General features: G+C 49.8%; 49 protein-coding genes, 19 tRNA genes, 2 rRNA genes, 1 riboswitch and 1 other annotated feature (2 of these 72 only partly in view). Of the genes, 56 read left to right on the top strand and 14 right to left on the bottom strand.

What is annotated here, in order from left to right; translation table 11 throughout:
* The 21 genes from B0X71_RS06245 to B0X71_RS06345 form a co-directional block, all read left to right on the top strand.
* Nucleotides 1-2,886, top strand: a 23S ribosomal RNA gene (locus tag B0X71_RS06245) (it extends 48 nt beyond the left edge of the window).
* A 246-nt stretch (nucleotides 2,887-3,132) separates the two neighbouring features.
* Nucleotides 3,133-3,248, top strand: a 5S ribosomal RNA gene (gene rrf / locus B0X71_RS06250).
* Nucleotides 3,249-3,256: 8 nt separating this feature from the next.
* Nucleotides 3,257-3,332: transfer RNA gene (locus tag B0X71_RS06255), tRNA-Val, on the top strand.
* Between the two features lie 6 nt (nucleotides 3,333-3,338).
* A tRNA-Thr gene (locus B0X71_RS06260) sits at nucleotides 3,339-3,414 on the top strand.
* A 4-nt stretch (nucleotides 3,415-3,418) separates the two neighbouring features.
* Nucleotides 3,419-3,494 (top strand) — tRNA-Lys (locus tag B0X71_RS06265).
* Between the two features lie 28 nt (nucleotides 3,495-3,522).
* Nucleotides 3,523-3,611: transfer RNA gene (locus B0X71_RS06270), tRNA-Leu, on the top strand.
* 6 nt (nucleotides 3,612-3,617) lie between these two features.
* A tRNA-Gly gene (locus tag B0X71_RS06275) sits at nucleotides 3,618-3,692 on the top strand.
* A 22-nt stretch (nucleotides 3,693-3,714) separates the two neighbouring features.
* Nucleotides 3,715-3,791: transfer RNA gene (locus B0X71_RS06280), tRNA-Arg, on the top strand.
* 31 nt (nucleotides 3,792-3,822) lie between these two features.
* A tRNA-Pro gene (locus tag B0X71_RS06285) sits at nucleotides 3,823-3,899 on the top strand.
* Between the two features lie 8 nt (nucleotides 3,900-3,907).
* Nucleotides 3,908-3,983, top strand: a tRNA-Ala gene (locus tag B0X71_RS06290).
* Between the two features lie 22 nt (nucleotides 3,984-4,005).
* Nucleotides 4,006-4,079: transfer RNA gene (locus B0X71_RS06295), tRNA-Met, on the top strand.
* A gap of 9 nt (nucleotides 4,080-4,088) precedes the next feature.
* Nucleotides 4,089-4,165 (top strand) — tRNA-Ile (locus tag B0X71_RS06300).
* Nucleotides 4,166-4,180: 15 nt separating this feature from the next.
* A tRNA-Ser gene (locus tag B0X71_RS06305) sits at nucleotides 4,181-4,273 on the top strand.
* A gap of 190 nt (nucleotides 4,274-4,463) precedes the next feature.
* A tRNA-Met gene (locus B0X71_RS06310) sits at nucleotides 4,464-4,540 on the top strand.
* A gap of 3 nt (nucleotides 4,541-4,543) precedes the next feature.
* A tRNA-Asp gene (locus B0X71_RS06315) sits at nucleotides 4,544-4,619 on the top strand.
* Nucleotides 4,620-4,637: 18 nt separating this feature from the next.
* Nucleotides 4,638-4,713: transfer RNA gene (locus tag B0X71_RS06320), tRNA-Phe, on the top strand.
* A 5-nt stretch (nucleotides 4,714-4,718) separates the two neighbouring features.
* Nucleotides 4,719-4,792, top strand: a tRNA-Gly gene (locus tag B0X71_RS06325).
* A 1-nt stretch (nucleotide 4,793) separates the two neighbouring features.
* A tRNA-Ile gene (locus tag B0X71_RS06330) sits at nucleotides 4,794-4,870 on the top strand.
* Nucleotide 4,871: 1 nt separating this feature from the next.
* Nucleotides 4,872-4,946 (top strand) — tRNA-Asn (locus tag B0X71_RS06335).
* 3 nt (nucleotides 4,947-4,949) lie between these two features.
* Nucleotides 4,950-5,041, top strand: a tRNA-Ser gene (locus B0X71_RS06340).
* A 4-nt stretch (nucleotides 5,042-5,045) separates the two neighbouring features.
* Nucleotides 5,046-5,117, top strand: a tRNA-Glu gene (locus B0X71_RS06345).
* Between the two features lie 135 nt (nucleotides 5,118-5,252).
* On the opposite strand, the gene B0X71_RS06350 is transcribed toward B0X71_RS06345, so the two are convergent.
* The gene (locus B0X71_RS06350; RefSeq protein ID WP_077588619.1) at nucleotides 5,253-6,164 is read right to left on the bottom strand and encodes a 1,4-dihydroxy-2-naphthoate polyprenyltransferase; all 912 of its coding nucleotides are present in this window, start codon (nucleotides 6,162-6,164) and stop codon (nucleotides 5,253-5,255) included.
* A gap of 170 nt (nucleotides 6,165-6,334) precedes the next feature.
* On the opposite strand from B0X71_RS06350, the gene B0X71_RS06355 reads away from it, so the two are divergent.
* The 6 genes from B0X71_RS06355 (at nucleotide 6,335) to menC (ending at nucleotide 13,573) form a co-directional block, all read left to right on the top strand.
* Complete coding sequence (locus tag B0X71_RS06355) at nucleotides 6,335-7,720, top strand: isochorismate synthase (protein ID WP_077588620.1); 1,386 nt, start codon at nucleotides 6,335-6,337, stop codon at nucleotides 7,718-7,720.
* A complete protein-coding gene (menD, locus tag B0X71_RS06360; protein WP_077588621.1) occupies nucleotides 7,707-9,407 on the top strand; it encodes a 2-succinyl-5-enolpyruvyl-6-hydroxy-3-cyclohexene-1-carboxylic-acid synthase in 1,701 nt (566 codons plus the stop codon). The genes B0X71_RS06355 and menD overlap by 14 nt, the downstream gene beginning before the upstream one ends.
* Nucleotides 9,404-10,210: a 2-succinyl-6-hydroxy-2,4-cyclohexadiene-1-carboxylate synthase gene (gene menH / locus B0X71_RS06365; RefSeq protein ID WP_077588622.1), complete on the top strand. Its 807-nt coding sequence runs from the start codon at nucleotides 9,404-9,406 to the stop codon at nucleotides 10,208-10,210. The genes menD and menH overlap by 4 nt, the downstream gene beginning before the upstream one ends.
* A gap of 10 nt (nucleotides 10,211-10,220) precedes the next feature.
* Entirely contained in the window at nucleotides 10,221-11,039 is an 819-nt protein-coding gene (gene menB, locus B0X71_RS06370) for a 1,4-dihydroxy-2-naphthoyl-CoA synthase (RefSeq protein WP_077588623.1), read from the top strand.
* A 66-nt stretch (nucleotides 11,040-11,105) separates the two neighbouring features.
* Entirely contained in the window at nucleotides 11,106-12,515 is a 1,410-nt protein-coding gene (locus B0X71_RS06375; RefSeq protein WP_077588624.1) for an o-succinylbenzoate--CoA ligase, read from the top strand.
* Nucleotides 12,506-13,573 carry an o-succinylbenzoate synthase gene (gene menC / locus B0X71_RS06380; protein WP_077588625.1) on the top strand — a complete coding sequence of 356 codons (1,068 nt, stop codon included), beginning with the start codon at nucleotides 12,506-12,508 and terminating at the stop codon, nucleotides 13,571-13,573. The genes B0X71_RS06375 and menC overlap by 10 nt, the downstream gene beginning before the upstream one ends.
* Nucleotides 13,574-13,604: 31 nt before the next feature.
* Here menC and B0X71_RS06385 read toward each other — a convergent pair whose 3' ends face one another.
* A complete protein-coding gene (locus B0X71_RS06385) occupies nucleotides 13,605-14,561 on the bottom strand; it encodes a metal ABC transporter solute-binding protein, Zn/Mn family (protein ID WP_077588626.1) in 957 nt (318 codons plus the stop codon).
* Between the two features lie 88 nt (nucleotides 14,562-14,649).
* On the bottom strand, nucleotides 14,650-14,880 hold the full coding sequence (gene yidD / locus B0X71_RS06390; RefSeq protein ID WP_077588627.1) for a membrane protein insertion efficiency factor YidD: 231 nt from the start codon (nucleotides 14,878-14,880) through the stop codon (nucleotides 14,650-14,652).
* Between the two features lie 92 nt (nucleotides 14,881-14,972).
* Between yidD and B0X71_RS06395 the strand changes: the two genes are divergently transcribed.
* Entirely contained in the window at nucleotides 14,973-15,422 is a 450-nt protein-coding gene (locus B0X71_RS06395) for a Dps family protein (protein ID WP_077588628.1), read from the top strand.
* Between the two features lie 58 nt (nucleotides 15,423-15,480).
* A complete protein-coding gene (locus tag B0X71_RS06400) occupies nucleotides 15,481-15,957 on the top strand; it encodes an NUDIX domain-containing protein (RefSeq protein WP_077588629.1) in 477 nt (158 codons plus the stop codon).
* A 2-nt stretch (nucleotides 15,958-15,959) separates the two neighbouring features.
* On the opposite strand, the gene pckA is transcribed toward B0X71_RS06400, so the two are convergent.
* Nucleotides 15,960-17,549 carry a phosphoenolpyruvate carboxykinase (ATP) gene (gene pckA / locus B0X71_RS06405; RefSeq protein WP_077588630.1) on the bottom strand — a complete coding sequence of 530 codons (1,590 nt, stop codon included), beginning with the start codon at nucleotides 17,547-17,549 and terminating at the stop codon, nucleotides 15,960-15,962.
* A gap of 224 nt (nucleotides 17,550-17,773) precedes the next feature.
* Nucleotides 17,774-17,884, top strand: a riboswitch (SAM riboswitch).
* A gap of 226 nt (nucleotides 17,885-18,110) precedes the next feature.
* Here pckA and metK point away from each other — a divergent pair.
* Nucleotides 18,111-19,307 carry a methionine adenosyltransferase gene (gene metK / locus B0X71_RS06410; RefSeq protein WP_077588631.1) on the top strand — a complete coding sequence of 399 codons (1,197 nt, stop codon included), beginning with the start codon at nucleotides 18,111-18,113 and terminating at the stop codon, nucleotides 19,305-19,307.
* Nucleotides 19,308-19,365: 58 nt separating this feature from the next.
* Here metK and B0X71_RS06415 read toward each other — a convergent pair whose 3' ends face one another.
* Both B0X71_RS06415 and B0X71_RS06420 read right to left on the bottom strand, forming a co-directional pair.
* Nucleotides 19,366-20,589, bottom strand: coding sequence for an iron-containing alcohol dehydrogenase (locus B0X71_RS06415; RefSeq protein ID WP_408634120.1), 1,224 nt, complete (start codon nucleotides 20,587-20,589; stop codon nucleotides 19,366-19,368).
* Between the two features lie 19 nt (nucleotides 20,590-20,608).
* Nucleotides 20,609-22,135, bottom strand: a complete 1,527-nt coding sequence (locus B0X71_RS06420; protein WP_077588632.1) for an aldehyde dehydrogenase family protein — start codon at nucleotides 22,133-22,135, stop codon at nucleotides 20,609-20,611.
* Between the two features lie 175 nt (nucleotides 22,136-22,310).
* On the opposite strand from B0X71_RS06420, the gene B0X71_RS06425 reads away from it, so the two are divergent.
* Nucleotides 22,311-23,000 (top strand): helix-turn-helix domain-containing protein, encoded by a 690-nt coding sequence (locus B0X71_RS06425; RefSeq protein WP_077588633.1) that lies wholly within the window; start codon nucleotides 22,311-22,313, stop codon nucleotides 22,998-23,000.
* A 27-nt stretch (nucleotides 23,001-23,027) separates the two neighbouring features.
* On the opposite strand, the gene B0X71_RS06430 is transcribed toward B0X71_RS06425, so the two are convergent.
* Nucleotides 23,028-23,546, bottom strand: coding sequence for a gamma carbonic anhydrase (locus tag B0X71_RS06430; protein ID WP_077588634.1), 519 nt, complete (start codon nucleotides 23,544-23,546; stop codon nucleotides 23,028-23,030).
* 76 nt (nucleotides 23,547-23,622) lie between these two features.
* On the opposite strand from B0X71_RS06430, the gene B0X71_RS06435 reads away from it, so the two are divergent.
* A complete protein-coding gene (locus B0X71_RS06435; protein WP_077588635.1) occupies nucleotides 23,623-24,630 on the top strand; it encodes an LLM class flavin-dependent oxidoreductase in 1,008 nt (335 codons plus the stop codon).
* A 574-nt stretch (nucleotides 24,631-25,204) separates the two neighbouring features.
* Here the strand turns inward: B0X71_RS06435 and B0X71_RS06440 are convergent.
* The gene (locus tag B0X71_RS06440) at nucleotides 25,205-25,762 is read right to left on the bottom strand and encodes a tRNA 5-(aminomethyl)-2-thiouridylate-methyltransferase MnmM (protein WP_077588636.1); all 558 of its coding nucleotides are present in this window, start codon (nucleotides 25,760-25,762) and stop codon (nucleotides 25,205-25,207) included.
* A complete protein-coding gene (locus B0X71_RS06445; RefSeq protein ID WP_077588637.1) occupies nucleotides 25,759-26,712 on the bottom strand; it encodes a tRNA modification radical SAM protein MnmL/YtqA in 954 nt (317 codons plus the stop codon). The genes B0X71_RS06440 and B0X71_RS06445 overlap by 4 nt, the downstream gene beginning before the upstream one ends.
* 139 nt (nucleotides 26,713-26,851) lie before the next feature.
* Between B0X71_RS06445 and B0X71_RS06450 the strand changes: the two genes are divergently transcribed.
* The 4 genes from B0X71_RS06450 to leuS all read left to right on the top strand — a co-directional run bounded on the left by B0X71_RS06450 (nucleotide 26,852) and on the right by leuS (nucleotide 32,243).
* Complete coding sequence (locus B0X71_RS06450; RefSeq protein WP_077588638.1) at nucleotides 26,852-28,036, top strand: MDR family MFS transporter; 1,185 nt, start codon at nucleotides 26,852-26,854, stop codon at nucleotides 28,034-28,036.
* A gap of 119 nt (nucleotides 28,037-28,155) precedes the next feature.
* Nucleotides 28,156-28,848 (top strand): CoA transferase subunit A, encoded by a 693-nt coding sequence (locus tag B0X71_RS06455; protein ID WP_077588639.1) that lies wholly within the window; start codon nucleotides 28,156-28,158, stop codon nucleotides 28,846-28,848.
* A gap of 20 nt (nucleotides 28,849-28,868) precedes the next feature.
* On the top strand, nucleotides 28,869-29,534 hold the full coding sequence (locus B0X71_RS06460) for a 3-oxoacid CoA-transferase subunit B (protein ID WP_077588640.1): 666 nt from the start codon (nucleotides 28,869-28,871) through the stop codon (nucleotides 29,532-29,534).
* Nucleotides 29,535-29,579: 45 nt separating this feature from the next.
* Nucleotides 29,580-29,791: a binding site (T-box leader), on the top strand.
* A gap of 40 nt (nucleotides 29,792-29,831) precedes the next feature.
* Complete coding sequence (leuS, locus tag B0X71_RS06465; protein WP_077588641.1) at nucleotides 29,832-32,243, top strand: leucine--tRNA ligase; 2,412 nt, start codon at nucleotides 29,832-29,834, stop codon at nucleotides 32,241-32,243.
* Nucleotides 32,244-33,122: 879 nt separating this feature from the next.
* Here the strand turns inward: leuS and B0X71_RS06475 are convergent.
* Complete coding sequence (locus tag B0X71_RS06475; protein ID WP_077588643.1) at nucleotides 33,123-34,394, bottom strand: BaiN/RdsA family NAD(P)/FAD-dependent oxidoreductase; 1,272 nt, start codon at nucleotides 34,392-34,394, stop codon at nucleotides 33,123-33,125.
* Nucleotides 34,395-34,521: 127 nt separating this feature from the next.
* Here B0X71_RS06475 and B0X71_RS06480 point away from each other — a divergent pair, with 127 nt between their 5' ends.
* The 3 genes from B0X71_RS06480 (at nucleotide 34,522) to B0X71_RS06490 (ending at nucleotide 37,571) form a co-directional block, all read left to right on the top strand.
* On the top strand, nucleotides 34,522-36,129 hold the full coding sequence (locus B0X71_RS06480) for a putative polysaccharide biosynthesis protein (protein WP_077588644.1): 1,608 nt from the start codon (nucleotides 34,522-34,524) through the stop codon (nucleotides 36,127-36,129).
* Between the two features lie 9 nt (nucleotides 36,130-36,138).
* The gene (locus B0X71_RS06485) at nucleotides 36,139-36,852 is read left to right on the top strand and encodes a pseudouridine synthase (protein ID WP_077588645.1); all 714 of its coding nucleotides are present in this window, start codon (nucleotides 36,139-36,141) and stop codon (nucleotides 36,850-36,852) included.
* 284 nt (nucleotides 36,853-37,136) lie between these two features.
* The gene (locus B0X71_RS06490; RefSeq protein WP_077588646.1) at nucleotides 37,137-37,571 is read left to right on the top strand and encodes a GNAT family N-acetyltransferase; all 435 of its coding nucleotides are present in this window, start codon (nucleotides 37,137-37,139) and stop codon (nucleotides 37,569-37,571) included.
* A 175-nt stretch (nucleotides 37,572-37,746) separates the two neighbouring features.
* Here B0X71_RS06490 and B0X71_RS06495 read toward each other — a convergent pair whose 3' ends face one another.
* The gene (locus B0X71_RS06495) at nucleotides 37,747-37,968 is read right to left on the bottom strand and encodes a DeoR family transcriptional regulator (RefSeq protein ID WP_077588647.1); all 222 of its coding nucleotides are present in this window, start codon (nucleotides 37,966-37,968) and stop codon (nucleotides 37,747-37,749) included.
* 287 nt (nucleotides 37,969-38,255) lie between these two features.
* Between B0X71_RS06495 and pepV the strand changes: the two genes are divergently transcribed.
* The 5 genes from pepV to B0X71_RS06520 all read left to right on the top strand — a co-directional run bounded on the left by pepV (nucleotide 38,256) and on the right by B0X71_RS06520 (nucleotide 42,704).
* Nucleotides 38,256-39,626, top strand: a complete 1,371-nt coding sequence (gene pepV / locus B0X71_RS06500) for a dipeptidase PepV (protein ID WP_077588648.1) — start codon at nucleotides 38,256-38,258, stop codon at nucleotides 39,624-39,626.
* Nucleotides 39,627-39,644: 18 nt separating this feature from the next.
* The gene (dat, locus tag B0X71_RS06505; RefSeq protein WP_077588649.1) at nucleotides 39,645-40,499 is read left to right on the top strand and encodes a D-amino-acid transaminase; all 855 of its coding nucleotides are present in this window, start codon (nucleotides 39,645-39,647) and stop codon (nucleotides 40,497-40,499) included.
* A 113-nt stretch (nucleotides 40,500-40,612) separates the two neighbouring features.
* Entirely contained in the window at nucleotides 40,613-41,158 is a 546-nt protein-coding gene (thpR, locus tag B0X71_RS06510) for an RNA 2',3'-cyclic phosphodiesterase (RefSeq protein WP_077588650.1), read from the top strand.
* A 22-nt stretch (nucleotides 41,159-41,180) separates the two neighbouring features.
* Nucleotides 41,181-41,837: a tRNA (guanosine(46)-N7)-methyltransferase TrmB gene (gene trmB / locus B0X71_RS06515; protein ID WP_077588651.1), complete on the top strand. Its 657-nt coding sequence runs from the start codon at nucleotides 41,181-41,183 to the stop codon at nucleotides 41,835-41,837.
* Between the two features lie 12 nt (nucleotides 41,838-41,849).
* Nucleotides 41,850-42,704, top strand: coding sequence for a YtnP family quorum-quenching lactonase (locus B0X71_RS06520; protein WP_077588652.1), 855 nt, complete (start codon nucleotides 41,850-41,852; stop codon nucleotides 42,702-42,704).
* 225 nt (nucleotides 42,705-42,929) lie between these two features.
* On the opposite strand, the gene B0X71_RS06525 is transcribed toward B0X71_RS06520, so the two are convergent.
* Nucleotides 42,930-43,244: a PepSY domain-containing protein gene (locus B0X71_RS06525; RefSeq protein ID WP_077588653.1), complete on the bottom strand. Its 315-nt coding sequence runs from the start codon at nucleotides 43,242-43,244 to the stop codon at nucleotides 42,930-42,932.
* Between the two features lie 150 nt (nucleotides 43,245-43,394).
* Here B0X71_RS06525 and B0X71_RS06530 point away from each other — a divergent pair, with 150 nt between their 5' ends.
* The 12 genes from B0X71_RS06530 to ccpA all read left to right on the top strand — a co-directional run bounded on the left by B0X71_RS06530 (nucleotide 43,395) and on the right by ccpA (nucleotide 55,166).
* Nucleotides 43,395-44,468 carry a M42 family metallopeptidase gene (locus B0X71_RS06530; RefSeq protein WP_077588654.1) on the top strand — a complete coding sequence of 358 codons (1,074 nt, stop codon included), beginning with the start codon at nucleotides 43,395-43,397 and terminating at the stop codon, nucleotides 44,466-44,468.
* 44 nt (nucleotides 44,469-44,512) lie between these two features.
* The gene (locus tag B0X71_RS06535; protein ID WP_077588655.1) at nucleotides 44,513-45,055 is read left to right on the top strand and encodes a DUF84 family protein; all 543 of its coding nucleotides are present in this window, start codon (nucleotides 44,513-44,515) and stop codon (nucleotides 45,053-45,055) included.
* Nucleotides 45,056-45,124: 69 nt separating this feature from the next.
* Entirely contained in the window at nucleotides 45,125-45,439 is a 315-nt protein-coding gene (locus B0X71_RS06540) for a thioredoxin family protein (protein WP_077588656.1), read from the top strand.
* 62 nt (nucleotides 45,440-45,501) lie between these two features.
* Nucleotides 45,502-46,317: a DUF1444 domain-containing protein gene (locus B0X71_RS06545; protein WP_077588657.1), complete on the top strand. Its 816-nt coding sequence runs from the start codon at nucleotides 45,502-45,504 to the stop codon at nucleotides 46,315-46,317.
* The gene (ytpR, locus tag B0X71_RS06550; protein ID WP_077588658.1) at nucleotides 46,314-46,922 is read left to right on the top strand and encodes a YtpR family tRNA-binding protein; all 609 of its coding nucleotides are present in this window, start codon (nucleotides 46,314-46,316) and stop codon (nucleotides 46,920-46,922) included. The genes B0X71_RS06545 and ytpR overlap by 4 nt, the downstream gene beginning before the upstream one ends.
* A 4-nt stretch (nucleotides 46,923-46,926) precedes the next feature.
* Nucleotides 46,927-49,293 (top strand): DNA translocase FtsK, encoded by a 2,367-nt coding sequence (locus B0X71_RS06555; RefSeq protein WP_077588659.1) that lies wholly within the window; start codon nucleotides 46,927-46,929, stop codon nucleotides 49,291-49,293.
* 112 nt (nucleotides 49,294-49,405) lie between these two features.
* The gene (murC, locus tag B0X71_RS06560; protein WP_077588660.1) at nucleotides 49,406-50,719 is read left to right on the top strand and encodes a UDP-N-acetylmuramate--L-alanine ligase; all 1,314 of its coding nucleotides are present in this window, start codon (nucleotides 49,406-49,408) and stop codon (nucleotides 50,717-50,719) included.
* A 323-nt stretch (nucleotides 50,720-51,042) separates the two neighbouring features.
* On the top strand, nucleotides 51,043-51,531 hold the full coding sequence (locus B0X71_RS06565; protein ID WP_077588661.1) for a DUF948 domain-containing protein: 489 nt from the start codon (nucleotides 51,043-51,045) through the stop codon (nucleotides 51,529-51,531).
* Between the two features lie 33 nt (nucleotides 51,532-51,564).
* A complete protein-coding gene (locus tag B0X71_RS06570) occupies nucleotides 51,565-52,320 on the top strand; it encodes a YtxH domain-containing protein (protein WP_077588662.1) in 756 nt (251 codons plus the stop codon).
* 15 nt (nucleotides 52,321-52,335) lie between these two features.
* Nucleotides 52,336-52,665, top strand: coding sequence for a bacillithiol system redox-active protein YtxJ (gene ytxJ / locus B0X71_RS06575; protein WP_077588663.1), 330 nt, complete (start codon nucleotides 52,336-52,338; stop codon nucleotides 52,663-52,665).
* Nucleotides 52,666-52,997: 332 nt separating this feature from the next.
* The gene (locus B0X71_RS06580; protein WP_077588664.1) at nucleotides 52,998-54,083 is read left to right on the top strand and encodes a bifunctional 3-deoxy-7-phosphoheptulonate synthase/chorismate mutase; all 1,086 of its coding nucleotides are present in this window, start codon (nucleotides 52,998-53,000) and stop codon (nucleotides 54,081-54,083) included.
* A gap of 84 nt (nucleotides 54,084-54,167) precedes the next feature.
* Nucleotides 54,168-55,166 (top strand): catabolite control protein A, encoded by a 999-nt coding sequence (gene ccpA / locus B0X71_RS06585; protein ID WP_077588665.1) that lies wholly within the window; start codon nucleotides 54,168-54,170, stop codon nucleotides 55,164-55,166.
* 12 nt (nucleotides 55,167-55,178) lie between these two features.
* On the opposite strand, the gene B0X71_RS06590 is transcribed toward ccpA, so the two are convergent.
* Together B0X71_RS06590 and B0X71_RS06595 are read right to left on the bottom strand one after the other, a co-directional pair.
* Nucleotides 55,179-56,357: an acetoin utilization protein AcuC gene (locus tag B0X71_RS06590; protein ID WP_077588666.1), complete on the bottom strand. Its 1,179-nt coding sequence runs from the start codon at nucleotides 56,355-56,357 to the stop codon at nucleotides 55,179-55,181.
* Nucleotides 56,333-56,863, bottom strand: partial view of an acetoin utilization AcuB family protein gene (locus B0X71_RS06595; RefSeq protein WP_077588667.1) — the 3' portion only. It continues 111 nt past the right edge of the window; 531 of the gene's 642 nt are visible here — the last part of the coding sequence; its start codon lies off the right edge, out of view; it ends in the stop codon at nucleotides 56,333-56,335. Before B0X71_RS06595 ends, B0X71_RS06590 begins: the two co-directional genes overlap by 25 nt.

Raw genomic sequence — 56,863 nt, forward strand, 5'->3', positions numbered from 1 at the left:
AAGAAGGACGGCACTAACACCGATATGCTTCGGGGAGCTGTACGTAAGCGACGATCCGGAGATTTCCGAATGGGGAAACCCCCCGCCTGTAATGGGGCGGGATCCATGCGTGAATTCATAGCGCATGAGAAGGCAGACCCGGGGAACTGAAACATCTAAGTACCCGGAGGAAGAGAAAGCAAATGCGATTCCCCAAGTAGCGGCGAGCGAAACGGGAACAGCCCAAACCAAGAGGCTTGCCTCTTGGGGTTGTAGGACACTCAACAGTGGAGTGATAAAAGAAGCGCATAGCTGAAGCGGCCTGGAACGGCCCGCGATACGCGGTAACAGCCCCGTAGGCGAAATGCGCTTCTCTCCCGAGTGGATCCTGAGTACGGCGGAACACGTGGAATTCCGTCGGAATCCGGGAGGACCATCTCCCAAGGCTAAATACTCCCTAGTGACCGATAGTGTACCAGTACCGTGAGGGAAAGGTGAAAAGCACCCCGGAAGGGGAGTGAAACAGATCCTGAAACCGTGTGCCTACAAGTAGTCAGAGCCCGTTAATGGGTGATGGCGTGCCTTTTGTAGAATGAACCGGCGAGTTGCGATTCCTTGCAAGGTTAAGCCGAGAAGGCGGAGCCGCAGCGAAAGCGAGTCTGAATAGGGCGAATGAGTAAGGGGTCGCAGACCCGAAACCAGGTGATCTACCCATGTCCAGGGTGAAGGTGAGGTAACACTCACTGGAGGCCCGAACCCACGCACGTTGAAAAGTGCGGGGATGAGGTGTGGGTAGCGGAGAAATTCCAATCGAACCTGGAGATAGCTGGTTCTCTCCGAAATAGCTTTAGGGCTAGCCTCAAGCGAAAGAGTCCTGGAGGTAGAGCACTGTTTGGATGAGGGGCCCATCCCGGGTTACCGAGTTCAGACAAACTCCGAATGCCAGTGACTTGTGCTTGGGAGTCAGACGGCGAGTGATAAGATCCGTCGTCAAGAGGGAAACAGCCCAGACCGCCAGCTAAGGTCCCCAAATATCCGTTAAGTGGAAAAGGATGTGGCGTTGCTTAGACAACCAGGATGTTGGCTTAGAAGCAGCCATCATTTAAAGAGTGCGTAATAGCTCACTGGTCGAGTGACACTGCGCCGAAAATGTACCGGGGCTAAACGGATTACCGAAGCTGCGGACTGTTCGTATGAACAGTGGTAGGAGAGCGTTCTAAGCCGCGTTGAAGCCGGACCGGAAGGACCGGTGGAGTGCTTAGAAGTGAGAATGCCGGTATGAGTAGCGAAAGAAGGGTGAGAATCCCTTCCACCGAATGCCTAAGGTTTCCTGAGGAAGGCTCGTCCGCTCAGGGTTAGTCGGGACCTAAGTCGAGGCCGAACGGCGTAGACGATGGACAACAGGTTGATATTCCTGTACCACCTCCCCGCCATTTGAGCAATGGGGGGACGCAGGAGGATAGGGTGAGCGTGCCGTTGGTTGCGCACGTCCAAGCAGTGAGGTGGGGAACGAGGCAAATCCCGTTCCCACAACCACCAGGCTGTGATGGCGAGGGGAAGTATCCCCGGAGTCCCTGATTTCACACTGCCAAGAAAAGCCTCTAGCGAGGCGGGAGGTGCCCGTACCGCAAACCGACACAGGTAGGCGAGGAGAGAATCCTAAGGTGTGCGAGAGAACTCTCGTTAAGGAACTCGGCAAAATGACCCCGTAACTTCGGGAGAAGGGGTGCTCTTTTGGGTGAACAGCCCGAGAGAGCCGCAGTGAATAGGCCCAGGCGACTGTTTAGCAAAAACACAGGTCTCTGCAAAACCGTAAGGTGACGTATAGGGGCTGACGCCTGCCCGGTGCTGGAAGGTTAAGGGGAGCGCTTAGCGCAAGCGAAGGTGCGAACCGAAGCCCCAGTAAACGGCGGCCGTAACTATAACGGTCCTAAGGTAGCGAAATTCCTTGTCGGGTAAGTTCCGACCCGCACGAAAGGCGTAACGATCTGGGCACTGTCTCAACGAGAGACTCGGTGAAATTATAGTACCTGTGAAGATGCAGGTTACCCGCGACAGGACGGAAAGACCCCGTGGAGCTTTACTGCAGCCTGCTATTGAAGTTGGATACAGCCTGTACAGGATAGGTAGGAGCCGAAGAAGCGTGAGCGCCAGCTTACGCAAAGGCAATGGTGGGATACTACCCTGGCTGTATTGGACTTCTAACCCGCCGGCCTTATCGGCCGGGGAGACAGTGGCAGGCAGGCAGTTTGACTGGGGCGGTCGCCTCCTAAAGAGTAACGGAGGCGCCCAACGGTTCCCTCAGAATGGTTGGAAATCATTCGCAGAGTGCAAAGGCAGAAGGGAGCTTGACTGCGAGACAGACACGTCGAGCAGGGTCGAAAGACGGGCTTAGTGATCCGGTGGTTCCGCATGGAAGGGCCATCGCTCAACGGATAAAAGCTACCCCGGGGATAACAGGCTTATCTCCCCCAAGAGTTCACATCGACGGGGAGGTTTGGCACCTCGATGTCGGCTCATCGCATCCTGGGGCTGTAGTCGGTCCCAAGGGTTGGGCTGTTCGCCCATTAAAGCGGTACGCGAGCTGGGTTCAGAACGTCGTGAGACAGTTCGGTCCCTATCCGTCGCGGGCGCAGGAAATTTGAGAGGCGCTGTCCTTAGTACGAGAGGACCGGGATGGACACACCGCTGGTGTACCAGTTGTCTTGCCAAAGGCATCGCTGGGTAGCTATGTGTGGCCGGGATAAGTGCTGAAAGCATCTAAGCATGAAGCCCCCCTCAAGATGAGATTTCCCATTACGTTTACGTAAGTAAGATCCCTCAAAGACGATGAGGTGGATAGGTTCGGGGTGGACGCATGGCGACATGTGGAGCTGACGAATACTAATCGATCGAGGACTTAACCAAAGAAAAGCGCAGGTGGCCACGCAAGGCCCGACCGGCGTAGAGACGGCCCATGGCGGAAATCCTGATTTCCAGAATGGGACGGCTTACGACCCGAGGGCCTGGCCACCGAGCTAGACACCACAGCATTTCAATGTCGGTTATCCAGTTTTGAAGGAACAAGAAAACAGGCTTTCTTTTAAAAAAATGCTTGTAAAACTCGTGAGAGTTGATATAATAAATCTTGTCTTTCAAAACAAAACCAAATAGTCCAGTGATGATGGCAGAGAGGCCACACCCGTTCCCATCCCGAACACGGCAGTTAAGCTCTCTTGCGCCGATGGTAGTTGGGGGCTTCCCCCTGTGAGAGTAGGACGTCGCTGGGCATACACATGGAGGATTAGCTCAGCTGGGAGAGCATCTGCCTTACAAGCAGAGGGTCGGCGGTTCGATCCCGTCATCCTCCACCATGTCATGCCGGAGTAGCTCAATTGGCAGAGCAACTGACTTGTAATCAGTAGGTTGAGGGTTCAATTCCTTTCTCCGGCACCACTTCGAGCCATTAGCTCAGTTGGTAGAGCATCTGACTTTTAATCAGAGGGTCGAAGGTTCGAATCCTTCATGGCTCACCATTATTATTAAGCTAATAATAACAGACATGCGGATGTGGCGGAATTGGCAGACGCGCTAGAATCAGGCTCTAGTGTCCTTTACCGGACGTGGGGGTTCGACTCCCTTCATCCGCACCATGTCTAGCGGAAGTAGTTCAGTGGTAGAACGCCACCTTGCCAAGGTGGAGGTCGCGGGTTCGACCCCCGTCTTCCGCTCCATTTTTTTGAACAAGATCAATATGCGCCCGTAGCTCAATTGGATAGAGCGTCTGACTACGGATCAGAAGGTTGTGGATTCGACTTCTGCCGGGCGCGCCATTTTTATTAATAAAGTACATAACAGTATGTACGGGAAGTAGCTCAGCTTGGTAGAGCACTTGGTTTGGGACCAAGGGGTCGCAGGTTCGAATCCTGTCTTCCCGACCAGTTATGATGGGGCCTTAGCTCAGCTGGGAGAGCGCCTGCCTTGCACGCAGGAGGTCAGCGGTTCGATCCCGCTAGGCTCCACCAACTTAACTATCATAAGGATCCTGGCGGCGTAGCTCAGCTGGCTAGAGCGTACGGTTCATACCCGTAAGGTCGGGGGTTCGATCCCCTCTGCCGCCACTTTTTTTAGGACCTTTAGCTCAGTTGGTTAGAGCAGACGGCTCATAACCGTCCGGTCGCAGGTTCGAGTCCTGCAAGGTCCACCACTTAACTATTATTCTGGAGGAATACCCAAGTCTGGCTGAAGGGATCGGTCTTGAAAACCGACAGGGGAGTCAAATCCCGCGGGGGTTCGAATCCCTCTTCCTCCTCCATCTTTTAAAAATGTGTGGACTGATTTTTGTTTCACAGTACGTCAGTGACACTCCGAAAAGAATCTTTCATAAATAGGTATGTAGTAAATTGCTGTACGAAGACAGCGATTAGCATCAACGAATGCGCAGCCGAAGAAGATGCCTATCACTACAATGCGTAGAGGAAACAAAGTATCCCTAATATTAATGTCGCGGGGTGGAGCAGTTCGGTAGCTCGTTGGGCTCATAACCCAAAGGTCGCAGGTTCAAATCCTGCCCCCGCAACCAAACGGTCCTGTGGTGTAGCGGTTAACATGCCTGCCTGTCACGCAGGAGATCGCGGGTTCGATTCCCGTCAGGACCGCCATTTTTTCATACATAGTGTGGCTCAGTAGCTCAGTCGGTAGAGCAAAGGACTGAAAATCCTTGTGTCGGCGGTTCGATTCCGTCCTGAGCCACCATTCTTGCGGGTGTAGTTTAGTGGTAAAACCTCAGCCTTCCAAGCTGATGATGAGGGTTCGATTCCCTTCACCCGCTCCAAGGGCCTATAGCTCAGCTGGTTAGAGCGCACGCCTGATAAGCGTGAGGTCGGTGGTTCGAGTCCACTTAGGCCCACCATTCCGAAGTAGCTCAGTGGTAGAGCAATCGACTGTTAATCGATCGGTCGTAGGTTCGAATCCTACCTTCGGAGCCATACGGGGAAGTACTCAAGTGGCTGAAGAGGCGCCCCTGCTAAGGGTGTAGGTCGGTAATCCCGGCGCGAGGGTTCAAATCCCTCCTTCTCCGCCAGCTCGGCCCCTTGGTCAAGCGGTTAAGACACCGCCCTTTCACGGCGGTAACACGGGTTCGAATCCCGTAGGGGTCATAGTAAAAAACGCAGTTCCTGATTAACAGGAACTGCGTTTTTTTGTATTCTTTTTATATATCTGACACGGGATATACAGTTTGTCTTTCCAATGAGAATAAAAAAGTCCGGAAGCTCTATGCTCCCGGACTACTATTAAAGCACGTGACTGATCAGCAATCCAATGCCAAGAAGAAAAGCGAATACAGTGTTAGTAATCCCTGTTGCTTTCATCGCTGGCATGACTTGCAGTGGTTCTGTGAACATTCGATAACGAAGAACCACTTCTATCGGTTTCTGAACGCTGAGGAAGACGAGCAGTGTCCATGGAGTTATAGCCCCCACGAAAACCAGCACAAGTATCCAACCATATGCGAGAACGAAGAAGGCGAGCAGGACATTGACCGCAGTTGGTCTTCCCACCAGTATTGCAAGTGTTTTCCGACCACTGGCGGCATCACCCTTAATGTCCCGGATATTGTTGGTCAGCATAATAGCTGCGACGAGCAGTGTACTTGGTACAGCCAGTAGTGCAGCTTCTGAGGTAACAGTACCTGTCTGAATAAAAAATGCAATGATGACAATCAGAAAGCCCATGAATAAACCGGAAAATAATTCACCGAGCGGCGTATACGCAATAGGGAAAGGGCCGCCTGTATAAAAATAACCGACTGCCATTGCCACAAGTCCAACTGCCACGAGCCACCAGCTCGTCTCGGTACAGATATAAACACCCAGCAATCCTGCAATTCCGTAAAGAGTAAAGGCGAGCGCCAAAACTGTTCTTGGTTTGACACCATTTCGGACAATGGCTCCGCCAATGCCTACTGACTTTTCATTATCAAGACCACGGGCGAAATCATAGTATTCATTGAACATATTGGTAGCCGCTTGAATTAAGAGACTTGCAATCAGCATTGCAAGAAACAGGCCCCAATGAATAGCCGTATATTGCAAAGCGATCATTGTCCCGAGAAAAACCGGGGCAAAGGCTGCGGTTAGCGTATGGGGCCGGGTAAGCTGCCACCAGACGCGCCAGCCACTGTCCGCTTGAAGTGTGTGAGTCATGCTGTATTCGCTCCTTTAGTTCATTTTCCATCCTTTATTGTACTCTAAATCAGTGATTCGTACAGCAAATGGAGTGCTCATTTTTCCGGAAAAGGGTATGATAGAGGGTAGAGATTAACTTGGCTGCAGTTATTTTCAATGACAGGCTGCAGATAAACGGAGGGAAACGGATGAATTCACAGCCGTATTCATCAACAGAACAAGTGATAGCCGGGACGTATGATTCCTGGTGTTTTTATACAGAAACTATAGAAGTACAGAGCATGTCGCCATTTGCGTTTTTTAATGCCGGCAAAGGATATACCGGACAACGGATGTTTTGGCAAAACCGGGAATCGACGTTTACGTTTGTTGGTTTGGGACATGCGCATGTGATCACCTCCCATGCAGAGGATCGTTTTGAATCCATTAAGCAGGATTGGCAAAGTCTGTGCAGACAGATTGTTAACGAAGAACCAGCTGTTCAGCCGGTTCTGTTCGGCGGGTTTTCTTTTGATCCTGAAAATGAGAAAAAAAGTGTCTGGCGTGATTTTTCGCCGGCTTATTTTGCGGTGCCAACTTTTCAATTGACCGTTCAGGAAGATCAGGCCTTTGTCAGCATTCACCTCATTACTCAGGAAACAAATGCTTTTGAAACGTTTGAGCAATTGCGGAAAGAACGGGACGAACTCGTCCATGTTGCACAAGTATCAGAGCCGGCCAAGCCGGAAGGTATTTTAGTCACAAATCGGACAGAGCTGGAGAAAGATATATACATGCAATCGATCCAGCAAGTAACCGAGGCCATTCGGGCTGGTGAAGCGGATAAAGTCGTAATCGCCCGGCAGTTGAAACTTGATTTTGAGCAGGAAGTGGATCATGCTGATGTTCTTCAGCAAGTGGGTGCCCAGCAGCAAGGCAGTTTTCTTTTTGGACTCGAGGCAGGAAGTCAGCTGTTTTTTGGCGCCACGCCTGAACGGCTTGTGAAAGTAACGGACAATCAGGCGTTATCGACATGTCTGGCAGGCTCGATTCCAAGAGGGAGAACGGCTGCAGAAGATACAGCGCTTGGCAATGAACTGATGAACGATGACAAAAACCGATCGGAACATGCTTATGTCGTTAATATGATTTCATCCGTATTCCGTAAGCATTGCTCGTCTGCCGTCATCCCAAATATGCCGGAATTAATGAAAATCCGTGATATTCAACATCTGTATACACCGGTTGAAGGAGAATTAAAAGAAGAAGCTACATTGTTCGACCTTGTACAGGAACTGCATCCGACACCAGCGTTGGGCGGTGAACCGCGTACTAAGGCCATGCAGCTAATCAGAAAGCATGAGCCGGCAGACCGGGGTTATTATGCGGCACCTTTAGGTTGGATCGATGCAGAGGGGAACGGGGAATTTGCAGTGGCGATCCGTTCAGCACTGCTTGACGGCCAGTCAGCTTATTTATACGCAGGAGGCGGCATTGTAGCGGATTCCACACCGGAACTGGAATATGCAGAGACGTGGGTGAAATTCCGGCCGATGTTGCGCGCTTTAGGAGGGCAATTACGTGACGAATCGTGAATACTTAACAGAGTACGTGACGGCATTTACTGCTGCTGTCACCCAACAAGGGATCCGGGAAGTAGTCATTTCTCCGGGTTCCCGCTCCACGCCGCTTGCGTATGCCTGCATGCAGGAAGAACAGCTGACGGTGTATCGGCAAATCGATGAACGTTCAGCGGCTTATTTCGCGCTGGGACTGGCAAAAGCGACGGACCGGCCGGTTATGCTGCTATGCACATCCGGAACAGCAGCTGTAAATTATTTCCCTGCCATTGTTGAAGCATTTTATGCCCGGGTCCCACTCTTAGTTGTGACAGCAGACCGGCCGCACGAATTGCGGGAAGTCGGGGCACCGCAAGCCATTAATCAGATTGAGTTATACGGCAAGCATGTGAAATGGTCAACGGATTTGCCACTCCCTGAAACAGATAATCGTCTCGGTTTTCTAGTCCGGCATCTTACCCGGGCGATTGGGACAGCTATTACCGCGCCTGCGGGTCCGGTCCATGTGAATGTTCCGCTGCGCGAACCGCTATTGATCGATTTTGAATCAAAGACAGAAGACATTTCTGCCGTCTCCCGTTTTGCAGCAGAATCCGCACTATCAGAACCTGCCCGACTCTTTCTGAATGAAGTGTTCCAAGAGGAACGAGGACTCTTAGTCCTTGGGGAACAAACGGGTGAACTTCCTGAAGTGTTTTGGGACTTTATCCGAAAACTGCAATGGCCGGTCCTTGCTGATCCGCTGTCGAATGCGCGCAGTAAAGTACCAGTTGATTGTCAGAGACTTATTGTGGATGCGTATGATGCCCTGCTGAAAAGTAATGAATTCAAAGAGAAGATTAAGCCTGAAGCTGTAATTCGTGTCGGCCCGCAGCCGGTATCAAAGCCGCTGCTCCTATGGCTGAATGCTGTAAGGCCAGCCTGGTACATAGCTATTGACGAAAGTCCGATGCTGCGCGATCCGCAATCCATTGTGACACATCATATTCAAACGGCCAGTTCAGCCCTATGGGGATTGCCTCTTAAAAAGCGAAAAGAGACAGATTATGCAAGCAGGTGGCAGAAGGCTACAGAAATTTATTGGGAAACGGCAGCACAGCATGCAGAAGAAGTGACAGATGAAGGAACGCTGGCTTACACCTTTTTTGAAGAGCTTTCTGATTGCGATGTTGTAATTGGCAGCAGCATGCCGATCCGGGACGCCGATACGTTTTTCGAAAAGAGCGGCCGGGATGTCCGGCTGTATGCCAATCGCGGCACGAACGGAATTGATGGAGTTGTATCCACTGCGTTCGGTGTCCAGGCGGCAAATAAGCGGCCTGCTTATCTGCTGATTGGTGATTTATCGTTTCTGCATGACATGAACGGTCTGATTGCATCGAAACTGCAGGCTACGGATCTCACCATTGTGATTATGAATAATAATGGCGGTGGAATCTTTTCTTACTTGCCGCAAGGCCGGGAAGAGCGGTATTACGAGGAATTATTCGGTACACCGACCGATGTGACGTTCCGGGATGCGGCTTCCATGTATGGAGCGGATTATGCGGAAGTAAGATCGAAAGAAGAGCTGAAGGCAGCGCTCCGAAACGGCAAGCAGGCGTCTGTTAAACTGATTGAGGTTTTTACGGACCGGGCGCAAAACACAGCTGCACACCGGAAGTTATGGAGCCGCGTCAATGAAAGACTGTCAGCCGAATGAATATCAACGGAATTGAATACCATGTCGAAGTCCATCATCCCGAACAGCAAAAGGTGCTCGTATTGTTGCATGGGTTTACAGGCAGCACGCACACATGGCATTCAGCGATCCCTTATCTTCTTGACTATCGGATTGTCTTAATCGATTTACTGGGCCATGGGCGGACGATGAGCCCGGAACATCAGGCACGCTACCGGATGGCATATCAGCTGCAAGATCTAAAAGAATTGTTCAGGCAGCTGCAGCTGGATGAATTCGTCCTGGCCGGCTATTCGATGGGCGGACGGACGGCGCTTGCCTATGCATGCACATACCCGGCAGGCATTCGCCGGCTGATACTGGAAAGTGCTTCTCCAGGGCTTCGAACTGAATCAGAGCGACATCTCCGGCGGGAACAGGACCAGAAACTGGCCGAACGGATTGAAAGAGACGGCATAATAGAATTTATATCTTTCTGGGAAAACCTCCCGATGTTTGAGACACAGAGAAATCTTCCCTCAGCCATCCGACAGGCGGTGAGAGAAGAGCGGCTTAATCAGCATCCAAGTGGCCTGGCGGGAAGCCTGTATGGTATGGGGACTGGCGCACAGGCGCCATACTGGGATCAATTAGAGCAATTAGCATGCCCGGTGCTGCTTCTTACGGGAACGGATGATAATAAGTTCACTGCCATTGCAAGGGAAATGAAAGAACAAATTTCACGTGTAACGCATATTGAAATGGAAGCAGGCCATGCAATTCATGTGGAAAAACCGGAAGAGTTTGCTACAATAATAAGGCAGCAATTGAAAAACGATTTTTAGGAGGAATACAATGACTCGAGAATGGGTGAAAGAACGTACATACGAAGACATCAAGTATGAAACGTATAATGGCATTGCCAAAATCACGATCAACCGGCCGGAAGTACGCAATGCTTTCCGTCCGAAAACAGTGACAGAGCTGATTGACGCTGTTTCTCATGCACGTGATGATTCAAAGGTCGGCGTGATTGTATTAACCGGCGAGGGCGAAAAAGCGTTCTGCTCAGGCGGAGATCAGTCAGTACGCGGCCATGGTGGTTATGTTGGGGAAGATGAAATTCCACGCCTGAACGTCCTGGATCTCCAGCGGCTCATCCGTGTAACACCGAAACCGGTTGTTGCAATGGTTGCAGGCTATGCAATCGGTGGCGGACATGTGCTGCATGTTGTTTGTGACCTGACAATCGCAGCGGATAACGCCATCTTCGGTCAGACAGGGCCAAAAGTCGGTTCTTTCGATGCCGGTTATGGTTCGGGTTACTTGGCACGGATCATCGGACATAAGAAAGCACGTGAAATCTGGTATCTGTGCCGTCAGTACAACGCGCAGGAAGCGCTCGATATGGGCCTTGTCAATACAGTCGTTCCGCTTGACCAGCTTGAAGACGAAACAGTGAAATGGTGCGAGGAAATGCTTGAGAAGAGCCCGACAGCCCTCCGTTTTATCAAAGCTGCGATGAATGCGGACACGGATGGTTTGGCCGGTCTGCAGCAAATGGCAGGGGACGCAACACTTCTGTATTACACAACTGATGAAGCGAAAGAAGGCCGCGATGCCTTTAAGGAAAAGCGCAAACCTGATTTCGGTCAGTTCCCGCGTTTCCCTTGATTCGAAATCTGTGAAAGAGAGCTGTCCGTCCGCGGGCAGCTCTTTTTCAAAGGAAGGTGAATTTTCATGTATCCAAACTGGTTGATGAAACGGGCTCAGTTGACCGGAGAGCGAGTCGGTTTATCTTGGGCATCTGAGGAGTGGACCTTTGCGGAACTGGATGTTATTGCACGGGATCTTGCAGGCCGGCTCGTCCGCCTGGGTGTACAGCGAGACAGCCGGGTGGCGCTGCTGTCCAAATCACATCCCGATTTTGTATTCATGATGCATGCCTGTCTGCATCTCGGCTGCGAAATGGTCATGCTTAATGAACGTTTGACTGAGCAGGAGCTGATCTATCAAGTACAGGATTGCGAAGCGGATACAGTGCTGACGGATGATGCGAATGCAGAACGGCTAAATACAGTGAATAAATTATTATTCAGCACCATTAAAGAAGCTGTGCCTGCAGAAGTGGAGATCCAGCGGGAATGGCCGGTTGATCGTGTGGTTTCCATTATGTATACATCTGGAACAACCGGCTTTCCGAAAGGCGTCAAGCAAACAGCAGAGAACCACTTTTCCAGTGCAATTGCTTCCAGCTTGAATATCGGTCTGGGCGCACGTGATAGTTGGCTGTGTATGGTTCCGCTATTCCATATCAGCGGTTTCTCCATCCTCATGCGATCACTGATTTATGGGGCTGAAGTGCGGCTGTATCCTAAATTTGATGCAGCAAATGCATCTGATGAATTGATTCAAGGTAACGTCACCCACATGTCTGTAGTAGGTGTGACGCTGGCACGGATTTTAGATGAATTGGATAACCGGCAGATGGCCGTGTCACCCAATTTTCGAGTAATGCTCGCAGGCGGCGGGCCGGTCGCAGTCAGTCACATTGAGCGGGCGGCAGCGCATGGCATTAATGTGCTTCAGACGTATGGGATGACAGAGACAGCTTCACAGACTACGACCTTATCACCGGAAGATGCAGCCGACCGGCCAGGTTCAGCCGGTAAACCGCTGTTTTTATACGATGTGAAAATCGGGGCGGAAGATGAGATTCTTATTAAAGGTCCACATGTGACGGCAGGCTACATCGGCCGTTTTGCAGATGTACAGCCGACTGAAGATGGCTATTTGAAGACTGGCGATATCGGTAGGATCGACGCGGAGGGCTTTCTATATGTACTGGACCGACGTTCGGATTTGATTGTCTCTGGAGGAGAGAATATTTACCCGGCAGAGATTGAAAATGTGCTTACTGGCCATCCAGCCGTTCTGGAAGCCGGTGTATGCGGTATCCGGGATGGAAAATGGGGTGAAGTTCCGGCTGCGTTCGTTGTAGCGGATACGATTTCAGCTGAGGAGCTTGACGCCTATTGCAGAGAACGGCTCGCATCATATAAAGTTCCTAAACGCTATTCGTTTGTGCGGGAGCTGCCGCGCAATGCATCAAATAAATTACTGAGGAGAGAGCTGAAGACGTGGAACTGACTCTCCGAAAGATTTCTGTACATGAAATCCGACAACCACTGAAGCGGCCCTTTAAGACATATTTACAGGAAGTGCGGGAACGGGAATCACTTCTTGTTGTTGTGAAAGACCGGGAAGGGGGAGTCGGTTACGGAGAGTGCGTCGCATTCTCCACTCCATGGTACACAGAGGAAACAGTCGCCAGCTGCTTATTTGTACTGAAGGAGATTCTCATGCCGCTGCTCGAAGGGAAAACGTTCCAACATCCGAGAGATGTATTTCCTGCATTGTCGGCAGTCAAAGGAAACCGGATGGCGAAAGCAGCGATTGAAACGGCTGTTTGGGATTTGTATGCCAAACGAATGAATCGACCACTTTGGCAACTGGTTGGCGGCACGCACCCGTGTATTTCAGCAGGAGTTGTGGTGGCGACCAATGATGCCGGACACTTGGCAAAAGAAGTACAGCGGGCAGCGCAGGCCGGGTACAAGCGAGTGAAATTAAAGATCAACAGGGAATCAGATCCGGAGCAACTTCAGCACGTTATCAGCCAGTACCCCCATCTATTATTCTTTGGAGACGCGAATGGCGCTTTTACCGCTGCTTCATACGATAAGTTGTGTAAATTGGATGCATGCGGCTTCACTTTGATCGAGCAGCCATTCGGAGAGCAGGAATGGGAGTTGCATGCAAAAGCGAACGAAGAATTGAAGACGGCCATCTGCTTGGATGAAAGCATTTCGTCATTCGAGGATGCCGAACGGATGGTGCAGATGAAAGCCGGTACTGTAGCTGTACTGAAGATGGGCCGTCTTGGCGGCTGGCATGAAACATTGCGGGTGTATGAGTGGTTTCACGCAAGTGGTATTCACATGTGGGTGGGCGGTATGATTGAGTTTGGCGTCTCAAAAGCCCATAATCTTGCACTTGCTTCGCTTCCTGGAATCGATTTGCCTGGCGACTTCCCGGCCTCTCATCATTACTGGGAGCAGGATATTATTTCACCAAGGATTGAGGTAGTCCAAGGAGAGATTCAGTTATCAGATGAATCAGGCATCGGATATGAAGTGTTTATATAAAAAAGCGGCCAGAATCGGCCGCTTTTCTAATCTAATTGAGTACATTTTCGAGTGTTTCCCTGTTTTGCTCCATCAGGCTGAAGTAATCTTCACCAGCTGCAATATCTTCTTCGGTCAGGATGCTTAAATTATGCAATTGAACGGCTTCTGCGCCGATTTCATTCTGCACAATTTCAGTCAAATTGGAAGAGACGTTCTGTTCGAATATAATGTGCTGGATGTCCAGCTCTTTTGCCCGGTCGATGATGGCAGCCAGTTCTTGCTGGGAAGGCTCGCTTTGGCTGTTCAGTCCTGCAATGGCCACTTGTTCAAGCCCGTAGGCATCTGCCAGGTAACCGAACGCTGCATGGGAAACGAAGAATGTCTTCCGCTCAGCTTCAGCCGCTATGTCCTGAAACGATGCATCGAGCGCGTCCAATTCAGTGACAAGCTCTTTGTAATTCGTTTCGTACAGTTCCGCCCCTTCAGGATCGAGCTCGATGAGTTTGTCTTTAATGGATTCAGCCAAGTGCTGGCTCAGCACCGGAGAGATCCATACATGAGAATCCACTTCTTCATGTGCATGCTCGGCATGTTCTGCATGCTCTTCTTCAGTTTCATTTGCGTGCTCCTCTTCAGAGGTGAACTCTAGGTCCGGAATCGCTTCCGCGGTCGCAGCAAATTCAACATCTTCATTGGCCAGCGTTTCCTGAGCACTCTCAATAAACCCTTCAAGCCCAAGGCCGACATAGAATACCACATCCGCTTCAGCAAGCGAAATCATGTCCTGCTGGGTCGGTTCAAACGTATGTTCATTGGCGCCGGCCGGGTAGATGGATTGAACATTGATGCGCTCTTCACCAATTCTTTCTGCAAAATAAGTTAACGGATACACGGTTGTGTATACATCAAGTGCTGTTCCTTGAGTTTCATCAGGTTCTGCAGTTTCCGTTGCACTACAACCCGCCAAAAATATAAGTAACGCAATAAAACCAATTAATTTTTTCATAAAGCACCTCATAAATAGTAATGATTACGTTTTAAGTATAGAAAGTAGTGTACAACAGGAGAAGGGAAAACACAAGAAAAACCCCCGATTATTTTTTCGGGGGCCACTTTTCAGGAACAGGATCAAAACCGCCGGCATGGAACGGGTGGCAGCGGAGAATTCGGCGGATGGCCAGGTAGCTGCCTTTTACCGCGCCATGCATCTGCACAGCTTCGAGTCCGTAATGGGAACATGTCGGGTAAAACCGGCAGGACGGCGGCGTCATCGGCGATATATACCGCTGGTAAAATCGGATGGTGCCGGTCAGGATTGCTTTCATATTCGGTCACTCCAGTATTCTTGTTAGGTTTATTGTAGAGGGGGCAGTGGTAAAAGGAAAGTAGACAGACTTAAAAAAGGAGAGTGGCAGAAATGTCAGCAGAACTGAATCAGGAACTCAATAACCAGGTGGCGATGTGGTCGGTTATGTACACAAAACTACATAATTTCCACTGGTACGTAAAAGGGCGTTCATTCTTTACACTGCACGAAAAATTCGAAGAGTTGTACAATGAAGCGTCGCAGAACTTGGATGAAATTGCAGAGCGGCTGCTTGCGCTCGGCGGCCAGCCGGTGGCGACGATGCAGGAACAGTTGGAGCTGTCGGCGGTGAAAGAAGCGACAAAAACGGAAACAGCTGAGCAGATGGTCGATACACTGCTATCTGATTTCGATACGATTATGGCATCACTGAAGCGGGCACGGGAGATTTCCGGCGAAATCGGAGATGACATGACACAGGATATGCTGAATGCAGTTCATCAGAGCCTTGAGAAACATGCATGGATGCTTGCAGCATTCCTTGGTGAAAAAGTACAATAAAAGAAGTTCCGACGCAGACTGTCTGACAGTCTGCGTCTTTAATTTGGAGGTTTTGCGGATGAAGTACCGGGATTTGAACGGCTTTGAATGCCGCCTTTCATTTGAAAAAGGAAAGAGTTGCATAAAAAGCCGGCATGTAATCGTATTAGCCCAGTACGAGGGGAAGTGGCTGCTGACGGATCATCCGGTACGTGGACTGGAGTTTCCGGGCGGCAAGCGGGAGCGGGGTGAAACGCTTGAAGAAGCTGCAGTCCGGGAAACCTATGAAGAGACAGGCGGAGTGCTGAAGTCCCTGAAATGGGTGGGAGAATATAAAGTGATGGCTGAACGGCCTTTTGTGAAAACCGCTTTCCTTGCAATAGTAGAGCGTCTCGAAAAAATACCCCTTGCTGAAACAAGGGGAGCAGTCCTGGTAAAAGAACTGGATTTTAATGACCGCTACAGTTTTCTTATGAAGGACGAGGGTATGAAGGAATTGATCCGAATAGCAGTTTTTGAACATAAAAAAGCCCGGCAGGAGCCGGGCAGTTCATAAAGTCAGCGATGGACAGGGCCGCCTTTTTTATCGATTTCAGGCGCTACAGTTCCGAATTTTTTAAAGTTTTTATTGAATGCATCTGCCAGTTCACGTGCTTTCACGTCATAGGCATCTTTATCTTCCCAAGAGTTCCGCGGATTAAGCACTTCACCAGGCACACCATTGATGGAAGTTGGCATTTGCAGACCGAATATGGATTCCGATTCTGTGTATGCGCCGTCAAGTTCACCCATCAATGCGGCATTTACCATACGGCGGGTATGAGAGAGTTTCATGCGGCTGCCGGTGCCGTATGAACCGCCAGTCCAACCTGTGTTAACGAGGTAGACTTGAGAGCCGTGCTCATCAATCTTCTTGCCGAGCATTTCCGCATATTCGGTGGCATGCAACGGCAGAAACGGTGAACCGAAGCAAGTGGAGAAGGTGACTTCAGGTGAAGTGACACCGCGCTCAGTACCTGCCAGTTTCGATGTATAGCCACTCAGGAAATGGTACATCGCCTGTTCTTTTGTCAGTTTGGAAATCGGAGGCAATACACCAAATGCGTCGGCAGTCAGGAAAATGATCGCTTTCGGGTGGCCCGCTACAGATGGATCGACAATATTGTCAATTGCCTGGAGCGGATAAGCAGCCCGGGTATTTTCGGTCAGCGTACCATCATCATAGTCGGGGACGCGTGTATCAGGATCAACGACGACATTCTCGAGCACTGAACCGAACCGGATTGCGTCATAAATCTGCGGCTCATTTTCTTTGGATAAATTAATGGTTTTTGCATAGCAGCCGCCTTCGATATTGAAGACGCCGTTATCTGACCAACCATGCTCATCATCCCCGATCAGCCGGCGACCCGCATCAGCTGAAAGGGTGGTTTTGCCGGTGCCTGACAGACCAAAGAACAGTGCAACATCACCGTGTTCACCGACATTGGCCGAGCAATGCATCGGTAGGATACCTTGCTGCGGCAGTAGGAAGTTCATGACAGAGAAAATGGATTTTTTCATTTCTCCGGCATATTCCGTGCCGCCGATCAAGACGATTCGTTTTTCAAAGGAAACGATGATGAATGTTTCGGAATTGGTGCCGTCTGTTTCCGGGTCTGCTTTAAATGTCGGAGCCGAAATCACAGTGAATCCTGCTTCGTGTGTCTTAAGTTCTTCTGCCGTCGGGCGGATGAAAAGCTGGTGCGCAAACAGATTGTGCCAGGCGAATTCATTGACCGTCTGGATCGGCAGACGCGATTCAGGGTCGGCACCGGCATAGCCTTTAAATACGAATAAATCGTCTTTCTTGCTGAGGTGGTCTATTACTTTCTGATAGAGAGTATCGAACTTTTCAGGAGAAATCGGTGTGTTCACGCTTCCCCAGTCAATGCGGTCTTTGGTTGACGGTTCTTCAACGGTGAATTTATCTTTTGGGGACCGGCCGGTATACTTACCGGTTTCAGCACTGATAGCTCCGTCTGCGGTTAATAATGCTTCCCCCCGGGAAGTCGCCTGTTCCACAAGCTGCGGAACTGATAGTTGGACATGTACATTGGGACCATCCAGCAAATCCTTCAATTCGTTCGTGATGTTCACAGATACCATAGTTTGTACCTTCCTTTTCAAGTATTCCCGAGTCGGGGAGAATGTATATTTCCATGGCGTCGGCTGGCAGCCGAGCGGCTATTGATGTGAAATAGTATAACACATTATATCTAATAGTCTATACTAATTGAGGGTTAAATTTCCGTGTAATAATTCAGTGGAAGCTGGATGAAAACCGTTGACATTGGTTGGCCATTTCCGTATGATGAAAAATTGAACGGATACTCTTATTCCGAGCTGGTGGAGGGAACAGGCCCTGCGAAACCCGGCAACCTGGCTAATGAGGCGAAGGTGCCAAACCTGAAGCAAGGTGAACAAGCCTTGGACGATAAGAGTGAAAGGCGCTTACGGATTATCTTTCCTTTCCTCGAACGACTGGAAAGGATTTTTTTATTGGCATGCCTCTAAATCTTCGTGTACAAGCAGATACCTCAGCTGCTGAAGTCATCCCTAAAGGGATCCGACTGAACACGGAAACGAGTACCGGTTCATTTGCTGTATATTACGTGCAAATGCATAAGTAGTAGCTGTGCTTTGCATCAGGTCTTAGGAGGAATTCATTTGGCAAACAGACGTTTATTCACCTCAGAGTCGGTGACAGAAGGCCATCCGGATAAAATCTGCGATCAGATTTCGGATTCCATTCTCGATGCGATTCTGGCAGAAGATCCAAACGCGCGGGTTGCGTGTGAAACAACGGTTACAACAGGTCTGGTTTTGGTAGCAGGCGAAATTACAACATCCACATATGTGGATATTCCAAAAGTGGTCCGCCAGACGGTCCGGGATATCGGCTACACGCGTGCAAAATACGGTTTCGATGCTGAAACGAGCGCTGTGTTGACAGCGATCGATGAACAGTCGGCCGATATTGCCGCAGGTGTTGACACAGCGCTTGAAGCGCGTGAAGGCAGCATGACGGAATCTGAAATCGATTCAATCGGCGCCGGTGATCAGGGGCTCATGTTCGGGTATGCAACGAATGAAACACCTGAATTGATGCCGTTGCCGATCAGCTTGGCTCATCAATTGGCACGCCGCCTTGCAGAAGTACGGAAGGAAGAAATTCTGCCATACTTGCGTCCAGACGGTAAAACACAGGTAACTGTGGAATATGATGAAAATGGCAAACCGGTTCGCGTTGACACAATCGTTATTTCCACACAGCATCATCCGGAAGTGACATCTGAACAGATTGAGCGCAATCTGAAAGAATATGTCATTAATGAAGTCGTGCCTGCAAAATGGCTGGATGATGAAACGAAGTATTTCATCAACCCGACAGGCCGCTTTGTGATCGGCGGACCGCAAGGAGATGCCGGACTTACTGGCCGGAAAATCATTGTGGATACGTACGGTGGTTATGCACGTCATGGCGGAGGCGCGTTCTCCGGTAAGGATCCGACAAAAGTGGACCGTTCCGCTGCTTATGCCGCCCGCTATGTAGCAAAAAATATTGTGGCAGCCGGACTCGCTGACAAATGTGAAGTCCAGCTGGCTTACGCAATCGGTGTGGCTCACCCGGTATCGATTTCCATCGATACATTCGGCACAGGCACGGCAAGCGAAGAAAAGCTGATTGAACTTGTCCGTCAGAACTTCGATCTGCGCCCGGCCGGCATCATCAAGATGCTGGATCTGCGCCGCCCGATTTACAAACAGACAGCTGCGTACGGTCATTTCGGCCGCACAGATGTTGACTTGCCATGGGAACGGACAAATAAAGTCGCTGCGTTGAAAGAACAAGTTAATGCTTAATTGAAATAAAAGACAGGCCCGAAAGCAATTTGCTTTCGGGCCTGTCTTTTTTGTGTTTTCATGTTGCTTGCGGAACTTGAAGGGAAGCGACCCGCCGTCCGATCTCCGTAATCAGTTCTGCCGGAAGCGGGAAGTTCATGGCTGCCGGGTCCGACTGGACAGCCCGGATGGTCAGCTCCAGTGAATCCTCGGGAATGTCGAAGTCCGAAAAATCTTTTGGCAGGCCCACTTCTTCCTGCAGGCTCCGGATTTTGGCGACGACTGCTGCCAATTGTTCAGCGGTGGACAGGTCTTTTGCTTCCACGTTAAGTGCTTGTGCGAGCAACCAGATTTTACCGGCATATAAGTCCGGGACGAGTTCAAGCACGTGCGGCAGGAAAACGGCATTCGCCAAGCCGTGTGGAATACGGAACAGTGCCCCGTATGCATGGGCCAGGTTATGCACCGGAATGGCATTCAATGCCAGACTAAAGGCAGTGATGCCCATGGTGCTCGCCTGCAGCATATTCATCCGCGCTTTCAAATTCGAGCCATTATTCACCGTTTCCGCGATGTTCTCCTCGAACATCCGGATTGACTGCAGCGCGAAGGCATCTGTAAAGCCGGTGGCGGTAGGAGACGCCAGTGCTTCGATTGCATGCGTTAACGCGTCAAAACCGGTGAATGCTGTAATGGATGGCGGGAGCCCGGTTGTCAGATCCGGATCCAGAACAGCCATGTTTGAGCTGATGAACGGATGGATGATGTTGGTTTTCACTCTTCTTTCTTCATTGTAAATTACAGCGATCGGGGATACTTCAGATCCGGTGCCTGCGGTTGTCGGAACGGCCACGTGCGGTATCGGGATCGGCTGGGCTTCCGGCCAGGCAAAGTAGGAAAGGCCGCCGGGAATTGCTTCCTTGATATCCGTCAATCCACTGTGAAGAGCGAATTTCACACCTTTTACTGTATCCAGCACACTACCGCCGCCCACTGCCAGAAGACCGTCCGCTCCGCGTTCACGGGCAAAACGCAAGGCATTATTGACGGATTGGCTGCCGGCATCCTGTTCGATATCGGTGAAAATACCGACGAGTTCCGGTCCGGTTCCGTTCGGTGTCAGATGAAATATTTCCGCCACTTTATCGACGATGCCGGCTTTTTCCAAGCCTTTATCGCTGAACAGGATAATTCGTTTCGCACCCAGTCCCCGAAACAGATCGGGAACCATCGCGCGTGTGCCTGAACCGCTGTGAATGGCGGTTGCGATTCCGAAATTCGAATACGTCGTAATCAATGACATCACCTCTTTGCAGGATTTTTTATTCGGGAGGATTAAACAAAAGCCCGTAAGCCAGCCGCCGTTCCAGTTCAGGGACAAGTGACGTATGGACGTGTTTCAGCTGTGTATAGGCATCGAGTGAATATTTGCCCATTTCACGGCCGATGCCGCTCTGCTTATAGCCGCCAAATGGTGCGTCATTTCTGAGCATATGCCAGTCGTTGATCCAAATCACACCGGCTTTGATCTTCCGCGCCACCTCATAAGCCTTGTTGACATCGCGTGTCCAGACGCCGCCTGCCAGTCCGTAGATGGAGTCGTTTGCCATCTTGATCGCTTCATCCACATTGTCGTATCGAATGACAGTGAGGACTGGTCCGAAAATTTCCTCTTGGGCAATTTTCATATCGTTCGTCACGTCGGCAAAAATCGTCGGTTCAACGAAATAGCCGTTCTCGAATCCTTCCACTGTGGCTTTGCGTCCGCCGCATACAAGCCGGGCACCTTCTTCAATGCCGGTTTCAATGTAAGATAGAATCGTTTCTTGCTGCTTTTTCGAGACGACGGGTCCCATGGATGTTGCTTCGTCAAGCTGACTGCCGAGGGTCAACGTTTTCGTAAGTTCTGCAAGTTTCTCCACGACAACATCATAGATGGAACTCGGAACGAACAGCCGCGTGCCGGATTCACAAAGCTGACCTGAGTGCAGGAATACACCGAACAGACTGCCGGGCAGCGCCAGTTCGAGATCGGCATCTTCAAGCAGGATATTCGGCGATTTGCCGCCGAGTTCGAGTGTTATGTTCTTGATGGTTTTAGCAGCAAGGGCCATGATATTGCGGCCGACTTCTGTGGAACCGGTAAAAGCGACTTTACTGACATCGGGATGGAGCACCAGCGGCTCGCCCACTTCAGATCCGGACCCTGTCACCACGTTAATAACACCCGGCGGGACAATTTCCGAAATGATTTCTGCCAGCCGAAGCGAGGTGATCGGCGTGTTGCTGGCCGGTTTCAGGACGAGCGTGTTGCCGGTCGCAAGCGCCGGAACGATTTTCCATACTGCCAGGAGCAGCGGCATGTTCCAAGGAGTGATTGCTGCACAGACACCGAGCGGCTCGCGCCAGACGAAGTTATGTGCAGGTCCCGGGAAAATCGGAACGGGCAGTGTTTCAGAGAACGGATATTCTTTAACGAATTTTGCCATCTGCTGGAACAGATCGATGATCATGACAATGTCATTCCCGCCGATCCGGCGCACAGTACCGCCGGAAGTAAGGGCTTCAAGGTATACGAGCTCTTCGGCGTGGACTGCAATGTTATCGGCAATTCTATTCAGGATATCGGCACGGTCTGAAGGCTTCATGTCCCGCCAGTCGGATGATTCAAAAGCGGCCAGGGCAGCAGCCACAGCTCTGTCGACATCGGCTTCATCGCCTTTTGCTGCTTTGGCCACCACTTCACCTGTTGCCGGGTTAATCACATCAAATGTGTCCCCGGCAGCGGCGGAAGTCCATTCGCCGTTGATAAAAAGCTGATAGGACGGCACTTCAATTTGAAGAGTCATTTTCTTCCTCCTGTTCGATTGAATTTTTTGCATAAACAAAGTAAGCTAGTAATACACGTAATTTTCAGAAAGTAAAAGATGAATGATGTATACGCTTTCATTATTAATTATAGAAAGAAAAATTGATGACAGGCAGTCCTGAAAATGTAGGGGTGCAGGCAGGGGGAGAAAAACGATGACTGTCCCAATGACAATTGAACGATTTGCCCATAGTCTGACAGCTATCCCGGATCAGGAAGCAAAAATCAAAGCTGCGCTGCAAGGTTTCTTTTCCTTTTTTCCATTCTCCCGCTTGTCCTTGTTTTCCTACTCGCCGCTGAACTTTATCGGGGAAGGATTATTCTTTTTCACCGCTGATGGCCGGATTGATTCTGCGGGACAGATTCGGGAAGATGTGAGGACCATCCCGGCTATCCACGAAGTGATCCGCAGAAAACGGGCAACTTATGTGGAATTAAAGGCTGAAGTATCCATTTTTCCAGAAAAGTACGTCGAACAGTTCGCGCTGTCATCAGTGCTGATTGTTCCGCTCTGGCAAGGGCCGACAGTCATCGGCTGCGTTTTTATCGACCGATATTCCGGTGAAATGCCATTTGGGGAAGGGATGATTCAAGGCATTGAGGAATATTTCCGCCTCGTATCGGCCATGATCGGTTCTTCAGGTGAGTCTGCAAAGCTGAGCCGGCGGGAAGTGGAAGTGCTCGAAAAACTGTCAGCCGGCCACAGTACAAAAGAAATGGCGGTTTTAATGGGAATCAGCGAGTTTACCGCGCGGGATTATATCAGTTCCGCCATGAAGAAGCTGAACGTGCGGCACCGGGCTCAAGCGATTGCCGAGGCAGTGCGGAGCGGACTTATTTCATAAAAAAAGCAATGAACCGGCAGGACCGGCTCATTGCTTTTTTTGAAGTGATTTGTAATAAGCGCCTTTTTCGGCGTATTCCCGGACAATACGTTCCATGTCTTTCCGATCTGCACCCGTCAGTTCCCGGACCACTTTTGCCGGCCGTCCGAGCGCGAGCATGCCTGCGGGAATCTTTTTGCCAGGCGGTACGAGGCTGCCGGCCCCAATGAAAGCACCTTCGCCAATTTCAGCACCGTCAAGAATGACAGAACCCATCCCGATGAGCGCCTGTTTTCTAATAATGCAGCTGTGCAGTGTCACCTGATGGCCGACTGTGACTTCATCTTCCAGAACGAGCGGATTGTTCGGACTTTGATGCAGGCAGCACAGATCCTGGATGTTCACTTTCCGGCCAATGACGGTCGGTGCCACATCACCACGGATCACTGTATTGAACCAGACAGAAGATTCCGGTCCGATGGTGACGTCGCCGGTTACGATTGTAAAATCCGCCAGGAAGACGGACGGGTCGATTTCCGGTTCTTTATCATGAAAAGGGTAGATCATGGTAAACCTCCATTATTCATACTATGATAAAACTATCGTACCAAAAGAACAGGTGAAAGCAAGAGGAGGACCAGTTATGCCAATCAGTTTAAGTATTCTTGATCAGTCACCGATTTCACGGGGCATGTCTGCGACCCAAGCGCTTCAGCAGACGGCTCAGCTTGCACGGAAAGCGGAGGAATGGGGCTATCAGCGGTTTTGGGTATCTGAGCATCATGACGCCACGACACTCGCAGGGTCTTCGCCCGAGATCCTGATTTCGCATCTTGGGGCAGTGACGAATACCATCCGGCTCGGATCGGGTGGGGTCATGCTGCCGCATTATTCCGCCTATAAAATTGCAGAGAACTTTAAATTGCTTGAAGCGCTATACCCGGGACGGATCGATGCGGGTGTCGGCCGGGCGCCTGGCGGAATGCCGCGCGCTACGTACGCCTTGCACGAAGGCGGCTACCGGGATGTCCACCGGTTCCCGCAGCAAGTGGACGAGCTGCGGATGTATTTGAATGATGCGATTCCGGAAGATCATCCGTATTACGGATTGAAAGCGACCCCTGTCACGGAGGCAGCACCGCCTGTCTGGATGCTCGGTTCGAGTCCGAACTCGGCGATGCTTGCTGCCGAGAAGGGACTGCCGTATATGTATGCCCAGTTCATCAACGGAGAAGATGGCATTCGGGCGGCGAAGTATTACCGGGATCGTTTCAAGCCACACGCCGGCAGCAAGCCCCAGCAGGGTGTCGCCGTGTTCGTCTCTTGTCAGGAGACCGAAGAACAGGCGGAGCGGATGGCTTCGTCGCTCGATCTGTCGATGGTGCTGCTTGAACAGGGCAAACCATCGAACGGCACGCCGTCTCCGGAAGAGGCGATGAGTTATGCCTATACTTCCTATGAACGCAACCGGATTGAAGATAACCGCCGGCGCATGCTTGTCGGCACGCCTGAACAAGTAGCTGACCGGATTGGAGAGATTGCTGCAGCACATGGAGCTGAAGAAGTTATGCTCGTTACGATTGCGTATGATTTTGAAGATAAGCTAAAATCGTTCCGGTTGGTGGCTGAAGAAATGAAAAAGCGTCAGTGACTCTCAGTCACTGACGCTTCGTCTTATTATAGATTAAGCACTCAAACTGCTTAGGCTATCGTTACCGGCAAAACCTGCTCGCTTTCCACGGGCGGACGGCAAGCCGCTTCGGTCACAAAGCGACCTGCAGGGTCTCGCCTTGTCCGCTCTCCCGTATGAGTCTCGCAGTTATGCTTCGACTGGTCAGACTCAAAAGAGTATTGATCCATGCGATGATATCAGCTCTTGTCATTAGTATAAGTTGACCATCGTAGAGTTGCTTTTTACTTCAAGAATAATCTGTATCCAGAGAATAAAAGAAAAATGCTACATGAAAATTGTGTGCTCTTGCGGGAAAACTGGCGATCGAGACCCTCAAGGCCTTTTAGGAAGAAGAGACTTGAGAGAAGGGGGAACGAAGAACGCGACGTCCTGTCGCTTCGGTTCCCTTCCTCGCTTTTGTAGGTCTCGCGGAAAGAATGAGGCGTCCTTTTCTGACCCATCAAGTTCTTTTTAATATGGAGAAAGGCTATTCTCTTGCAGTTTTCTGTATAAAAGTCTTTTATCTACAACCTGAAGCACCAGTGATAAAGAGTCACTGGCGCTTTTTTTCGATGGCAATTAAAAAAGGTGGCGAGTTTTGCTGGTTGATGAAGCCATACCGAAGGACATCGAAGTCCTTTTGCGGGAGTCCGCTGACAAAGTCCAGCACAGCATCTTTTTCTTCGACGCCGCCCGCATGGCCGTAATAAATAATCAATATGACAAGCCCGCCGATTTTCAGTGCATCCAGGCCTTTTCGGATGGCTTCTAGCGTGCTGTCGGGTTTTGTGATGATGCTGTGGTCGCCTTTCGGCAAATAGCCGAGATTGAATACGACAGCTGCCACCGGGCGATTGGCATAGCGATCCATCTCCGCGTGGCTGCCAAGCACCAATTCTACGTGGTCATGATCTTTCACCCGTTCACGCGTCGCCTCGATTGCCGCTTCTTGGATATCGAATGCGATGACGCGCCCGGAAGGACCGGTCAGTTCGGCCAGAAATAATGTATCGTGCCCGTTGCCGGCAGTAGCATCGACGGCAAGATCACCAGGGGTGACAACTTGTTTCAGAAGTTCTTTGGAAAACGGCAATACCCGCTGAAGGATCATACCGAAACCTCGCTTGAATAGTATTTCCCCTGGAAACTGCCGCGTGCATCCAGTTCCCGGTCAATCCCGTTCAGCACGTCCCATTTATTCGCACTCCACATCGGGCCGACCATGAGGCCGATCGGTCCGTCCCCGGTAATGCGCTGTACGACGAATTCCGGCGGCAACACTTCAAGCTGATCGCAAACCAACTGGATATATTCATCGCGTTCCAGGAACTTAACCATGCCTTTTTCATACTGTTTCACCATTGGTGTGCCTTTCAATAAATGAAGCAAATGGATTTTGATGCCCTGCACATCAAGTTTTGCGACTTCCCGGGCTGTTTTCATCATCATGTCCCGGTCTTCAAGTGGCAAACCGTTGATGATGTGCGTGCAGACCCGGATGCCGTGTGCCCGAAGTTTGTCAACACCTTCAACGTAAGTCCGGTAATCATGCGCCCGGTTCACAAGTTGTGCCGTCCGCTCATGAACGGTCTGCAGCCCAAGCTCGACCCATAAATACGTCCGCTCGTTCAGTTCAGCCAGGTATTCAACGACATCACCGGGAAGGCAGTCCGGCCGGGTAGCGATGGACAGCCCGATGACGCCGGGCTCACGGAGGGCAGCTTCGAATTTTTCTTTCAGCAACGGGAGCGGGGCATGGGTATTCGTATAAGCCTGGAAATAGGCCATATACTTGGCGTCTTTCCATTTTTTATGCATCCGTTCTTTCTGGCTCTGGAACTGCTCGGCAATCGGTGCCGCCCGGTCGCCGGCAAAGTCACCGGAACCGGCCGCGCTGCAGAAAGTACAGCCGCCGTGCGCAACCGTGCCATCCCGGTTCGGACAGTCAAACCCGGCATCCAATGAGATTTTCATGACTTTAAAACCGAATTCATCGCGAAGATGCCGGTTCCATGTATAGTAACGCTTTCCGTCTGAGGGAAAAGGGAATTTCACTTCCATAATAGGTTCACTCCTTCATCATTGCCATTGTAGCATGTGGGATGAAAACAGAAAATTCGAGACCCGAAAATATTGCTTGTGGTTAGGGAGGAAAAGGACTACAATAGCGAATGGAATTTGTATACTGGAGGAATCAGAAGTGCCCAAACGCGTCTGGCTGTTAATTATCGGGATGCTCGTCAATGTGACAGGGAGTTCATTTTTATGGCCATTAAATACGATTTATATGCACGAACATTTAGGTGTATCCCTGTCGGTTGCCGGACTTGTATTGATGGCGAACGCCGGCGCTGCCATTATCGGTAATTTGCTTGGCGGAACGCTGTTTGACCGCATCGGCGGTTATAAGTCCATTATGACCGGTATTGTCATTACACTTGCAGCGCTCACCGGATTGACTATCTGGCACACGTTTATGCCGTATGTTACTTTTTTGATTATTATGGGATTCAGCAGCGGTATCGTATTTCCAAGCATGTATGCCATGATCGGCACTGTATGGCCGGAAGGCGGAAGAAGAGGTTTCAATGCGATTTATCTGGCGCAGAATGTCGGTGTCGCCATCGGCCCGGCACTGGCGGGCTTTCTCGCTGCAGTCAGCTTTGACTATATTTTCATGGCTAATCTCGGAATGTATATCCTCTTTTTCTTTATTGCGCTGATTGGGTTCAGATCAATGAGCAGCGATGCGGCGGCACATACTTCTCTATTGAATGAAAGCAAAAAAATCCGCAATTTCAAACCGTTTTATGCGCTGCTCATTCTGCTGGCCGGTTACTTGCTTTGCTGGGTCGGTTATGTACAGTGGCAAACAACGATCTCGACATATACGCAGGAAATCGGAATTTCCCTGAATCAATATAGCTTGTTATGGTCGCTAAACGGTGCGCTAATCGTCGCCGGACAGCCGTTTATCAAACCGCTCGTCAAACGGATGGAGCATAACATTAAAGCGCAGCTTGTGACCGGGATCGTCATCATGATGTCCTCGTTTCTCGTGGTCGGGTTTGCTGAGCAGTTCTCGATGTTCGTCGTGGCAATGGCGATTTTGACAATCGGGGAAATGTTCGTCTGGCCGGCTGTACCTGCCGTTGCGAGCCAGCTGGCACCGAAAGGCCGGGAAGGCTTCTACCAAGGGATCGTGAACTCCACGGCAACGGTCGGGCGCATGTTCGGTCCGCTGTTTGGCGGACTGATGGTTGACTTGTACAGCATGCAGGCGCTGTTTATTGTCATTACATTCCTGCTCGTGTTCAGCATATTAACCACATTGGCGTATGATCGTCCGCTCAAAGAAAAAATCGGTGCAACTAAAATCGCATAACAATAAGAAACGCCCGGAGGCCAAGTGCCTGCCGGGCGTTGCGTTTTTTTCAGAAGTCTGATTATAATAAATACAGAAAGCGCTTGCATAAATTGGTTATCAATCAAAGGAGGTTTGTCATGAAACCGGTCTATTCTTCAGCAAAAGAAGCAGTGGAACAAATATCGGACGGTGCCACATTGATGGTCGGGGGCTTCGGGCTTGTCGGAATTCCAGAGCAGCTGATTCTGGCCCTGGCCGACAAAGGCGTTAAGGATCTGATTGTGATTTCGAATAATTGTGGTGTGGATGAGTGGGGACTCGGCCTGCTGCTGCAGAACAAACAAATCAAAAAAATGATCGGCTCGTATGTTGGCGAAAATAAAGAATTCGAACGCCAAGTACTGTCCGGTGAAATCGAAGTGGAATTGACACCGCAAGGGACGCTTGCCGAAAAAATGCGGGCAGGCGGTGCCGGCATTCCGGCATTTTACACACCGGCCGGCGTCGGCACGCCGGTTGCAGAAGGCAAGGAGATCCGGGAATTCGATGGAAAAGAATACGTCCTTGAAGAATCCCTCCGGGCGGATTTCGCACTTATCCGTGCAGCGAAAGCAGACAGAATGGGCAATCTCATCTATAACAAAACAGCGCAGAACTTCAATCCGCTTGCGGCAGCGGCGGGACACATTACGATTGCTGAAGTGGAGGAGATTATAGAAACAGGATCAATTGACCCGGCTCACGTACATACGCCCGGCATCTATGTGCAGGGCCTGCTGCAAGCTGAACAGGAAAAACGGATTGAACGGCTGACGACACGCGAAAGCTGAGGGAAGGGAAGGTGACGGAGATGGATAAAAAACAATTACGGACACGAATCGCACGCCGTGCTGAACAGGAAATCCAGGATGGCAATTACGTGAATCTCGGCATCGGCATGCCGACACTCGTGGCAAACCATATTTCGGCTAATAAAACCGTCGTGCTGCAATCGGAGAACGGTCTTCTCGGCATCGGGCCTTATCCGGCAGAAGATGAAGTGGATCCGGATCTCATTAACGCGGGGAAGGAAACGGTGACTGCCATTCCGGGAGCCGCTTTCTTTACGAGTGCTGAATCGTTCGCGATGATCCGCGGCGGCCATATTGATGTGGCGATTCTCGGCGGCATGGAAGTATCCGAAACCGGTGACCTTGCCAATTGGATGATTCCAGGTAAGATGATCAAAGGCATGGGTGGTGCAATGGATCTTGTGCATGGCGCCAAGAAAGTGATCGTTATCATGGAACACGTCTCCAAGGACGGTTCACCGAAAATCAAGCAGCAATGTGAATTGCCGCTGACAGGTAAAGGCGTCGTGGATAAAATCATTACAGAACGGGCCGTTATTGAAGTGGCGGATACGGGGCTCGTGCTGAAAGAGGTATTTGAAGGGTTTACTGTCGATGAAGTTGTGCAATCCACAGGAGCAGCACTGAATACAGACGGTGTCCAGGAGAACGTCAAGCTTTCCTGAGCGCTTGCTAAATGCTATAAGCTTCGCTACAATAAAGTGAAATCAATTCGGACTGAGAAACGGAACAGTACATCGCAATTCATGTCTGACAGAGAGCCGGCGGTTGGTGCGAGCCGGTGGATGATGCGGTCGAACTCGCCATGGAGTCCGTGTATGTGAAATTTGAAGTAGCGTACACCGTTTTCCGCGTTAAGGAGTCAAGTTGGGCGCTGCTGCGTCAATTTGGGTGGTACCGCGGAAAGACTTCCGTCCCTTATACACGAGGGACGGGAGTTTTTAGTTTGAGGAGGAATGGACATGTCGTTCGAGCACAAAAAGATTGAAAAGAAGTGGCAGAAGTTCTGGGAAGAGAACAAAACGTTCAAAATGGAGAATGATCCTGAAAAGCCGAAGTTTTATGCGCTGGATATGTTCCCGTATCCGTCGGGGGCAGGTCTCCATGTCGGGCATCCAGAAGGTTATACGGCGACGGATATCATCAGCCGCTATAAACGCATGCAGAATTTTAACGTGCTGCATCCGATGGGCTGGGATGCATTCGGCTTGCCGGCGGAGCAGTATGCACTCGATACCGGAAACGATCCGGAGGAATTTACCGCGAAAAACATCGCGACATTTAAGCGGCAGATTAAAGAACTTGGATTTTCTTATGACTGGGACCGGGAAATCAACACGACGGACCCGTCTTATTATAAATGGACACAATGGATCTTCATCCAATTGTATAAAAAAGGCCTCGCTTATGTAGATGAAGTGGCTGTGAACTGGTGTCCGGCCCTCGGAACGGTTCTGGCGAACGAAGAAGTAATCGACGGGAAGTCGGAACGCGGCGGCCATCCGGTTGAACGCCGGCCGATGCGCCAGTGGGTGCTGCGGATTACGGAATATGCCGATCGTCTTTTGGAAGACCTGGATGATCTGGACTGGCCGGAAAGCCTGAAGGACATGCAGCGCAATTGGATCGGAAAATCGGAAGGAGCGGAAATCACGTTCCCGTTCGCAGATTCCGATAAATCCTTCCGTGCATTTACAACGCGTCCGGATACAATTTTTGGTGCGACGTATGCTGTATTGGCACCGGAACATAAGCTGGTTTCAGAAATCACGACAGACGGGCAGCGGGAAGCTGTCGAGGCGTATATTAAAGAAGTGAACACGAAAAGTGATCTGGAGCGGACGGATCTTGCCAAAACGAAAACCGGTGTCTTCACAGGTGCCTATGCGATCAACCCGGTAAGCGGCGAGAAGATGCCGGTATGGATTGCCGATTATGTTCTTGCAACTTACGGAACAGGCGCAATTATGGCAGTTCCAGGGCATGACGAGCGGGATTACGAATTCGCGAAGCAGTTCGATCTGCCGATCAAGGAAGTCGTCTCAGGTGGCAATATGGATGTGGAAGCCTATGCAGGTGACGGGGAACTGATCAATTCAGGATTCCTGAACGGACTGAACAAACAGCAGGCAATCGATAAAGCGATCGACTGGCTTGAAGAGCATGGTGCGGGCGAACGCAAGATCACGTACCGGCTGCGCGATTGGCTGTTCAGCCGTCAGCGCTATTGGGGTGAGCCGATTCCGATCATCCATTGGGAAGACGGCACAATGACGCCTGTTGACGAGTCGGAATTGCCGCTGAGATTGCCGAAGACAAAAGATATTAAACCGAGCGGAACAGGCGAGTCCCCGCTGGCGAATATCGAAGACTGGGTGAATGTGACGGACCCCAAGACCGGCATGAAAGGGCGTCGCGAGACGAATACGATGCCGCAATGGGCCGGCAGCTGCTGGTATTACTTGCGCTATATCGATCCGGATAATGATGAAGTGCTTGCAGATCCGGAACTCTTGAAGCGCTGGCTGCCGGTTGATATTTACATCGGCGGGGCAGAACACGCCGTACTTCATTTACTGTACGCGCGGTTCTGGCATAAAGTGTTGTATGATATCGGCGTCGTTCAGACGAAAGAGCCATTCCAGCAATTATTCAACCAAGGCATGATCTTAGGTGAGAACAACGAGAAGATGTCGAAGTCGAAAGGCAACGTCGTGAACCCGGATGAAGTGGTGGAAAGTCATGGTGCCGACACACTCCGCCTATATGAAATGTTCATGGGGCCACTTGAGGCCTCGATCGCCTGGTCGACGAATGGGCTCGACGGCGCGCGCCGTTTCCTTGATCGCGTCTGGCGCCTGTTTACGGATGAAGGTGAATTGAGTGCGAAGATTAAAGATGAAAATGATGGCCAGCTTGAAAGGGTGTATCATCAGTCGGTGAAAAAAGTCGGCGATGATTTTGAAGGGCTGCGGTTCAATACAGCGATTTCACAGCTCATGGTCTTCGTGAACGAGGCGAATAAAGTCGATGTGCTGCCGAGGGAATATGCGGAAGGCTTCGTGAAGTTGCTGTCGCCGATCGCGCCGCACTTGGCAGAGGAATTGTGGTCCATGCTCGGTCATGAAGATACGATTACGTATGCACAGTGGCCGGCGTTTGATCAGTCGAAGCTGACGGAAGATGAAGTTGAAATTGTCGTGCAGCTGAACGGGAAAATTAAGACGAAACTCATGGTCGCGAAGACGAGCACGAAAGAAGACCTCGAGCAGGCAGCGCTTGCCGATGAAGCGGTCGAGAAAGCAATGGCCGGCAAGCAAGTGCGGAAGGTCATTGCGGTTCCTGGAAAGCTTGTCAATATTGTAGTGGGATAAATAGAAAACGAGGACCTGGCGGAGAGCCGGTCCTCGTTTTTATTCGAGAAGAAGCGAGACTGATATTTGTGAAATTCCAAAAATGCTTATGAGGTCATTACTCATATTTTCAGAAGTACAAAGAATACTTACAAAGGGGGTACCCAATTTGATATGATGACCATTCTTTACGGTGAATCTAACCCATGTGAGTTTACAGCTGATTAACCGGAGCAGTTTCAGGCAAACGCTTTCGCGGGCACGACTTCAGTCGCTTCCTTCGTATCCGCTCAGTCCAGGGTCTTCAGTTCGCGCTGATCCCGCAGGAGTCGCTGCCTGCCTGCTATGGAAAATCAGGGATATTCCTGTTTCAAAAGACAACCAGTAGATCATACGTTCACTTGTCTCAGGTTATTTGTAGCATCCCATGAGACACCTGTAAGAGGGCGATCAGCAGCCTGATATGTTTAGGAAGAGCTTGCACAGGAGTACTTGCTTTTTTGGCTTTCTCTCCCTGTCTTTTTCTGGCAGCGCTTGCATGAATAAAAGGGTTAGCTTTTCCGAACAAGACTGGTCATATCTGCAGTGTCCTCCAAAAAAAGAGAGCGTCACGAAAACATTAGACGCCTGCGGGAATAGCGGGACAGGCGAGACCCTGGAGGCTGCAGAACAGCCGAAGCGGCTCGCGTACCGCCCGCGGCAAGCGAGTGTTTTCGCAGCGAAGGGGACAGATAGAGAATTTGTGGCTAACATTAATAATTGAAATAGACCCAAAAGCACATCGAGATAAACTATGACAATTTTGTACTTTTGTCTAAAGTAACGCTAAATCAAAAAGATAAGTATTCGAGAACCGGATCTCTTATCTGTAAAGAGAAACCTCCCAACTTAATAAAGCTTCTAGGCTTTAACCTGTACAGCATACGCACCAGCACTTTGGCCAGCGACGTTGCCGGTGACGAGTGCACTTGTAATATTATAGCCGCCGGTATAGCCGTGGATATCCAGGATTTCGCCGCAGAAGTACAGGCCTTGTTTTTTCTTCGAGGCCATTGTCTTCGGCTCGATTTCTTTTATGGACACGCCGCCTCCTGTGACAAATGCTTTTTCAATCGGCTGTGTGCCATTGACGTTCAGGGAGAACCCGGTGAGGCCGGCTGCGAGCATGCGGACTTTATCCGATGCGAGTTCCGCGCCGGTATCTATAGGGTCAATGCCTGCCTGACCCATCAGGAACAGCAGCCAGCGTTCCGGCGCAATGCCTTTCCAGACGTTTTTGACCGCTTTTTTCGGCTCGTCTTTCATCTGTTTATTCAGCAGTTGAAACGCGGATTCCGCATGATGTTCCGGCAATGTATTGATCCGGATTTCAACGGGCTGGCCGCCATTTTTTTTCATTTCCTTCACGACGTACTGGCTGCATCGTAGCACAGCCGGTCCACTCAGGCCGAAGTGGGTGAACAGCATATCCATCTGATGGGTGACGAGCGGTTTGCCTTTTTTATTCAACACGGAGACAGCTGCATCGCGGAGAGCAAGACCCTGCAGTTCCCGGTTCTTGATGAACGGTTCACTGGAGAGAAGCGGCACTTCCGTCGGATACAGGTCCGTCACGGTATGCCCCGCTTTTTCCGCCCACGGATAACCGTCGCCTTCTGAACCGGTTTGCGGGACGGCTTTTCCGCCGACAGCAATAATCACGGCACGGGCGGTATATTCGTCACCGCTTTCCAGCCGGATTCCTTGGACTGTTTCTTCGTCCATCAGCACTTTCTTCACTTTTGATTTTAATAAAATATCGACACCGAGCCGCTTCAATTCGCCGACTAAGGCATCCGCGACATCCTGTGCACGGTCCGATACCGGGAACATGCGGCCATGGTCTTCTTCTTTCAGCCGGACACCGAGCCCTTCAAAAAAGGCGATGATGTCTTCGTTATTGAAAACGGAAAACGGACTGTACAGGAACTTTCCATTTCCGGGAATATTTTTCACGATTTCTTCCAAAGGCAGCCGATTCGTTACATTGCAGCGTCCGCCGCCGGAGATGGTCAATTTCTTGCCGAGCTTGGAACCTTTTTCCACAAGCATTACCTTGCTTCCGGCGCGTGCAGCCGCTGCGGAAGCCATCAGACCGGACGGACCGCCGCCGATGACGATCACATCATACATCAGTCAATCACTCTTTCTGTTTTTATTTTCATTATACACGACATGGTGACAGCCGTTGATTGATTTGCAGAACAGGTGTAAACTAGCGGGTAGATTGTTTTTAAATCAACAGAACAGGAAGTGGGTCATGTCAACATTAATGAAAGGAACGGCGATCCTGACTATTGGGCTCTTTTTGTCCAAAGTGTTGGGCGTTTTGTATGTTATCCCGTTCTATGCATTGGTCGGTGCAGAAAATATCGCGCTTTATATGTATGCATACATACCATATAACCTCATGCTGTCAATCGCCATTGCCGGCGCACCGCTGGCGTTTTCAAAATTCGTATCGAAATATAACGCGCTTGGAGACTATGAAACAGGGAGGAAACTGCTGAAGTCAGGTCTTATGGCGATGCTGGCAACCGGGTTTGCGGCGTTTCTGATTCTGTTTTCCCTTGCTGGTCCGTTGGCGTCGATTATTATTGCAGACAATGAACAGATTTTCACAGTTGATGATGTGCGGAATGTGATCCGCTGGGTCTCGTTTGCATTGATCGCTGTTCCCTTCATGAGTCTGTTGCGCGGCTTTTTTCAAGGTTATAATTTTATGACACCGACTGCCGTGTCACAGCTCATTGAACAGATTGTGCGCATCTTGTTCCTTTTGGGAAGTGCGTTTGTTATTATTTATCTCCTCGGCGGAAGTGCTGAAACAGCCATTCAGGCAGCGGTTTTCTCAGCGTTTATCGGTGCACTCGGCGGTCTTGTTGTCCTGTATTACTACTGGCGGAAAAAGAAACCGGAGTATAATGAATTGCTGGAAGAATCGGGACGGCCGCATAATATCGGCATGAAAGACATGTATAAGGAAATTGCAGTCTACGCATTGCCGATTATTTTTTTGGGCAGTGCGAATCCGCTGTTTCAGTTTGCGGATCTTTTAACCTTCAATGAAGCGATGTCGGAATCGGTCTATGCCGATGTGTCTGATGTCATGCTGGGCATTTTGAATTTTAACGCCCATAAACTTGTGCTGATTCCGGTGATGCTGGCGACCGGGTTTTCGATGGCACTCATTCCGCTCATCACCAAGTACTTCACAACAGACCAGCCGCGCCTGATGACGCGCACATTGGATCAGACATTCCAGATTCTGATGTTTCTGACGCTGCCGGCAGTGGCTGGTATGATGATTTTGTCTGATGAATTGTATATGGTGTTTTATGAAGAGAGCGAATTTGGTTCAGCGATCTTGGCATCTTATTTGCCGGCGGCTGTTCTGTTCAGTCTGTTCCCTGTGACGGCGGCCATATTGCAGGGAATTGACCGCCAAAAATGGATTGTGATTAATCTCGGCACCGGACTCCTGCTGAAGCTGCTTTTGAATATTCCGTTCGTCCGGCTTTGGGAAGTGGATGGCGCTATCTCAGCCACGATGGTAGGCTACAGTGCCGCTATTGTGATGAACATGGCTGTGATTTATTCCGTCTTGAATTATAAATCAAAGATCGTTCTCAGAAGGGTGCTGCTGATCGGGATTCTGACAGCTGCAATGGCTGCAGCAGCGGCACTGGCACTAATAGGTGTGGATCTCATCATCCCGCTCGATTCGAAACTTCAAGCCATCCTCCGAATCATGATCGTCGGCCTGGCAGGAGGAGCTGTTTATGCGTTTCTCGGATTGCAGACCGGGCTTGCACAGCGATTATTTGGTGACCGTCTGACGAAACTGACTCGCAAATTCGGATTTTAGGAGGGCATTATGCGGATTGACAAGTTTCTGGCCAATATGGGGTTTGGTTCCCGCAAAGAAGTGAAGCCGCTGCTGAAGTCCGGTGCGGTCCAGGTCAATGGATCAGTTCTTAAAGACCCGAAAAGCCATGTTGATCCGGAAAGTGACCAAATTACAGTGAATGGAGAACCTGTCCGGTATGTTGAATTCATCTATGTGCTGATGAATAAGCCGCCGGGCGTGGTTTCCGCGACTGAAGACAACCGTGACCGGACTGTCGTCGATCTGCTCGGTCCGGAAGAACGCAATTTTAAGCCGTTTCCGGTGGGCAGGCTTGATAAAGACACGGAAGGGCTGCTGCTGCTGACGAATGATGGCCAGCTGGCCCACGAGCTATTGTCTCCAAAAAAACATGTGGACAAAACCTATTTTGCCCGCATTGATGGAGAAGTGACAGCAGGAGATGGAGAGGCATTCAGCGAAGGCGTCATGCTGGAGGATGGTTATGTGACAAAGCCGGCGATTCTCCGTATCCTGAAGAGCGACAGCATATCGGAAGTGGAACTGACCATAACAGAAGGGAAGTTCCATCAAGTGAAACGAATGTTCAGAAGCCGCGGCAAGGAAGTGATTTACCTGAAGCGGCTGTCTATGGGGACGCTGGCACTCGACCCGGCACTTGGGATAGGGAAATTCCGGCATTTGACAGAAGATGAGCTGCAGCGCCTGAAGCAGACAGAATGATTGCACCGGCCGCTGATGGATTCTGCTTTCTGCCATAAAAAAATAGAGGGTCAGCTGGCAGGTCTCCGATTCATGGCGAATCGGGGACCTGTTTTTTATTGTTTCCGCAAATGTTGTAGACGGGCCGAAACAGCCATGCTGCAAGAGATACGCGGTGTAAACAGATGTCAGACTTACTTTTGCTAGAATGTTCTCTTTAACAGAAAATCCTCGGGTACTCTAAAACTATTGCTATACTGTAGACAGCTTAATAAGGGGTACAAGAGCAAAGGGGATTTATACAAATGGAGATCCGAAAACCGGAAGTATCAGAACTGGAAACTATTTTACATCTTACTCCGCAAGCGATGTCAGAAGGCACTTTAGGGGAAGTGCAACCGACGGGTGAGGAAACAGAGCAGCTCGTTGCACTTATTCTGGATAAGGGCGGCTTTTATTTTGCGGCAGCAGAGGATGGGATAAAAGGATGGATTCTTCTCGGAACAAGTAAAGACCGGCTCACCGGTCAGCGAGTCGGTTTCATCTATGAGCTTTTTGTCCTTGAAGCATTCAGAGGTCAAGGGATCGGGGAAGAATTGATGGCAGCCGGCATCTCCCATTTCAAAGGGGAGGGGTTGACGAAAGTGCGGCTGAGCGTAAAAGCCGGCAACACTGCGATCAGGCTATACGAGAAGATGGGCTTTCTCCCAAATACCGTGACAATGAAAATGGATCTGTAATTCTCCTTACTGAGGACCGGTATGCAGTTCACGCCTTATTGCACAGTAACCAATCGAAAACGATCACCGGTTCATTTGCCAGCCGGTGATCGATCGTTTTACGTTTGCATGCTGCCCTAGAAACGGAACCTATTTATTCAATCTTGGGCATCTTTCCATGCTATCGTTTTCAGTTTTAAGATGTCATTTTCACTTTCTTTTTCGTCGTTGTCCATTTGCCACGAGCCGGGCTGGTTACCAGTTCGTTAAAGGCGAGCACATTCAGGTCACGCTGAATTGTGCGGGGAGTGATGCCGAACTCATCCACTAAATCCTGTGTCGTAACGGTCCCGTTTTCGAGAATATAGCGATACATGTCTTTAATACGAATGAGCATTCGGTCAGTCGGTGATTGCATAAGCGTAAATCACTCCTTCATCTTTTTTCCTGAGGCAATGACTAGCGGACGGTAAATGAGTAAGGTGCGAAACCGGGTAAGTTCTGCCTTTAGACATCTCCTTTTGTTTAATTAATCGTTCAGACCTATTGTCTGACAACTTTATTATAAATCAATGATTGTGACTTTTCTATCATTTAGGCAAAATTAACTGAACATTTACAATGACTTTGCTGAATTTTGCAGGAATGGTCTTTAAATTTTAGGGAAAACGTGTAGAATAACGTTATCAATAAGGGGAGTGACGCATGGACTGGCAGAAAGAGGCAGAGAAAAGAAAAGATCACATGATCAGTGAATTGAAAGAGCTATTGTCGATTCCGAGCGTACTGGCAGATCCTGCAGAAGATGCTCCATTCGGAAAAGACGTGAAACAGGCTCTTGACTGGTTTTTAGAGAAGGGCCGGTCAAACGGCTATCACACGAAAAATACAGGCAATAAGGCGGGGCATCTTGAAACGGGCGAAGGCGATGAGCTAGTAGGTATTCTCGGCCATGTCGATATAGTGCCGGCCGGTACCGGATGGACGAAGCCGCCCTTTGCAGGGACTGAAGAAGATGGCCGGCTGTATGGCCGCGGGGCAATTGATGATAAAGGGCCAACGATAGCAGCCTGGACAGCGTTACAGATGGTGAAGGAATCAGGAGCTGAGTTTGATAAGCGGGTCCGGCTGATTATTGGAACAGATGAAGAAAGCGGATTCCGCTGCATGGACCGGTATTTCGAAACGGAAGAAATGCCGGGGACCGGATTTGCGCCGGATGCGGATTTTCCAATCATCAATGCGGAAAAAGGCATTGCAGGTCTTGTGTTTTCCCAATTGCGGCTGAAACGGCCGGATAGGCTGATTTCATTCCGTTCAGGTGAGCGGACGAATATGGTGCCGGATGAAGCGGTCGCTGTACTGAAAGGGACTGCAGATGAATTCCGAGAGTCATTCGGGCATTTCTGCGAAGCGGAAGGGATAACAGGGGAAGTGGCGGAAACGGATGATATCGTGACGTTGACCGCCCACGGAAAGTCGGCACACGCCATGGAACCGGATGACGGTAAAAATGCCGGCCTCATTCTCGCAGCTTATTTGAATGGGAAACTGACGGATGATGGGCAGCGCTTTGTCGGATTCCTGACTGACTCCTTTTATGGGGATTCAAGAGGCCGTGCCCTTGGCTTCAATTACACCGATGAAGCATCCGGAGATGTTACACTCAATCCCGGTGTAATCCGCTATCAGCGCGGGAGTATCGGTACAGTTGAAGTGAGTTTCCGCTATTCGGTGACGTTCCCGTTCGATCAGCGGATCCACAGTTTTGTGCCGGCTGAGTTTGCGCTGGATATTAAATCGAATTCCCTGCCGCATCATGTAGATGAAAATGACCCGTTTATCCGCACGCTTCAGCGTGTATATGAAAAGCAAACGGGAAAAACCGCCGAGCTCCTTGCAATCGGCGGAGGCACATACGCCCGTGTGCTTGATAAAGGTGTCGCGTTCGGTATGCTTTTCCCGGGGGAAGCGGATGTAGCCCATCAGCCGGATGAATTTGTTGATATTGAGAACCTGGTGAAAGCAACAGCAATCTATGCAGAAGCGATTTATGAGCTGGCCTGCAAAAAATGATGAAAGAAGGCAATGCGGATGAATTGGATTTTATTGGACGATCAGCTGGTTAAAGAGGAACAAGTGAATATTTCAAAAGAAGACAGAGGCTACCAGTTTGGCGATGGCGTTTATGAAGTGATTCGGATTTATGAAGGTGATCTGTTCACCGGACAAGAACATATCGATCGGTTCTACGAGAGTGCACAAAAAATCCGCCTTGTCATTCCATATACAAAAGATGTTCTGCAAAAAATGGTCCATGAACTTGTGGAAGCCAATGAAGTCATAAACGGGTATGTTTATATGCAGATCACCCGCGGAGCTTCACCGCGTCAGCATCAATTCCCGGAACAGGGTCAACCGGTGCTGACAGGCTATACAAAACTGATGGAACGCCCAATTGAGCTTATGCGCAACGGCGTCCATGCAAAATTCGTCGAAGATGTCCGCTGGCTGCGCTGTGACATCAAGAGTCTGAATTTACTCGGCAATGTGCTGGCAAAACAAGAAGCGATGGAAAATGACTGTTATGAGGCTGTGCTGCACCGGGGGGAGACGGTTACGGAAGGATCTTCCTCGAATGTCTACGGCATTAAAGATGGTGTAATCTACACACATCCTGCGGATAATCATATTTTAAACGGGATTACCCGCCGGGAAATCATTGCGGTATGCGCTGAACTCGGGATTCCATTTGAGGAAAAAGCATTTACCAAAGAGGCCGCACATACAATGGATGAGTTGTTCATTTCTTCAACGACGGCTGAAGTGCTGCCGGTGACCGTGTTGGATGCTCAGCCTATTGGAGACGGCACTCCCGGTGAAACAACCCGGAGACTTCAGCAAGCATTTGAACGGAGACTGGGATTGAAAGAATCGGCACTCGCGTGAAATGGTCGCCGGCTCCCGTAGAGGAGCCGGTTTTTTACATACTGCAGGAATTGGAATTGTTTGAATTTGTTATGACAGAGACACAAATGATAAACTGAGAGCGGGTGATTTTTATGTCCAGTCATTATTTTATCGGGATCCGGCTGCCGGAAGAGACGGCAGCCAGTCTGGCGCTGCAGCGGGACAGCTGGCGGCTTCGATCACATAAGCAGCTTCCGCCGGCCGAAGATCTGCATATTACGCTTGTTTATATCGGCGCGGATCCGAACGATGAATTACCGGATGTGCTGCAGGCACTGGAAGCGGTCGATATGGCTGCTTTCGAAGTGACCGTCAGCGGAGCCGGTACCTTCGGCAACCCGGCAACTCCGCGTGTCATTTATGCAGATGTGCAGGAAAATCCGCATCTTCGGGAACTTCAGCGACAAGTGGAAGCGGCGCTCGAACCGTTCAGCCTGCGGCCAGATAAACGTCCTTTTGTGCCGCATATCACGCTCGCGAAAAAATGGAAAGGCAACGACCCGCTTACAGAACCGCTTACGATTGGGATCGAGCGATTCACTGTCAGCGAATTTTCGCTCTTTCAGGTTCATTTAGACAAGAGACCCCGGTATGAAGCGGTCCGGACTTACGAATTAAGTGAAAACGCATCAAAATGAAAGTAAAAGTGAGGAAAGCTGTATGAGATTACGCAATAAACCAAGGGCCGGTGCTGTCATCGGTGACCATCCGAATATCGTGATTCCGGAGCCGGAGAACCATAAAGGCAAATGGAATGAGGTATTCGGCAATCAGCATCCGATCCACATCGAAGTCGGTATGGGGAAAGGCCAGTTTGTACTTGGCATGGCAAAGGCCAATCCGGACATCAATTACATCGGCATCGAATTATACGACAGCGTTTTGCTATCTGCACTCGAGCGGATTTTGGACGAGGAGGAGGAAGTGCCGAATCTGCGGCTGCTTAATGTGAATGCGCAGGATATGAGTGATTTCTTCGGCAAAGGCGATATCAGCCGAGTGTACTTGAACTTCTCAGATCCATGGCCGAAGAACCGGCATGCCAAACGCCGATTGACCCATGAAAATTTTCTTGACTTGTACGAGCAGATTCTGCCGGAAGAAGCGGAGATTCACTTCAAGACGGATAATCGCGGCCTGTTTGAATATTCACTTGTCAGCATGTCACAATACGGCCTGATTCTGCAGGATGTGTCACTCGATCTGCATGCAAATGAGCCGGAGGGCAACGTCATGACAGAATATGAAGAAAAGTTCTCGAAGAAAGGCCAGCCGATTTACCGGCTGGAGGCGAAATATCCGAAGCGTTCATCATAAGGGGGAATGGGTATGGAGAAGTTCGATTTTCACGGAATGACATTGACATGGCTGAATGGCGGCGATACGTTCATGGACGGGGGTGCCATGTTCGGTGTTGTGCCAAAACCGCTGTGGTCCCGGAAATATCCGGTGAATGATAAAAACCAGATTGAATTGCGCTGTGATCCGATTCTGATCCAGAAAGACGGACGGAATATTCTGGTCGAATCAGGAGCGGGCACCGGGAAGCTGAATGACAAACAGCTTCGGAATTACGGAGTGACGGATCAGTCCAAGCTCGAGGACAGCCTGGCTGAGTTGAATTTAACACCTGAAGACATCGATGTTATCCTTATGACGCATATGCATTTTGATCATGCAGGCGGCCTGACAAAAAAAGTCGGGGACAGCTTCGTTTCAGCATTTCCGAATGCGGAAATCCATGTTTCCCGGACGGAATGGGATGAAATGCGCCAGCCGAATATCCGCTCCCGCAACACATACTGGAAGGAAAACTGGGAGCCGATTCAGGATCAGGTGATCCCGTTTGAAGAAACATTTGATCTGGATGAAGCGATTTCCCTGATCCATACCGGTGGTCATTCCAACGGCCATTCCGTTATGAAAATCAAGGCCGGAGGAGAAACAATTCTCCATATGGCGGATCTGATGCCGACGCATGCCCACCAGAATCCGCTGTGGGTATTGGCATATGATGATTATCCGATGACATCGGTGTTCGCTAAAGAAGAACTTCTGCAAGAAGGTCTCGAAGGCGGCTATTATTTCAGCTTCTACCACGATGGCTTTTACCGTATCGTCAAATGGACAGCGGATGGCAAAGAAATTGTGGAATCGGTGAAAAGGAAAGAACTTAAATTATAAGCTATGTTAAATATCGCTGTTGATTTTCAGCACATCGCTTTCCCGTAGGCGTTTCCGCTTTTTGCTCCATATTTTTTGTAGTAAAAAATCAACACTGTTCTTTAACAGATCCAAATTATGAAGTGATTCAGGACTGTATCTGCATTATGATTTCGACTGGTCATTGCTTCATGAAAAAGGCGCTGCCTGGAGTTACTCCAGGCAGCGCCTTTTCATAATGTGTGACTATACTTTTTTTACATTCAGCACCGCGCCGGTATAGGCATCCGCCAGAAACTCGAATTGTTCCAACTCACCATCGGAATGACGAGTGATACCGCCCCGGTAGACATCTGTTTCTACAGCATATTGCTTATACGGTTCCGGATTCATGACAATCCATGAACCGTCAATCGGCCCTTCAGCTTTAAATGCATTTTTTACATCTTTCAGCACGCGTTCTGCAGCATATTTCGCATCCTGCCGGCTGTAGATTTCTTTAACCAGCAAACCGGCTGCAGCGCCGGCTGCTGTTCCCAAAAAAATATCACTTGTCTTCATCAGGTGTCCCTCCCGCTTTTTATTGGTGATAATTGTAACACACCGGGGGAGTTCAGCGAAACTTTCTTTCGGGTGCCGCAATAAGATGATGGAAATGTTCTGAAAAAGCGGCTACACTAGAAGATGGAAACGTACATAGGAGGTTAAAGCATGAATACTGAAACGCTGGATTTATTTAAAACGTTAACTGAACTTCCCGGAGCACCGGGAAACGAGCATGCCGTGCGGACATTCATGAAAATGCACCTTTCAAAATATGCAGATGAAGTCATCCAGGATAATTTGGGCAGTGTCTTCGGGGTGAAAACGGGGCAGGAAGACGGACCGCGCATCATGGTCGCGGGCCATATGGATGAAGTGGGCTTTATCGTGAAGTCGATTACAGACAATGGCATGATCCGCTTTCAGCCGGCAGGCGGCTGGTGGAGTCAAGTTATGCTGGCACAGCGGGTGGAAGTCGTCACGAACAGCGGTAAAATCCAAGGGGTTATCGGATCGATTCCGCCTCATCTTCTGAGTGATGAAGTCCGCAATAAACCGATGGATATTAAAAATATGCTGATTGATATCGGTGCCGACGACAAGGAACAAGCGGAATCGTTCGGCATACGTCCGGGCCAGCAAATCGTACCTGTTTGTTCCTTCACACCGATGGCAAACCCGAAGAAAATCATGGCAAAAGCATGGGATAACCGCTATGGCTGCGGGCTCGCCATCGAATTGCTGAAAGAATTGCAGGGTGAGACATTGCCGAATAAATTGTTCTCAGGGGCGACCGTCATGGAAGAGGTCGGATTGCGCGGGGCTCAGACTGCAGCGAATTTGATCGATCCGGATCTGTTCTTCGCACTTGACGCCAGCCCGGCAAATGATGCTTCCGGTGATAAAAATGAATTCGGCCAGCTTGGCGAAGGTGCGCTTCTGCGCATTCTCGACCGCAGCATGGTCACACACCGGGGAATGCGGGAATTTATCCTTGATATGGCGGAGACAAACAATATTCCATATCAGTACTTCGTATCCGCCGGCGGAACGGATGCCGGACGGGTCCATCTGTCAAATGATGGGGTGCCGAGTTCGGTGATCGGAATTTGTTCCCGCTATATCCATACGGCTGCATCGGTTATCCACACGGACGATTATGCCGCAGCAAAAGAGCTGCTTGTGAAATTGGTAAAAGCGGCAGACCGCACAACAGTTGAAACAATCCGTCAGAACGGCTGAATAAAAGAGCCGTTCTGGCTCTTTTTTGAATAGGGGGAAACCAAGTGAAAGTTGTTGTTGCATCAAAAAACCCGGCCAAAATCAACGCTGCTGCAGCAGTCCTGCAAAATCTTTCGACTTCCATTCAACTTTCGGGCGTCGAAACGCCATCCGGTGTATCTGAACAGCCCCGCTCTGATGAAGAGACACTTTCGGGTGCGGTGAACCGGGCTGAAACTGCATTGAGGCAAACCGGAGCCGATCTGGCAATCGGGCTCGAGGGCGGCGTACAGGAACAAGGCGGCGTGCTGTACTTATGCAATTGGGGGGCACTTGCTTCGCATGACGGCCCGGTAATAACAGCAGGAGGTGCAAGGATTCCGCTTCCTGAAGAGATTGCCAGGAGAGTGCAGGCCGGCGAGGAACTGGGGCCGGTCATGGACAATTATGCCAATGAAGCGGGCATCCGCAGACATAAAGGTGCTGTCGGTGTCCTGACAGCCGGACTCGTGAACAGGGAAAGTATGTTCGAACATGTCGTCCGTCTGCTGATCGGTCAGTATCAATTTCGCAGCGAGGCAGTTGCAACTCGCGTCAATGAGCATTAAAATAGTTTCATGCAGCATAGCATAAAGTGATTTTGCCTAACCCAAACTGATTAACAGGAGTCAAATCTTATGAGAGAATTAAAATCGATTGAAGAGTTTAATACGATAAAAGCGGAAGGCCCGGCCGTCGTGCTGTTTACAGCAGGCTGGTGTCCGGATTGCCGTGTGATTGAACCGGTTCTTCCGGAGATTGAAGCGGCGTATCCGCAATACGAGTTTGCCGAAGCGGATCGGGACCGGTTTATTGATTTATGTGGAGATCTGGGGATTTTCGGCATACCAAGCTTCATCGCATTTAAAGATGGGGTGGAACTCGGGCGATTTGTCAGTAAGGACCGAAAAACACGAGAAGAAATTGAAGCGTTTCTGGACAGTCTGCAATAAGTAGTGAACGGTTCGGCTGAGGAGGCTGAACCGTTTATTTTTGAACAAGGAGGGCGAAAGCCATGAAGACAGCTGAAGTATTGGCTGAGTTGAAAAAGCGGCTGGATGAACAGCCGCTCACTTGGAGTTATGATCGAGAACACGAGTCAGTTCGGATTGAACATAACACTCTGGGCAAAGGAATGACCCTGTCACTGGGATCCGTTGCTGCGAAAACAGACAACCGGGGCGAAGAAGTCATCGATGAAGTGGCATATACGATTCGAGAGACGTTTACGGCGATGGAGAAGGAAATGAGAGGGGAATTGCCGGAGTCGATGAACATTTTCCCGGTTATCCGTTCTACTTCTTTTCCTTTGGAATCCAAGGAAGGCCATGCGTTCATCACCACGGATCATACAGCGGAAACACGCATATTTTATGCGCTGGATGGCGGCACAGCCTATCGCTTAATTGATGAAAATATGTTAAGTTCATTACAGTTGACAGCTGAACAGGCAAAGGAAATTGCCCGGTTCCAGGTACGGAAACTCCCTGTTTCCCTGAAGGAAGATCAAGTTGCCGGCAATCTGTTTTATTTTATGAATGAAAATGATGGATACGATGCGTCCCGCATACTGAATGATTCGTTTCTGAAAGAAATGCGGGAAAAGATTGAAGGCGATATGACGGTATCGGTTCCGCATCAGGATGTCCTGATTGTCGGGGATATCCGAAATGAGACCGGTTATGATGTGCTCGCACAAATGGCTATGCACTTTTTCACAGAAGGCAAAGTGCCGATCACATCCTTATCATTCGTCTATGAAAATGATGTTCTGGAGCCGATTTTCATCATGGCGAAGAACAGAGCGCCAAAGGAGGATGGATCAAAATGAATGCTTTTTATAATAAAGAAGGAGTCGGGGATGTCCTGCTTGTCCGGCTTCAGGACCAAGCGCCGGATCCGCTCCGTGCAGAAACGTCAGGTGATGTAACAGCGATCAGGGATGAAGCCGATCAGCTGGCCGGTTTCAACCTGTTCCGGGCATCCCAGTATGTGCCGCTGGATGCGCAGGGGAGTGTCGAGCTTACCGAGGAACTGCTCTCCGGCCTTCAGAATGCATTGAATCAAAATGATGTGGATTATACACTTGAAGTCGATTTAACCCCGAAATTCGTTATTGGTTACGTTAAGAGTCTTGACAAACATCCGAATGCAGATAAATTGAGTGTCTGCCAAGTCAGCACAGGTGACGCGGAACTGCAAATTGTCTGCGGTGCCCCTAATGTGGCTGCGGGACAAAAAGTGGTAGTGGCCAAAGTTGGCGCCGTCATGCCTTCCGGACTGGTGATCAAGGATGCTGAATTGCGCGGTGTCGCTTCAAGCGGAATGATCTGTTCGGCAAAAGAACTTGCCATTCCCGATGCCCCGCAGGAAAAAGGAATTTTGGTACTTCCGGAAGATGCTGAAGTCGGAACACCGTTTCCGGTAAAGGGCTGATTGCATGAAGTGGATTAAAGATCTATGGAGCCGGTTGTTTGTATCGGATGCCGATGAACCGGAACAGGAATTCCGGGAACCGGAAGGAGAAACGGCAGGCATTAAGCCGCCATTCCGGTTTCCGCTTATTTCAGATCAGGAATTATATGGAGAGCAGCCTGGATCGTTCAGTATGTCTTCAAATGAGTGGGTGAACTATATAGACACACCGCCGGAGCAGCCGGTTCCTCAACCGGTTCCGTCTGCTGCTGAACCGGTTAAACTTGTAAAGCTCCCAAAACCGGTCAAAAAAGTTTCATCTTCCGTTTATGAACCGGTGCGTCCGGGCATGACTGCGGTTTCACCGCAAAGTAAGCCAGTGCCGAATCCCCGGTACCGGCCGACCCGCGTGCCATCCCCTGTCTACGGTTTTCAGCCGCGTACCGCTCAGGAAGTGAAACCGGCCGGTGAACCGCTTGAGGAACAGAAACCGGTGAATCAAAAGCTTATCCAGGAATCCATGCAGGTCAATGAACACCTGCAGAAGAAGCCTGTCTGGCTTGATGAAGAACCGCGATCGGATGCTGTTCAAGCCGGCAATGAGTTACCGGCGAATCCGGTGTATAAACAAATAGCGGACCCGGATGAAACAATAACAGTTGAGAGTCATAAAGCAGCTTCTGACGAACCCGTTGCCGAACAGATGCAAGATTCGGAAGTACCGCTGGTTTCTTTGTCAGAAGAAAATGGTATACATAGAGAAGAACAGGAACAGCAAGCGGATGCCCTGAACGGGAAGATAGCAGAACAGGAGACACCCGCACGTGCCGTCACCGGTTCTTCCCGCGGAAAATCGGCGCCGTTTAATGTTCTGATGCTGAAGTCAGACCGGGAACGGCTTCAGAAAAAAAATGCGTCAAAAACGGCGCAGCCGACTAGGCAGCAAACGCACCGGCCAGAGACACAGCCGGCCAGTCGTCCGTCGCATTATGCTCTTCCGGAAAGCAGGTTGCTATTACCGCCGGAAAGCGATATGAAAGACGAGCAGTGGATGGCCCAGCAGGGGCGCAGACTGATTGAAGCACTATCGCATTTCCAGGTGAAATCAGAAATCATCGATATCATGCAGGGGCCGGCAGTTACGCAATTTGAACTGAAAGTGGCAAATGGAGTAAAGGTGAGTAAAATCCGCAATCTGGCAGATGATCTGAAACTGGCTCTTGCTGCAGAAGATATTCGGATCCAGGCACCAATCCCCGGAAAAAGTTCCATTGGAATTGAAATTCCGAACCGGACTTCCCGTCCTGTCCGGATTTCTGAAATTATTGAGAGCGACGCATTTAAGGCTGCATCGTCTCCGCTTGAAGCAGTCCTGGGACTGGATTTGCAGGGGCGCCCGGTAACTGCCGATCTCAGGAAAATGCCGCATGGCCTTATTGCGGGTGCGACAGGCTCGGGGAAAAGCGTCTGTATTAATTCGCTCCTGATCAGCCTTCTATACAAGGCAACGCCGCAAGAGCTGAAGCTTTTACTGATCGATCCCAAAATGGTGGAACTTGCACCTTATAATAATATTCCACACTTGATCAGCCCAGTGATTACTGATGTAAAAGCGGCGACCGCTTCCCTGAAATGGGCGGTCAGCGAGATGGAGCGACGCTATCAATTGTTTGCTCATGCCGGTGTGCGGGATATCGGGCGTTTTAATAAGCTGGTCGAAGAAAAAGGCGATTATGTCCAACGGCTGCCGTATATCATGATTGTCATTGATGAACTGGCGGATTTGATGATGATGGCGCCGGCAGAAGTGGAAGATGCCATCTGCCGGATCGCCCAGAAAGCGCGCGCTTGCGGTATCCATCTCATTGTCGCGACCCAGCGGCCTTCCGTTGATGTGATTACAGGATTGATCAAAGCCAATATTCCAACGCGCATCGCTTTTACGGTTTCCTCGCAAGTTGACAGCCGAACGATTCTGGATGCACAAGGGGCGGAGCGACTGCTTGGACGAGGGGATATGCTGTATCTCGGGAACGGCATGTCCGCACCTGTCCGGCTGCAGGGGACTTATGTAACGGATGAAGAGATCGAAGAAGTCATCGCCCATGTGCGAAAACAAGGGCAGCCGGATTACTTTTTCAAAGAAGATGAATTAGTCCGGAATGCTGCTTCTCCTGACATGCAGGATGATTTGTTTGAAGAAGCATGCCGCTTTATTCTATCCCAGGGGAGCGCTTCCACTTCACTGCTGCAGCGAAGATTCCATATCGGTTATAATCGGGCAGCCCGCCTGATGGATCTGATTGAGCAATATGGGTTTGTATCAGAACAAAACGGAAGCAAAGCACGGGACGTCCTGATGACGGAAGAGGAACTGGAAGAGATTTTCTGAGGTTGCCCGCTGTCCTGCTTTCTTCATGCCGGCCAATGATGCTATAATAGGACGGTTATTGAACTGCTTAATAGAAAAATTAATTTTTCACCTTCCATAGGAGGCTTACATCATGAAAGTACTGCATTTCACCGGTATCAAAGGCTCCGGCATGAGTCCACTGGCACAAATCATGCATGACATGGGCGAACAAGTCCAAGGGTCGGATATCGATAAATACTTTTTTACAGAAGAACTGCTGCATAAACGGGGAATCACGATTTTGCCGTTTGATGAAACCAATGTGACCGGCGATATGACGATTATTGCAGGAAATGCGTTTCCGGATGATCATCCGGAATTGGTGAAGGCAAAGGAACTGGGCGCAGAAGTGATCCGCTATCATACGTTCCTTGGAGAACTGCTGAAAAACTACGTTTCCATTGCTGTGACCGGTTCACACGGGAAGACGTCTACCACGGGCTTGATGGCCCATGTGCTGGCGGGATATAAGCCGGTATCTTACCTCATTGGAGACGGATCGGGGCAGGGGGCGGCGGACTCCCGGTTTTTCGTTTTGGAAGCATGCGAATATCGCCGGCATTTTCTTGCCTATGAACCGGATTATGCAATTATGACCAACATCGATTTTGATCATCCGGACTATTTTGCCGATGTGGAAGATGTATTCAATGCGTTTGAGGAAATGGCACAGCGGGTGAAAAAATGTATTATCGCCTTCGGGGATGATGCAAATCTCCAGCGTATCCAAGCACCGGTTCCGGTAGTTTACTATGGCTTGGAACCGGAAAATGATTTTCAGGCAGTAAATATCCGGAAATCGACGGAAGGGACCACGTTCGACGTTGTCGTCCGGAATGAGTTCTTTGAAACATTCTTCATTCCGCAATTCGGTGATCATACTGTGATGAATGCCCTTGCAGTCATTGCGCTATGTCATTACGAGAACATTCCATCCGCTGTCATTCAGGAACAATTGTCGTCGTTCGGCGGTGTCAAGCGCCGGTTTACAGAAACAAAACTTGGTGACCGGATATTGATTGATGACTATGCGCATCATCCAACAGAAATTAAAGCGACGCTGCAATCCGCCCAACAGAAATATCCCGACCGGGAAGTGGTGGCGATTTTCCAGCCGCATACGTATACGCGTACTCAAAAGTTTCTTCAGGAGTTTGCAGACAGCCTGTCAGGAGCAGACCAGGTCTATTTATGCGATATTTTCGGCTCTGCCCGGGAAAACACCGGTAAATTAACGATCAGCGATTTAAGCAGCAAAATTGAAGGAAGCGCCATTTTGCAATTGGGAAACATGGACCCGCTCCTTGTGCATGAGCATGCCGTGTTTCTGTTCATGGGAGCTGGAGACGTTCAAAAGTTCCAGCGTGCATTCGAACAGGAGATCGCTCAGCGTTCATCCGTCTGATCCTGGTTCTATAGAAGCAGTTGTGACTGCAGATTTCCTCATTTATAATGAGGAAGTCTGCAGTTTTTTGTGCCCGTTGCAGACTGACGGAATAAACCGCTGATGAGAGGAGAATTCCGTGTTTGGAAGTCGGCCCATGTGCTGCCTGAGCCGGCAATACATGTGAACCGGAGCGGCTTTGCGATTAACTGCAGCCCGCTGCTGTTTTTCAAGCGTTTATTGTTTTCGGCAAGAAAACTTTAATAGGCTGTGTTTATTCCAAAGGGACTAGGGGTACAAAAAGTAGTATAGACGTAACATATTAAGACGAAGGAGGAAACAGGATGGATTGGGAAATATTGCTTTACATAGCTGCACTTGTAGCCGCAATTGGATTCTTAGCAGCATGTATCGGGCTTGCTATGCTGCTCGTCGGTTTGAAAAACACCATGAAAGAAGTGGCCGATACAGTAGCAGGTATGGAAAACCAATTGCAGGGCGTCATGCTCGAAACAACAAATTTGCTTCACAAGACAAACGAACTCACAGAGGACATACAGGATAAGTCCGAGAAGCTGAACACAGTAGTGGATGCGGTGCAGGGAGTAGGGAATTCTGTAACAGATCTGAATTCCACTGTGCGGCGAATTACGACCACAGTTTCAGCGCAGGTTGAACAAAATGAGGAAAAGATTGCGCAAGTTGTTCAGTGGAGCAATGTCGCACTTGGAATCCGGGACAAGTGGAAAGAGCGGAAAACATACGAAAGCAGCACCGGAACCGCTTATTCATCGCCAGTCCCTGGCCAGAAACGCCTTCCGGAAAGCAAGTAATACTTAACTAATCTCAAATAGGAGGAATGAAATATGACACAGAATAATTCAGGAAATAATGACCGCACATATAATGGTGCGAAATACAACAATGACTTTTATTCGCAGAACGGTGCGCATACAGGGGTGCGTAATACGCCGAATTATGGCGGTACGGACGAAGGAACGATCCAGGGCGCCGGATATAACCAGCAGGGTTATTCCCCGCAGGACTATGGTCAGAATGCGAACTACTCTTACAATCAGCGCACGCGAGTGAATCCATATGATGACTTGTACGAATTCGAAGATAACACCAGCTCCGGTTCAGGTAACTTCCTGCTCGGCGCCATCATCGGCGGTGTAGCTGGAGCAGCAGCAGCGCTGTTTCTGGCACCGAAGCCAGGAAAAGAACTGCGCAATGACTTGAATTCCCAAGTCTCGAAAGTGAAAGAAAAAGCAGCATCAGACAGCAGCTCAAGCACTGAGAAATCAGGAAGCGGACTGTCGCAGCAGTTGAAAGATCAGTCGTCTAAACTGAAAGATCAGTCATCTAAAGTAGTTGATAAAGTGAAAAACATGGCAGGCAGCAGCCAGTCCCCAATGGATGATGGGACCGCTTCATCCGAGGGTGAAGAACAAGTGGAAGTAGTTGAGGAAGTGGAAGTTCGCCTCGAGAATACAGAAGCAAAAAAAGGTCCTGAAGGGTTCACTTCTACAGCGAGCGCGCTAAAAGAAGCAGTTGAGGAAGCAAAGGACGAAAATCAGTCGACTGGTTCCAATAACAATAACGCTAATTCAAAGAAGTAAGCGGGAGAGGGTCGTATGGAAAACTTTATTCGAGTCCGGAATTTAGACGAATTCAAGCGATTTACGCAAGATACCGAGTCGTTCTGGCTGATGAAGCACAGCAATACGTGTCCGATATCGGCAGCTGCATGGAACGAATACGGAGAGTATGCTTCCATGCACCCGAATCAGCTCTTCCTGTTCCTCATCGTTCAGGAAGACCGGGACTTATCCAATCAGCTTGCGGAAATTACAGGCATTAAACATGAGTCGCCCCAAGTATTCCATTTTTACGAAGAACGGGTGGACTGGAACAAATCGCATAAAGATATTACCGATGAAGCGATGAAAGAATTTATCGCTTGACGGACCTGAGGCTGTCCGGAAGATCAATGCACATTTGATCTTCTGTGACAGCCTGTTCTGTGGTTCTTTTAGGCGATGAGTCTGCATAGGAGCAAGCGATTTCACCTTCTCTGAGCGGTGGTGCGTTCTGTGGGGATATTATGTGCCTGAACACTACGGCGAAGAAGAAGAGGTGAAAACAAAGAAGAATGAGCCGGGTAGCCTTTTACACAAACGCTTTCGCGCGTTGAAGCGTAAAAGAAATAGCGTGACTTTTCAGGTTAAGTTCCATATAATAGCCCTTATACACATCTAAGGATTGTTAACAGATCCGGAGAGAGGGGTAGAACAAAGTGAGTCAAACTGAATTGGATGTACTGAGAGAAAAAGTGGATGAGCTGAATCTCAAAATACTCAGCCTGATTAATGAACGTACGGCTGTGGCACGGGAAATCGGGAAAGTGAAAGAGAAACAAGGTGTAAATCGCTTCGATCCGGTTCGGGAACGCGATATGCTGAATTTGTTGAAAGAGCATAATGACGGCCCGCTTGAACAGCCAAGAGTGGAGCATCTTTTCAAAGAGATTTTCAAATCCGCTCTGGACGTTCAGGAAAAAGAGCAGCGGAAAGCATTACTCGTTTCAAGAAAGAAAAAAGCGGAAGATACAGTCGTTGAAGTGAATGGCGAGCGGATCGGTGACGGGAAGCCGACATTCATCTTCGGGCCTTGTGCAGTCGAATCGTATGATCAGGTTGAAATTGTCGCAAAGGCCATCAAGGAAAAAGGGCAGAAATTGATTCGCGGCGGTGCCTATAAACCGCGTACTTCTCCTTATGATTTCCAGGGGCTTGGCCTTGAAGGGCTCAAAATCCTGAAAAAAGCAGCGGAAGAACAGGGGCTCGCTGTTGTGACTGAAATCGTGACACCGGGTCATCTGGAAGAAGCACTCGATTACCTGGATGTTATTCAGGTAGGTGCCCGGAACATGCAGAACTTTGAATTGCTGAAAGCTGTCGGTTCAACCAATAAACCGGTTCTGCTGAAGCGCGGGATGGCAGCTACAATTGATGAATTCATCAATGCGGCTGAGTACATCATCGCGAATGGCAACGATCAGATCATCCTTTGTGAACGTGGAATCCGTACGTATGAAAAAGCAACGCGGAACACATTGGATATCTCCGCTGTGCCAATCCTGAAACAGGAGACGCACTTGCCGGTATTTGTCGATGTCACCCATTCAACCGGCCGTCGTGACTTGCTGCTGCCAACTGCAAAAGCGGCAATCGCCATCGGAGCAGACGGCGTTATGGCAGAAGTTCACCCGGATCCAGCTGTCGCATTATCAGACGCACAGCAGCAAATGGATCTCGGACAATTCGATGAATTCTACGATTCTTTGATGAAATTCATGAAACAATATGAGATGAACAGATAAAGCCGGTCCTCACCGGCTTTTTCTGTTGATTAGGTAAATAGGTGTATCGTATGATAGTAACAGTAAAAGAAAGGAGGCGAACCCATGCCTGTCACTATTTATGATGTAGCAAGAGAAGCGAATGTTTCAATGGCAACGGTGTCCCGTGTCGTGAACGGTAACCATAATGTGAAGCCGGCGACACGCAAAAAGGTTCTCCGTGTTATTGAAGAGCTCGGCTACCGTCCAAATGCAGTTGCAAGAGGGCTCGCCAGCAAAAAAACAACGACTGTGGGCGTGGTGATTCCGGATATCGCAAACAGTTTTTATGCGGAATTGGCACGCGGCATCGAGGATATCGCAACGATGTACCGCTATAATATTTTGCTGTCGAATTCGGATGGAAATGAAGACAAAGAACGCCAGTTGCTTGAAACCATGCTTGGAAAGCAAGTCGATGGAATCGTATTTATGAGCGAACGCGTATCAGAAGGACTGCGTGCGGATATGGAGCGGGCAAGTGCGCCAATTGTGTTGGCCGGCTCGGTCGAAGAAAGTGCTGCAGTAGCATCTGTTAACATTGACTACCGGCAGGCTGCTTATGAAGCTGTGAGCAGGCTGACGGCGAACGGTCACAAGAAAATCGCTTTTGTTTCAGGACCATTCACGTCGAACATCAATCAGGACTATAAGCTGAAAGGATATACAGAGGCGCTGGCGGAAGCAGGCATTCCTTTTGACGAAAACCTGGTGGTGGAAACGGATAATTTTTATGAAGAAGGCATGGAAGCGTACGAGCAAACAAAGCAGGAAAAACCGACAGCCTTTTTTGCTGGAAGCGACGAGCTGGCCATTGGTCTGATTCATGCAGTACAGGAAGATGGATTCACGGTCCCTGAGCAGGTGGAAGTGATCAGTTACGAGAACTCAAAGCTTGCCCAGATGGTCAGACCGCGTCTGACGTCAGTCGCATTTCCGCTGTATGATATCGGTGCAGTTGCTATGCGCCTGCTGACAAAGCTGATGAATGCAGAAGAAGTGGAAGAGACGCAAGTGATCTTACCGCATCGAATTGAAGAGCGCAGCTCCACAAGAAACGCCTGAAAGCATTAGCTTTCAGGCGTTTCTTATCATGTACAGGGCTTTTTCAAGCATTTGCTGATTTTTTTCTTCGATTTCCGTTTTACGGGGAATAGCCTGATACAGATCGGCAGGGTCGTTCCATGTTCCAATGAGAGGCACCGGAGATTCCGGCTGCCACCGCTGAAGCCATTCTTTAGGGAGCTTGCCCTCCGGCAATGGGAAGCCGCTCATTTCCATCCACAGAAGCGACCAAGCCCGGGGGACGACCCGCCAAATATCATAACCGCCTCCGCCAACCGCAACCCAGCGGCCTCCGCAGAATTCATGAGCCAATTCATGAGCCAGTTTTGGAATCTCCCGGTAGATGTCCATCGTGCCGTACAGATGGGTAAGCGGATCTAAATAATGTGCGTCTGCCCCGTTCTGCGTTAAAATGACATCCGGTTTGAAAAATGCGGTGATTTCTCTGAAGGCTGTCCGGTATGTCTCCAAGAACGATTTATCTTCAGTGAAGGCATCAATCGGAAAATTAAAGGAGGTCCCATACCCTTTTTCACTTCCGCGTTCTGTAATATTCCCGGTGCCGGGGAACAGGTAACGGCCTGTTTCATGGATAGAAACGGTACAGACAGAAGGGTCATTATAAAAGCTCCATTGCACGCCATCACCATGATGGGCATCTGTATCCATGTACAGAACCCGGGCGCCATATTTTTGCTGCATGTATTTAATCGCCACTGTGCTATCGTTGTATATGCAGAAGCCGGATGCTTTTCCTCTGAAGCCATGATGCAGCCCGCCACCGAGGTTAAGCGCATGAAGTGCTTTGCCTTCCATGACCTGATCGACAGCCGTCAGCGTGCCGCCAACGAGTCTTGCGGCAGCTTCATGCATATTTGGAAACATCGGCGTATCCTCTGTGCCGATGCCGTAATTTTCACCTGCCTCCGGTGTCACTTCGCCGCGTCCGGCTTTTTTGACAAATTCAATGTAGCGTTCATCGTGAGCCAGCTGAAGTTCTTCATCCGTTGCTACACGGACAGGAACAAATTGTTCTTCTGAAAGCGCATTCATTTCAAGGAGCAGATCCACAGTAAGGACAAGGCGCTTCTGATTGAATGGATGCGTATCGGAAAACTTGTAGCCGAGCTGGTCCTCCGAATAGATGAACACTGCTTCGTTTGTTTCTATATTCCCGGAATGTTTGGCCATAGGACATCAAAACCTTCTTTTCGGATATCATCAATGATTGCCAGCGGATTCATCGTCTTGACGCGGAAGACCAGAACTTTGTTGGCTTCATTTTCCTTATCAGGGTATACGAGGACACTTAGAACGTTCACATGATGTGCATAAAGCACTTTGGAAACTTCATAGAGAGTTCCAGCCCGGTTTGGCACACGCACTTCAATCTGGGAACCCGGCTGATGTGCACCAGTCAGTTCAATATACTTGTACAGCAGATCCGTTTCTGTGAAAAAACCGACAAGCTGGCCGTTCGATACAACCGGAAGACAGCCGATCTTCTGCTGATAAAAAATAAGCGCCGATTCTTCCACGAAATCCAACGGATGCCCGGTGATCGGGTTTTTCGTCATGACTTCTTCCACTTTCACATCATAAATACTTTTGATATCATCAGGTTCAGCAGAGTTAAAACGCGCATTTTTCAAGTCGCGTTCTGTTATAACGCCAATCACTTTCTTAGCATCGTCAAC

It is taken from the genome of Planococcus lenghuensis, from assembly GCF_001999905.1.
GTDB classification, from domain to species: domain Bacteria; phylum Bacillota; class Bacilli; order Bacillales_A; family Planococcaceae; genus Indiicoccus; species Indiicoccus lenghuensis.

Bases quoted from the DNA above. Each gene is read 5' to 3' on its own strand.
- menH (WP_077588622.1), top strand. From the start codon at position 9,404: ATGAATATCAACGGAATTGAATACCATGTCGAAGTCCATCATCCCGAA.
- B0X71_RS06375 (WP_077588624.1), top strand. From the start codon at position 11,106: ATGTATCCAAACTGGTTGATGAAACGGGCTCAGTTGACCGGAGAGCGA.
- B0X71_RS06440 (WP_077588636.1), bottom strand. From the start codon at position 25,762: ATGATCCTTCAGCGGGTATTGCCGTTTTCCAAAGAACTTCTGAAACAA.
- ccpA (WP_077588665.1), top strand. From the start codon at position 54,168: ATGCCTGTCACTATTTATGATGTAGCAAGAGAAGCGAATGTTTCAATG.
- B0X71_RS06590 (WP_077588666.1), bottom strand. From the start codon at position 56,357: ATGGCCAAACATTCCGGGAATATAGAAACAAACGAAGCAGTGTTCATC.
- ytxJ (WP_077588663.1), top strand. From the start codon at position 52,336: ATGGAAAACTTTATTCGAGTCCGGAATTTAGACGAATTCAAGCGATTT.
- B0X71_RS06395 (WP_077588628.1), top strand. From the start codon at position 14,973: ATGTCAGCAGAACTGAATCAGGAACTCAATAACCAGGTGGCGATGTGG.
- menB (WP_077588623.1), top strand. From the start codon at position 10,221: ATGACTCGAGAATGGGTGAAAGAACGTACATACGAAGACATCAAGTAT.
- B0X71_RS06570 (WP_077588662.1), top strand. From the start codon at position 51,565: ATGACACAGAATAATTCAGGAAATAATGACCGCACATATAATGGTGCG.
- B0X71_RS06490 (WP_077588646.1), top strand. From the start codon at position 37,137: ATGGAGATCCGAAAACCGGAAGTATCAGAACTGGAAACTATTTTACAT.
- B0X71_RS06400 (WP_077588629.1), top strand. From the start codon at position 15,481: ATGAAGTACCGGGATTTGAACGGCTTTGAATGCCGCCTTTCATTTGAA.
- B0X71_RS06385 (WP_077588626.1), bottom strand. From the start codon at position 14,561: ATGAAAAAATTAATTGGTTTTATTGCGTTACTTATATTTTTGGCGGGT.
- B0X71_RS06495 (WP_077588647.1), bottom strand. From the start codon at position 37,968: ATGCAATCACCGACTGACCGAATGCTCATTCGTATTAAAGACATGTAT.
- B0X71_RS06420 (WP_077588632.1), bottom strand. From the start codon at position 22,135: ATGACTCTTCAAATTGAAGTGCCGTCCTATCAGCTTTTTATCAACGGC.
- B0X71_RS06445 (WP_077588637.1), bottom strand. From the start codon at position 26,712: ATGGAAGTGAAATTCCCTTTTCCCTCAGACGGAAAGCGTTACTATACA.
- pckA (WP_077588630.1), bottom strand. From the start codon at position 17,549: ATGGTATCTGTGAACATCACGAACGAATTGAAGGATTTGCTGGATGGT.
- B0X71_RS06435 (WP_077588635.1), top strand. From the start codon at position 23,623: ATGCCAATCAGTTTAAGTATTCTTGATCAGTCACCGATTTCACGGGGC.
- B0X71_RS06485 (WP_077588645.1), top strand. From the start codon at position 36,139: ATGCGGATTGACAAGTTTCTGGCCAATATGGGGTTTGGTTCCCGCAAA.
- thpR (WP_077588650.1), top strand. From the start codon at position 40,613: ATGTCCAGTCATTATTTTATCGGGATCCGGCTGCCGGAAGAGACGGCA.
- B0X71_RS06415 (WP_408634120.1), bottom strand. From the start codon at position 20,589: ATGTCATTGATTACGACGTATTCGAATTTCGGAATCGCAACCGCCATT.
- B0X71_RS06455 (WP_077588639.1), top strand. From the start codon at position 28,156: ATGAAACCGGTCTATTCTTCAGCAAAAGAAGCAGTGGAACAAATATCG.
- B0X71_RS06425 (WP_077588633.1), top strand. From the start codon at position 22,311: ATGACTGTCCCAATGACAATTGAACGATTTGCCCATAGTCTGACAGCT.
- leuS (WP_077588641.1), top strand. From the start codon at position 29,832: ATGTCGTTCGAGCACAAAAAGATTGAAAAGAAGTGGCAGAAGTTCTGG.
- B0X71_RS06555 (WP_077588659.1), top strand. From the start codon at position 46,927: ATGAAGTGGATTAAAGATCTATGGAGCCGGTTGTTTGTATCGGATGCC.
- yidD (WP_077588627.1), bottom strand. From the start codon at position 14,880: ATGAAAGCAATCCTGACCGGCACCATCCGATTTTACCAGCGGTATATA.
- B0X71_RS06525 (WP_077588653.1), bottom strand. From the start codon at position 43,244: ATGAAGACAAGTGATATTTTTTTGGGAACAGCAGCCGGCGCTGCAGCC.
- B0X71_RS06460 (WP_077588640.1), top strand. From the start codon at position 28,869: ATGGATAAAAAACAATTACGGACACGAATCGCACGCCGTGCTGAACAG.
- pepV (WP_077588648.1), top strand. From the start codon at position 38,256: ATGGACTGGCAGAAAGAGGCAGAGAAAAGAAAAGATCACATGATCAGT.
- B0X71_RS06540 (WP_077588656.1), top strand. From the start codon at position 45,125: ATGAGAGAATTAAAATCGATTGAAGAGTTTAATACGATAAAAGCGGAA.
- B0X71_RS06355 (WP_077588620.1), top strand. From the start codon at position 6,335: ATGAATTCACAGCCGTATTCATCAACAGAACAAGTGATAGCCGGGACG.
- trmB (WP_077588651.1), top strand. From the start codon at position 41,181: ATGAGATTACGCAATAAACCAAGGGCCGGTGCTGTCATCGGTGACCAT.
- murC (WP_077588660.1), top strand. From the start codon at position 49,406: ATGAAAGTACTGCATTTCACCGGTATCAAAGGCTCCGGCATGAGTCCA.
- B0X71_RS06565 (WP_077588661.1), top strand. From the start codon at position 51,043: ATGGATTGGGAAATATTGCTTTACATAGCTGCACTTGTAGCCGCAATT.
- dat (WP_077588649.1), top strand. From the start codon at position 39,645: ATGAATTGGATTTTATTGGACGATCAGCTGGTTAAAGAGGAACAAGTG.
- B0X71_RS06545 (WP_077588657.1), top strand. From the start codon at position 45,502: ATGAAGACAGCTGAAGTATTGGCTGAGTTGAAAAAGCGGCTGGATGAA.
- ytpR (WP_077588658.1), top strand. From the start codon at position 46,314: ATGAATGCTTTTTATAATAAAGAAGGAGTCGGGGATGTCCTGCTTGTC.
- B0X71_RS06350 (WP_077588619.1), bottom strand. From the start codon at position 6,164: ATGACTCACACACTTCAAGCGGACAGTGGCTGGCGCGTCTGGTGGCAG.
- B0X71_RS06530 (WP_077588654.1), top strand. From the start codon at position 43,395: ATGAATACTGAAACGCTGGATTTATTTAAAACGTTAACTGAACTTCCC.
- B0X71_RS06430 (WP_077588634.1), bottom strand. From the start codon at position 23,546: ATGATCTACCCTTTTCATGATAAAGAACCGGAAATCGACCCGTCCGTC.
- B0X71_RS06475 (WP_077588643.1), bottom strand. From the start codon at position 34,394: ATGTATGATGTGATCGTCATCGGCGGCGGTCCGTCCGGTCTGATGGCT.
- B0X71_RS06520 (WP_077588652.1), top strand. From the start codon at position 41,850: ATGGAGAAGTTCGATTTTCACGGAATGACATTGACATGGCTGAATGGC.
- B0X71_RS06480 (WP_077588644.1), top strand. From the start codon at position 34,522: ATGTCAACATTAATGAAAGGAACGGCGATCCTGACTATTGGGCTCTTT.